Genomic DNA, 57,085 nt, shown 5'->3' with positions numbered 1-57,085 from the left:
GGTGCCCCACAGGTGCTGGAACGTGGCGGTGGACCCGGTGAAGTGGATGCCCGCGAGGTCACGGTGCTTCAGCGCGACCTCGGAGACCGCCTTGCCATCGCCGGGCAGCAGGTTGATCACGCCCGGCGGCATGCCCGCCTCTTCGAGCAGCCGCATCGTCAGGTGCGCGGCGAAGCTCTGCGTGGGCGAAGGCTTCCACAGCACGGTGTTGCCCATGAGCGCAGGCGCAGTGGGCAGGTTGCCGGCGATCGCGGTGAAGTTGAACGGCGTGATCGCGTACACGAAGCCTTCCAGCGGGCGGTGCTCCATGCGGTTCCACACGCCGGGCGAACTCATGGGCTGCTCAGCCAGCACACGACGGCCGAACTCGACGTTGAAGCGCCAGAAATCGGCGAGTTCGCAAGCGGAGTCGATCTCGGCCTGCGTCGCCGTCTTGGACTGGCCGAGCATGGTGGCCGCGTTCAGCGTCGCGCGCCAGGGACCGGTCAGCAGGTCGGCCGCGCGCAGGAGTATGGCAGCGCGGTCGTCGTACGAGAGCGCGCGCCACTCCGGGGCCGCCTTCGCCGCGGCAGCGATCGCGTCGGACGCGTCCTGCTGCGAGGCGCTCTGGATGGTGCCGAGCACCTGGCCGTGGTTGTGCGGCTGGACAACGTCGATCTTCTCGCCGCCTCCGGCGCGCTGTTCACCGCCGACCGTCACAGTCAGGTCCACCGGTCCGGCCTGACCCAGCTTCGTCAGCGCACCCTCCAACTCAGCGCGCTCAGCGCTCCCGGGGGCGTACGTGTACACCGGCTCGTTCTTCGGGGCGGGGGTCTGGGTCACGGCGTCCACGGCGGCTCCCTCGTCTTCACTGACTGTCTTCTGTGACTGTCTTCGCTGACTGCTCGATTTACCCGAACGGTAGCCCCGCGAACGGGCTAAGGGTTTGTTCGATCGGCTAGAATCGTCTGGAGGCTTTTGTCCGATCGGAGTCCGCCATGAGCAGCCCGGATCCGTTTGCCGGCACCTCCCTGCGGCACGTCCTGGCCACCCTCGGCGAACCGCTGGTCCGGGTGCTCGTCGCGCCGCTCGGGCTGGGTGTACCGGTGCAGGACGTGGTGATCCTCGATCCCGAGGACCCGCCCGAAACCCATCCCGGCGACCTCGTGCTGGTCATCGGCGCGCGCGGCCGGTCGGCGGCCGCCGCGATCCGCGCGGCCGGGCGCCGCGGGGCGGCTGCGGTGGCAGTGAAGGGCGACGGCGGGATCGACGTCGCCGCCGACGCGGGCGTCGCGCTGCTGACCGTGGGCGCCGAAGCGCGTTGGGAGCAAGTGGAGGCGCTGGCCCGCGGCGTGGTCGACGCTGCGCGTGCAGGCGGCGAAGCGGAGACAGGTGAGGTGCTCGGCGACCTGTTCGCCCTTGCTCAGACTGTCGCCGCCCTTACCGGCGGGCTGGTCAGCATCGAGGACACTGCCAGCCGCGTACTCGCGTACTCACGCGCGGGCGACGAAGTCGACGAGTTGCGTCGGCTGTCCATCCTCGGCCGCGAAGGACCCGAGCGGTACTTGGTCATGCTGCGTGAGTGGGGCGTCTACCAACGACTGCGCGCAGGCGAAGGGATCGTACGCGTGGACGAGCGTCCGGAACTGGGCATCCGCCGCCGGATCGCGGCCGGCATCCATGCCGGTTCCCAGCCGCTCGGCACGATCTGGGTGCAGGAGGGCGCGCAACCGTTGACCGAGCAGGCGGAGATCGCGCTCCTCGGCGCCAGCCGCACGCTCGCGCCGTACCTGATCCGCGCCCGGACCCAGCCGGACCCACAGCTGCGGCTCCGCGAAGAGCTGCTGGCCGGTCTGCTCGACGGCCGGGTCGACGCGGAGTCCGTGGCCGACGACATCGGCGCGGATCCGACAAGACCCGCCCAGGTGCTGGCCTTCGCACTGGCACCACAGCAGCCGTCTGCTCCGTCGAACAGGCTGTTACGGCGCGCAGAGCTGGTACACCTGATCGCAGTGCACACCGCGGCGTACCGGCGCACCGCGTTGGTCAGTGTGCTCGGCGGTCGCGTGTACGCGCTCCTGCCCGACCTTCCGGAGAACTCCGACGCCTCCGTACTCGCGTTGGCGAAGGAAATCGTTGCGGCAGCTCGACATCACCTCGATGTACCGGTACGCGCAGCGATCGGCGGCGTCGTGCCACGGCTGTCCGAAGCGGTAGCTTCGCGAGGCGACGCAGACCGCGTGCTGATCGCGATGACGCGCGGACACTGGGCCGACGACGTCGCGTCCCTCGCCGACGTACGGGCCGACGTGCTGTTGTCGGAGGTTCTCGCGTACCTCGCGGACAAGCCGCGCATCAGGGACCCCCGTCTCGCCGAGCTGCTGACCCACGACGCCAAACACGGCGGCATCCTCGTACCCGCGGTACTTGCCTACCTCGATGCCTTCGGTGACGTACGCACAGCCGCCCGGGAGCTGAACATTCACCCCAACACGGTCCGCTACCGCGTACGCCGTGCCACGGAAGTCTCCGGCATCGACCTGACAGACCCGGCGCAACGGCTACTCACCGAACTACAGCTCCGGCTACCACGCTGACCCGGGTACTCTCGTTAGAGTGCGAAGGTGGATCTCTTCCCTCGCGCCTGGACTGCCCTGCAGGAAGCCGTGCGCTCGCTCGAAGGCGGGCAGTGGGTCGCCCCTTCCGGCTGCACCGGCTGGCTCGTGCAAGACCTCGTCGCGCACCTGATCATCGACGCGCAGGACGTGCTCGTCACGCTCGCCTCCACCACCACCACCACCGCGCCCGCCACACTGACCGAAACCAGCTACTGGCAACCGGCCGGGGAAGCGCCGGACGGCACCGATGAGGAGTCGGCGTTCGTCCGCCGCAGCGCGGCCGCCTACGGCACCACCGCGTGGCTCCACCACCACTTCGACGACCTCGCCGTGGCGGCCGTCCGTGCCGCCGCGGCCGCCGATCCGGCCGCCCGCGTGGAAACCCGGGACGAGGTCATGACCGTCCCGAGCTACCTGGCGATGTGCGTACTGGAAACGACCCTGCACCACCTCGATCTGATCGCCCATCTGTCCGGAATGGACGGACCTCCGGCGGAGACGCTGGCCGCTTCCCGGGCGATGGTGGCGGACATCGCCGGCTTCGCCGTGGCGCCCTCGCTCGACGACCGCGCCGCGCTGCTCGTGACCACCGGACGACGTGCCCCGTCCGCCACGGAAACCGCCGCGTTGGGGGAATTCGCCGCGAAACTGCCGGTGGTCCTCGGGTGATCGTCACGAATTTCCCAAGCCGAGGAGATCACTCAGGCGGGCACCGAAAGCCCGGCGAGCGCCGCCAGCGCGGCGAAGGAGTCCACCCGTTCGGCCGGGTCGTAGGTACTGGTGCTGATCAGCAGTTCGTCCGCGCCGGTGCGCCGGACGAGCGTGCCGAGCCGGTCCGCGACCTCCTCGGGGGTGCCGCTGATCTGCCCGGCGAGGACTTCGCCGAGCCGGGTGCGTTCGCGCTCGGTCATCGGCAGCGCAAGGATCTCCTCGGCCGGGGCCAACGGCGGGAACACCCCGTGACTGCGGGAGTACACAGTGGACCACGCCTCCGGGAGCAGCAACCGCTGGGCCTGCTCCGCGGTGTCCGCCACGGCGACCGCGGTCGACACGACGACGTACGGATCCGCGATGTCCGAACGGAACTGTTCGCGGTAGCGGGAGATCGCGTCGAGCATCGCCTGCTCGCCGCGTGCCGGGGCGATCACCAGCGGCAGCCCCAACTCGGCGGCGAGGCCGGCACCCACGCCCGTGGCCAGCAGGAACACCGACACTGACTGGCCTTCGGCCGGGATCGCGTGCACGCCCGGGTAAGCGCTGTCCCCGCGGAAGAACGCGAGCAACTCGCGCACCTGGCCGCCGAACCCGTCAGCCGCGTCCTTGCCCTGCCCGCGCGCGCGGCGCACACCCTCGACGAACCCGACCGACCGGCCGAGCCCCAGATCGATCCGCCCGGGGTGCAGCGCCGCCAGCACCCCGAACTGCTCGGCGATCACCAGCGGACGGTGATTGGGCAGCATCACGCCGCCGGTCCCGACCCGGATCCGCTGCGTGGCACCCGCGATCGCCGCGGCGAGCACCGCCGGCGCGGACCCCGCCACGCCCGGTACCCCGTGATGTTCGGAAACCCAGAACCGGTGATATCCGAGCGCCTCGACGTCCCGCGCGAACGTGACGGTGTCCCGCACGGCCTGTACGGTCCCCCGCCCCCGCCGCACCGGCGAGCGGTCGAGCACCGAGATCGGAACGTCCACGCAGAGGCCAACACCCGCGTACGGACGGGGATTCCCGGGTCAGGGGCGCCAGCGTTCGCTGTAGTCCGGGTGATCGGCGTAGGGCAGGGCGAGCAGGCGCAGCGTCACGCACCAGTTGACCCCGGCGTCGTCGGCAGGCACGTGGCAGGTCTCGCACCAGTATTCGCTGCCGTAGAGCGGGAATCCCGGCACCTTCTCGGCCACCGTCGTGCGGTGCGCGAGCATGATCCGGCGGGTCACCTCGATATCGTTGATCATCTGGTTGATCACGTCCAGCTCGACGTCGCCGAGCGCCCGGATCCGCTGTTCCACCGGGACCTTCGCCTCTTCCCGGGTAAGCTGCTCCCCGGCCTGCTGCCGCCGCACCGCCTGCATGATCAGCGCCTGGCGCTGCCCCACCCGCGCGGCGAGGAACGCGATCAGGTCCTCCACCGGGTCTCCTCCCTGCCGATCCGCCCACCGGCCTGGACCAGTCGCACCGTGGCCCCGCAGCGTTACACCCCGAGCCCGGCACCGACCGTGCCCGCTTCCGCCGAGCGGGTCGCGAGCAGGCTAGACCCTGGGCGGAGCTTTTCGGGAACGCCGCGAGATTGATCACCCAATGTCACCACCAGTGGCGACCGGTCGGTCCGCCCGAGGTCTGTGAAGGGACCCTTCACAGACGCAGAGGCCGTGAAGGGTCCCTTCACAGCCCCGCCCCGGACCGGCAGGGGTACGGCACGGAGCGCGACGGCGAGTGCCCTACCGTGGCGGAGTGTCCGGCAGAACCAAGCTCCTCCTCGCGCTCGCCGTGCTCGTCGTGCTCGCGGCGGCCGCGGTGTGGCTGCCGGTTCCCGGTCCGGCGCAGCTGCGGCAGTGGGCCGCCGAGACCGGCTCCGCCACGCCGCTCGTGCTGCTGGTCGCGTACTCGCTGCTCACCGTCGCGCCGATTCCGCGGACCGTGTTCAACCTCGCCGCCGGGCTGCTGGTGGGCAGCGTCGCCGGGGTGCTGATCGCGCTCGTCGCGACGACGATCGCGGCGGGGCTGTCGTTCGGGCTCGCCCGGGTGCTCGGGCGGGACGTGATCACCCGGCATCTGCATCGGGCGCCGGTCCGGGTGGTCAACGAGCGGCTGGCCGGCGGCGGTGTGCTGGCCGTCACGTCGCTGCGGCTGATCCCGGTGGTGCCGTTCGCGCCGCTGAGCTACCTGTGCGGGGTGTCGTCGGTGAACCTGGTGCCCTACCTCGCCGGAACGCTGCTCGGCAGCGTGCCCGGCACGATCGCCGTGGTGGTCTTCGCCGACGCCTTGACCGGCGACACGCCGCCCGCGCTCCTCGCCTCGTACGCGATCTTCGCGGCGGCCGGGCTGGCCGGGCTGCTGTACGGGCTTCGCAGGCGTACCCCGGCCACGGCGGCGGAGGAGCACGCACCGACTGGCTGACGGCGGCCGGGTACTTCCGACCGCTACACTCGTTCGGGTGCGCGAGGGGTAATCCGCGCTGAGCACGCACACGATTCACCGGGATTTCGTCAGGAGCGGTCGCCATCGACACCGGGCAGCTGATCGCGGGGCACTACCGCCTCGTCGAGCACATTGGTAGCGGTGCCATGGGCGTGGTGTGGCGCGCGGTCGACGTGCGCCTGGAACGGTCCGTGGCGATCAAGCAGATCCTGCCGCAGCCGGGCGTGTCCGAGGCCGAGCGCGACAACATGCGCCAGCGCGCCATGCGCGAGGCGAAGAACGCCGCCCGCTTCCAGCATCCGAACGCCATCGTGGTGTTCGACATCGCCGAGCACGGCGGCGATCCCTGCCTGGTGATGGAGTACCTGAACGGGCCCAGCCTGTCCGCGGTGCTGGCCGAGCAGGGTCCGCTGCCGGTGGGCCAGGTCGCGCGGATCGGCGAGCAGGTCGCCGCGGCACTGGTCGCCGCGCACCGCGCCGGGATCGTGCACCGCGACGTCAAACCCGGCAACATCCTGATCGACGAGACCGGCACCGCGAAGATCACCGACTTCGGCATCTCGCGCGCGGCCGGCGACATGACGCTCACCCAGACCGGCCTGATCGGCGGCACCCCCGCCTACCTGGCCCCCGAGCTGGCACGCGGCGCCGATCCGGTGCCCAGCTCGGACGTGTTCGCCCTGGGCGCCACGCTGTACCAGGCGATCGAGGGCCAGACGCCGTACGGCAACACCACCAACCAGCTCGCGCTGCTCTACGCCGCGGCGAACGGCCAGGTCAACCCGCCCACCCAGGCGGGCCCGGCGACCGCGCTGCTGATGAGCCTGCTGCGCCCGGAGCCCGGCGAACGGCCCAGCATGGCCGAGGCCCGGGAACGGCTGGCCACGCTCGCCACGGGTGAGCCGGCCCAGCCGCCGCTGCTGTCGGGCAACCGCGGTGCCGGCACGGGCGCCGGCCCGCCCCCGCCGTGGCAGCGCGTGGGGGCCGGTCCGCAATCCCCGTCCTCGGCCCCGATCCCGGCGCAGAAGACCCCCTCGAACCCGCCGCGCACGCCGACCGCGGCGTTCATGCCGATGCGGTCACCAGCCGCCCCGCCGGCCACTCCACCGCGTGCGCAGCCCGCGGCCCAGCGCCCGGTGCCGTCCGCGGCCGCGCCGAACTACTCCGCCGGCCCGGCACAACGCCCGGGGAACAAGCGCCGCACGGCACTGCTCGCCGGTGGCGCGGCGGCGGTCGTCGCGGTCGCGGTGATCGTGTTCCTGGTACTGAGCAACAGCAGCGGCTCGAACGGCGGGACCACGGCACAACAGGGGCAGACGCCATCGAGCGCGCCGCGGACCTCCGCGCCGCCCAGCACCACGAGCACGCCCAACGGAGCACTGGGCCAGACCCCGACGGAAGGCAAGATCACCGACTACGGTGCGGCCGGGATGTTGATCACCAACGGGTTCTTCGCGGACCCGAGCGCCAACTGGGCGCATCTCACCCCGGCGGCGCAGGCGGTGTACGGCAGTCAGTCCGCGTTCCAGCAGTACTGGTCAGCGCACAAGATCAACCGGTACGAGTCCGCGCGCGCGGACAGCGGCGGGGGCAACGCGGACGGCTCCATCACGATGAACCTCACTGTCGACGGGAACCGCCGGGGCTACCGGGTGATCCAGTCCAGCGGGCAGATGCTGATCGACAGCGACACCCGGCTGGACGCAGGCGGGGCCTCCGGCCAGTGACCACCCGCCGGACACAGCGCGCAAGCCGATGCGCCGACCGGGGTGCAGGGCCTACCGTGGGGGTATGGCCGAGAGCGCAGCTGTGCCGCCGGGCTGGAACCCGCGGTTCCACGACGATCTGATCGGGCTCGACCCGGCGGATCCCGAGGTCCGGGCGTTCGCCGCCCACCTCGACCGGATGGAGCGGACCGGGCCCACCTTCACCGTCGAGGCCTGCCTCGACCAGGTGGCCGATTTCGCCGAGTCCAGCGCCCGCACCGGCGGGCTGCGGTACTGGATCTCGGTGCTGTTCGTGGTGCTCATCGTGCTCGGGCTGCTGGTCACCGCCTGGGACATCGCGACCCACACGATCGCCTTCCTCTCCCGGTAACGAGGTCCGGTAACGAGGTAACGTGGGACAGGTGAAAGGTATGAAACCCGTGGTCGGCACCACCCCGCGTGTGGTGAAGTCCGAGCAGGAATGGCGTGCGCAGCTCGGTCCGGAGGAGTACGCGGTGCTCCGGCAGGCCGGCACCGAGCAGCCCTTCACCGGTGAGTACACCGACACGAAGACCATCGGCGTGTACGAGTGCCGGGCCTGTGGCGCGGAGCTGTTCCGCAGCGACACCAAGTTCGAGAGCCACTGCGGCTGGCCGTCGTTCTACGACCCGGCGGACTCGGACGCGGTGCTGCTGCGCGAGGACCGCACGCTCGGCATGCGGCGCATCGAGGTGCTGTGCGCGTCCTGCCACAGCCACCTCGGGCACGTGTTCGAGGGAGAGGGCTACGCCACCCCGACCGACCAGCGCTACTGCATCAATTCCATCTCGCTGAAGCTCGTCCCGGAGGCCGAGGGCTGACCGGTACCGCGAGTCCCCTGCCGCCCTCTCCGCCCGTGCGGGGAGGGCGGTTTTCGCGGGTACGGGGAACCCCGCGCCGCGGATCGGCGTCATTTATCCCGGCATGTTCGGTTCGCCCGAACGGTTAAGGTCGTTGCCGAACGCGAGAGGGGCCTGCGTTGAACGAACCATGGGGGATCTCGGGTCCGGAATTCCTGCTGTACTTCGGGCTGGCGCTGGCCGCTCTGCTCGTGCTACGGATCGCCGGGCCGCCGCTGCTGAGCAGGCGACGGCCGCTGGGTGCGTCGGCGGACGACGGTTCGCCGCCGCAGGACGTCTACGAGCTGGCCTACCTCGCCGGAGGCGCGGACCGGGCCGTGGACACCGCGATCGCGACGCTGCTGGAGAGCCACCGGCTGCGGGTCAACAGTTCCGGGCGGATCACTTCAGCCGGAAAGACCCCGAAGGCGCCGAGGCTGGAACGGAGCGTGCATCTGGCGGCGAAGGGCGCGGGCGCCACGACGGCACAGGTACGCAAGTCCACGCACGTCGCGCCGGCGCTTCGCGCGATCGAGAGCAACCTGAAGCGCCGCGGCCTGCTGTCGACCGGCGACGGGGCCGGTGGTCTCCGCAAGGGGATCGCAGTCGCGTACGCGGCCGTACTCGTGATCGGCATCGTGCGGCTGGTCAACGGGGCCGAGCTGCACCGTCCGGTCGGTGGGCTGATCGGGCTGCTGCTGCTCGCGTTGGTGCTCACGATCATCACCTTCGCCACCCGTAACGGAGGTAAGCGACGCCGTCCGACGAAGGCGGGGTACGCGATGGTCGCGCGTGCGCGTGCCGAAGCGAAGAGCATCGAAGAAGGCGACGACGCGGTTGTGGCCAGCAGTGGCCGGACGTTCCAGTACGCCAGTGCCGCAGGGATCGTCGCGCTCGCCGGCATCGCGTTCTATCCGGACGACGAGTTGAGCACGGCCCTGCTGAGCGCGCCGATCTCCTCGGGCTGGAGCAGCGGAGCGTCCGGCGGCGGATCCTCGTCCAGTGGCGGATCGTCGTGTGGCGGCGGGTCCTCGTGCAGCAGTGGCTCGTCCTGTGGTGGTGGCGGGTCCTCGTGTGGCGGCGGGGGCGGCTGCGGTGGCTGAGCGGCTCGGCGTCGGCCTCGGCTGGCGTTCCGAGCTGGACCTGTCGGTCGCGCGGCTGCCGGGTGTCGACTGGGTCGAGGTGGTCGCGGAAAACCTGCACGCGCCCCATCTTCCGGAGAGCCTGCGAGCGCTGCGGGAACGTGGAATGCCGGTGCTGCTGCACGCCGTGTCGCTGTCGCTCGGCGGTGCCGAACCCCTGGAGACCGCACGCGTGGAGCACCTCGCCGAGCTGGCGCGGGTGCTCGACGCCCCGCTGGCCAGCGACCATGTGTGCTTCGTCCGGGCGGGCGGTCTCGATTCCGGTCATCTGATGCCGTTACCTCGCACCCGGGATGCGCTGGACGTGCTCGTGGCGAACGTCCGGCTCGCCCAGTCGATCCTGGACGTGCCGCTGGCGCTGGAGAACATCGCCGCGGTCCTGCGGTGGCCGGAGGACGAGCTGACCGAGGAACAGTTCCTCGCCGAGCTGACCGAACGCACCGGATGCCGGCTGATCATCGACGTGGCGAACCTGTACGCGAACGCGCGCAACATCGGCACCGACCCGGTCGCGTTCCTCGACGGGATCCCCTGGGAGCGGCTGGCGTACGTACACGTGGCGGGCGGTGTGGAACGCGACGGCGTCTACCACGACACGCACGCTCACCCCGTCCGTCCGGAAGTGCTCGATCTGCTCGCCGAGCTGTGCCGGAGGGCTGATCCACCCGGCGTCCTGCTGGAGCGCGACGACGACTACCCCACTGACAGCGAGCTGGCGGCCGAGCTGTCCACGCTGCGCGCGGTGATCGCGTGAGCCGCGAAGAACTCGCGGCGCGGCAAGCGGAACTGCTGGAAGCACTGCTGTCCGATGGGGCCGCCCCGTCCGGCTTCGATGCTGAGCGACTACGCGTCGAAGCCGGTGCGCTTCGCGACAAACGGCGCCGGCTCGTCGCGTACCTACGACCAGACCTGCCCGAGTCCCTCGCCGAACGCTTCGGGCCGCTGTTCGACGTTTACGCCACCGACCACCCGAAGACCACCGAAATCCGCGCCCGGGACTACGCCGACGCCTTCGCTGCCTGGCTGGTCAGCCGGGGTGAGCTGCCGAAGCCGCGCCGACGCTGGTTCCGGCGCTGACCGGCGACCACACCGCGGTGTCCGAACCCGGCCGATGCGTGGCGTGATCCCACTGCGGTGGGGCGCCCGGCAGTACGCCTGCCATCCGTACCCGGGTCATCCGGCCGAAGTCGCTGTCTACGTCCTCCACCAGGTCCGAGAAGTCCGCTGCCGAAGCTGTGGGCTCGGTGCGGCCCACGGAGTCCAGCCAGGCACCGGTGCCCGCCAGCGACAGCTGTGCCCGCCAGGTGCCGCCTTCGGTCACGGTGCGACGCAGTGCCGTCATTACCGCCGCGGCGGTCAACCAGCCCGTCGCGTGGTCGAGAGCCTGCACGGGCAACGGCGCCGGGGCGTCAGTGGCGTTCTCCTCGGCGATGCCGGACGACATCTGTACGAGGCTGTCGAAACCGCGTCGGCGTGCCCACGGGCCAGTCCAGCCGTACGCGGACAGATCGGCCGTCACCAGGCCCGGCCGTAGCTCGGCAAGCTCTTCCGGGCCGAACCCCAGCCGCGCGAGCGCGCCTGGACGGAACGACTGCACCAGCACGTCCGCGCGGGCGATGAGCTTCTTCAGCTTCGCGCGGCCACCTTCGGTGTCCAGCGCGACGTACGCCGACCGTTTGCCTTGGCCGGTGTCCATGGTGAGCGTCGGGATCCGCGGCAGGTGCGCGGCGCCGACGTGCAGCACGTTCGCGCCGTGTGCGGCGAGTACCCGGCCCGCTACCGGGCCGGCCAGCACGTGCGTCAGCTCCAGCACGCGCACTCCGCCGAGCGGACGCGCGGACTCGAACAACGTACGCGGCGGAGCGTCCCCGATCCGCTCCAACTGCACCAGCGGCAACTCCGCGACGGCCTGCCCCTGGGGGTGCGCGCGCCATTCCTCGCGTGAGCGCATGAACGCGGCCGCGCCGCCCGCGGTGATCACCGCGGACTCGACCTCGGCCACTGTCTTCGCGGCAACGGTCTTCGCCACCGCTTCGCGGGTCGCGGGCACCCCGAGCGCCCAGCAGACCGCTGCTTCGTGCCGGGAGGTGTTGCAGTGCAGCTTGATCCAGCCGTCGGATGCGCGATAGTCGCCCGCGATCGGACCCCACGGGCTGGGTCCCGGGTTGCCGTCGATCCGCAACAGCCGCTCGCTGGCGAACGACGCAGCCGCATGCCGGCTGTCGACCGCGACAGTGCCCGGTTCGATCCCTCGCAGCCGCAGCATCTCCGCGGCGGCGAGCGTGGCCACAGCGACACTCGCCGTGGCCACGGTCGGCACCCGGAACGGGCCGGGCAGCACCGAATCGTCGCCGGTCAGCGAAACGGGCGGCAGTGATCCGCCGGTGAGTGTCCGCCACACCCCGGCCAGGACGTTCTCCACGGCGGTTACGGCAGGGCCGCGACGAGCTCAGCCGGCGGCACCCGGGTGCCGGTGTAGAAGGGGATCTCCACGCGCACGTGCCGGCGGGCTTCGGTGGCGCGCAGGTGCCGCATCAGGTCGACGATGCGGTGCAGCTCGTCGGCCTCGAAGGCGAGGATCCACTCGTAGTCGCCGAGCGCGAACGAAGCCACCGTGTTGGCCCGCACGTCCGGGTAGTCGCGTGCTTCCTTGCCGTGGTCGGCCAGCATCTTGCGGCGTTCCTCGTCAGGCAGCAGGTACCAGTCGTAGGACCGGACGAACGGGTACACGCAGATGTACTTGCGCGCCTCTTCGCCGGCCAGGAACGCGGGGATGTGGCTCTTGTTGAACTCGGCGGGCCGGTGCAGCGCGGTCTGGCTCCACACCGGCGTCGCGGCGCGGCCCAGGGGCGTGCTGCGGAAGCCGGTGTAGGCGGCCTGGACCTGTTCGATCTCCTCGGCGTGCCACCAGATCATGAAGTCGGCGTCGGCGCGCAGCGCGGACAGGTCGTACACCCCGCGTACGACGACGCCCTTGGCTTCGAGCCCGTCGAGGTATTCCGCGGTCTCGCGGCCCGCGGCCCCGCGGTCCTCACCGAGACGGCCCGGCTCGATCCGGAAGACCGACCAAGTGGTGTAGCGGATCGTGTCGTTCAGCTCGTTGTAGTTCAGCCGCGCCATACACCCATCCTGGCACTGCACGCCAAGGATGCGGCAGGCGCCTCCGTCACACTGTGAGCTGAGCGGCGATCCGGCGCGCCGCAGCGTCCGCTGTTGCCACGCACGCGGGCAGGCCGACGCCGTGCAAAGTGGCTCCAGCGACGGCAAGGCCGGGTACGGCGGACACCGCGTCCTCGATGCGCGCGACGCGCTCGATGTGCCCGGTGCCGTACTGCGGAAGCCCTCCGCCCCAGCGCGTGACGAGAGTGTCGATCGGCTCGGCCGTGACACCGGTGAGCCGCGCCAGGTCGTCGCGTACGGCAGCTACCAACGAAGCGTCGTCGCCGTTCAAGGCGCCCGGCTCGCCGAAGCGGCCGACGGACCCGCGGACGAGTACGGCCCCTTGCTCGCCGTAGTGCGCCCACTTGTTGGCGGAGAAGGTGAACGCCTTCGCTGCGTACGGCACGCCGTCTGCGTCTCGCTCCCCTGCGCCGATGAGAATGCCCGAAGCTTCGGGCATTGCCGTGTCTGACGGCAGAGCGAGCGCCACGACGGCCATGGACGCCAGCTCGACTTCGCCGAACGCAGTGGACGCGACGGGGACGACACCGTCCAGCAGCTTCCGCGCGGCAGGCGCGGGGACCGCAAGCACCACGGCGTCTGCCTCGGCGGGGCTGTCCTCGGGCGCGTGCGCAGGCGCGGCAGCTCCGAAGTCGAGCCGCCAACCAGACGACGTACGGGTCAGCGCGCGCACTGTCGCCGACGTACGCAGGCGCGCGGCGGACAACTCCAGCAGCCGTTGCACGAGAACGCTCAGGCCGCCGGTGAGCGTGCCGAAAACGGGCGCCGCGCTTGGGTTCTTGGGCTGCAGCGACGCGGCTGCCTCGGTCAGCGAAGCCGCTCCGTCGACGACTGCCTTCGCCAAGCCGGGCATCGTGGCGCGCAACCCCAGGCCGTCCGCTCCCCCGGCGTAGACGCCGCCCAGGAGCGGATCGACGAGGCGGTCCACCAGTTCGTCGCCGAAGCGGCTGCGCAGCAACGGCCCCAGCGGCAGATCGCCTTCACCCAGCTCGACCGGCCCGAGCGACGGTTCTTTCTCCACGGTCCGACGACCGCTCTCGGAAAGCACCCCGGCAACAGCCTCGGCGGACGCGGGCACGCCCATCACCGTGCCCGGCGGAAGACCCTGTACCGAACCACCGGCATGGATCTTGGCGCGCGCCTTCGTCGGATGCACGAGGCGGTCTTCCAGACCGACTTCCGCGATCAACGCGGTCACCTCGGGACGGCGGGCCAGAAACGCCTCAGCGCCGACGTCGTAACGTACGCCGCCGACCTCCGCCGTACGCACCTTGCCGCCGACTGCGGCCGTGCTCTCGAAGACCGTGATCTCGGCTGCTTCGCCGAGCAAGCGACGCAGCCGGTACGCCGTGGCCAGGCCGGAGATCCCTCCCCCGACGACGGCCACCCGTTTCACAGCGAATGCACCAGCTGGACAACCCGGGTCAGCACGTCCGGGTCCACGTTCGGCAGGACGCCGTGACCGAGGTTGAAGATGTGCCCACGCGCCGTGCGGCCCTCCTCGACGATGCGGCGGACCTCCGCCTCCAGCACCGGCCAGGACGCGTGCAGTAGCGCCGGATCGAGGTTGCCCTGAACCACCGCTTCGCCGCCGAGCCGCCGTACAGCCTCGTCGAGCGGCACGCGCCAGTCGACGCCGACGACGTCCGCCCCCGCGTCGCGCATCGCGACGAGCAGCTCACCGGTACCGACGCCGAAGTGGATCCGGGGCACGCCGTACCCCGCGACCTCCTCCAGCACCCGCGCGGAATGCGGCAGGACGAACTCGCGGTAATCCCGCTCGGACAGCGCGCCGGCCCACGAATCGAACAGCTGGATCGCGTCGGCCCCCGCCGCGAGCTGCGCATGGAGGAACGTCGCGGCGACGTCCGCGAGCCGGGCCGCGAGCTCGTGCCACAGCTTCGGCTCGGAGTGCATCAGGGCCTTGGTGTGCTCGTGGTTACGGCTGGGCCCGCCCTCGATGAGGTAGCTGGCCAGCGTGAACGGCGCACCGGCGAAGCCGATCAGCGGTGTCTCGCCGAGCCGCTCCACGAGCAGCCCGACCCCTTCGGCGACCTTCGCGACCTGCTCCGGCTCCAGCACCGGCAGCGCCCGGACCGCGGCCACGTCGCGCACCGGACGGCCCATCACCGGCCCGGTACCCGGCACGATGTCGACGTCCACCCCCGCCGCCCGCAGCGGGACCACGATGTCGCTGAACAGGACCGCCGCGTCCACCCCGTGCCGGCGCACCGGCTGCAGGGTGATCTCGGCGAGCATCTCCGGGTCGAAACAGGCGTCCAGCATCGGCACGCCTTCCCGCAGCGCGCGATACTCCGGCAGCGACCGCCCGGCCTGGCGCATGAACCACACCGGCACCCGCGCCGGCCGCTCCCCCCGCGCCGCGGCGAGGAAAGGCGATCCGGACAGCGCACGGCGAACCGGCGGGACCACGGACAAAGACGAAAGCTCAGGCACGAACTCCATGCTCCCACGCCGCTCACCGCACCGGGGCGGGAGCCTCACCGCTGCTGCTGTCACCGCCGCGGCTGTCACCGCCGCGGCTGCTGGGCTGTGAAGGGACCCTTCACGGACGCAGGGGCTGTGAAGGGTCCCTTCACAGCCCCTGCCCCGAGCGCGGCGGCCGCCCAGGGCAGGGCGAGGCTGCGGGCAAGAGGGGCCACTCGGCGCGCCTGCGACCGCAACCGGGTGTCGCCGCCTTAAAGTCGGAGCGTGACCGCGATGACGCCAATGCCCGAACTGTTCCGCGAAGCCGTCGCGGCGTTGCAGTCCGTCCGGCCACGTCCGGAGATCCGGCTGGAGCCGATGCGGGCGCCGCAGCGGCTGGCGCCGTGGTCGTACGCGCTCAGCTGCGAGGTGTCCGGGCCGGCCGACGTGCTGGCCTCCGGCCGCCTCGTCCTGCTGCACGATCCCCACGGCCAGGAGGGCTGGGACGGCGTGCTGCGCATGGTCATGTACGTCCGGGCCGAACTCGACCGTGAGCTCGCCACCGACCCGTTCCTGCCCGCGGTCGGCTGGTCCTGGCTCACCGAGGCGCTCGACGCCACCGGGGCCACCCACAAGGCGCTCGGCGGCACGGTCACCGAGACCTCCTCGGCACGGTTCGGCGACATCTCCGGACCCTCCCGCACCGACGATCTCGAACTGCGGGCCTCCTGGACGCCGCCGGACGGCGCGTTGCGCCCGCACGGATTCGCGTTCTGCCAGGTGATGGCCAGTGTCGTGGGCCTGCCACCGGTCGGCGTGACGCTGTTCGAGCAGCGCCAGAACTCCTGACTTTTCGAAATTCACCCGGACGGTCCGATGTCCGGGTGCCCCTGCACGCCCGCGGCGGCCCCCGTGCGGCCCCCCGCGGGCTCGACCGGACGGCCCCGGAGGCCCGGGGACGACCCGGATCCGAGCAGCGTTCACGTCTGTCCCAGATGGACGGACCGACGGCGCCGCGCCGGCCGCCACGTTCGTGAGGCGCGATTGATCACCGTCAGTAAACCCCAGGTCACCGCTTCGCGGGAGCCCCGGCGCACCCTCACGAATGGCGGCGGGCCGCCGATCGCCGCGGCGGACCCCGCGGCAAAACATGAAGAAAAATGATCTTGCCCCGGCCGAGGGCCATTTCCGGGTTCCGGAGGCCCCTCCGGCAGGGCACGCGCGGAAGCATCGGCACTTGCACGAGCCATCTGCACGCCCGTTTTCCGAGCGGTAACCCAGGTGCATCGCACCCTTGTGAGCAACCGTTAACAACAGGCCAATCATTGGTCCGATCGTGCTAACGCGACTTCGCTCCGTAACCAACTGCATGGGATAGATACCCGTTCGATCCCCCCGCGATGGCGTCCGGGCGGCTACAGTTCCTGGGACGACACCACTTTCGGTCTAAAGCTGGCGCGGCTGAACGGCCGAAGGTCCCGGTGCCGGTCGGGGGGCACGACCGACTCCAGGGAGGTAGTGACGTGGCTACCGTCGGCTTATCTCAGGCCGTCCGATCCACGCCAGCCGGTGCTTTGCCGGCGAGCATGGTTCCGCATCCGCGGGAAGAGCTTTTTTCCGTGTTGGTGGTCGATGACCACCCGTTGTTGAGGGAGGCAATCTCAGCACGACTCGCACAGATGGGTGCGGGCACCGTCCACGAAGCCGCCACGGTGGCCGAGGCGAGGGCGCGAGCACAGGCCACCGGCCCGTGCGACCTGGCGATCCTCGATCTCGGACTGCCGGACGGCAGCGGCATCGAGCTCGTGACCGAGCTGCGCAGCCACGGCTGGCCGCGTGTGGTGGTACTCGCATCCTCCGACGACCCGTACGCGGTGCGCTCCGCGTTTCAGGCCGGCGCGCAGGCGTACCTGCTCAAATCGGCCTCGCCGGTCGTCGTCACCGACGGCGTCCGCCGGGTGCTCGAGGGTGGCGTGTACGCCGACCCGAGCGTGGCTCCGGTCCTCGCGACCGGCACGCGGGTCGCAGGCACCGACAACACCCCGCGCGAGCTTTCCGCGCGCGAGGTGGAGGTCCTGCAGCTCGTCGCCGACGGGCAGTCGAACAAGGAGATCGGAGAGGAACTGTCCCTCTCCGCGCTCACCGTCAAGTCCCACCTCTCCCGGATCGGGCGCAAGCTCGGCACGGGGGACCGGGCGCAGATGGTCGCGCTGGCGATGCGGGCCGGCGTGATCCGCTGACGAGGACGGACCACATCCCTGCGGGGCGGGCGGACCAGGCGCGGCCGGCCCGTCCCGTAGGGTCGTCTTCCATGGGAACTGCACAGGCGGACGGAGCCCGGACCGGAGAATCCATCACCGAGGCGTCTGCTCCGCCGGTGCTGCTGCGCGAACCGGCCGAGGGCACCCCGCCGGTGGTCGAGGATCCGGGCGCGCTCGCCGAGGCCTGCGCGCGGCTGGCCGGCGGCACCGGCGCGGTCGCGGTGGACACCGAACGCGCCTCCGGCTACCGCTACTGGCCCAAGGCCTACCTCGTCCAGCTGCGCCGGGAGGGCGCCGGCACGGTGCTGGTCGACCCGATCGCGCTCGACGGCGGGCTGGGCCCGCTGCGCGCGGTCCTCAACGACGCCGAATGGGTGTTGCACGCCGCCTCCCAGGACCTGCCATGCCTGGCCGAGCTGGACCTGCACCCACTCTCACTGTTCGACACCGAACTCGCCGGGCGGCTGGCCGGCCACGAACGCGTCGCACTCGGCACGCTCGTGGAGAAGCTGCTCGGGTACACGCTGGAGAAGGGGCACAGCGCCGCGGACTGGTCGAAGCGGCCGTTGCCGGTCGACTGGCTCAACTACGCGGCGCTGGACGTCGAGCTGCTCAACGAGCTGCGTGCGGTCCTCGAAGCCGAGCTGGCCGACCAGGGCAAGCTGGAGTGGGCGCGGCAGGAGTTCGAGGCCGTACGCACCGCCCCGCCACACCCGCCGCGAGCCGAACCGTGGCGCCGGACCTCCGGGGTACACAAGATCCGCAACCCGCGCGGCCTCGCCATGGTGCGCGAGATGTGGCAGGCCCGCGACGAGCTGGCCCGCAAACGCGACCGCGCGCCGAGCCGTGTCCTGCCCGACAGCGCGATCATCAACGCGGTGACGGCCGATCCCAAGACCGTCGAGGAGCTGCAGGCGCTGCCCGTGTTCAGCGGACGCGTACAGCGCAAGTACACCGCCAGCTGGCTGCAGCACCTGCAGGCGGCGAAGACGCTGCCCACGAGTGAGCTGCCCTCGCCGTCCCAGCCCTCCGACGGCCCGCCCCCGGTCAACCGCTGGGCGGACAAGGACCCGGACGCGGCCGCCCGGCTGTCCGCGGCCCGCACCGCCCTGACCGCGATCGCGGAGGAACGGCGGCTGCCGGTGGAGAACCTGCTGCTGCCCGATCTGGTCCGCCGCACCTGCTGGAGACCGCCCGCCGACCTGTCCGAGGACAGCGTCGCCGAGACCCTCCGCGCCGGCGGCGCCCGGCCGTGGCAGCTTGAGCTGACCGTGGGCGTGCTGAGCAAGGCCCTGCACAGTACGGCTTCCTGACGGCCGTCTCCGCGGCCCTGGTGTGACAACCCGGGTCGCCCGGGATGCTGCGGGCCTGGGCCGTTCCCGGCCTCCTTGCCGCAACCGCGGCGCTCCGGTCGAACGCCTCGATCGGCGGCGCGAAGCCGTGTCCAGCGCCGTCTCGGCACAGCTACACCCTCAGCCGTCGACGGCAGTTCGACGGCGTACCGGGCCGCACAACTTCCGGCCTACCGCGGCAACCACGGCGAGAAGGCTCGGGCGAGCGCCCCCATCGGCCACGCATCACCAACGCCCTCTCCGCAGCCCACACTCTCCTGCCGGTCCGACGGCATCCCCAGCCACTCCCACCGACTCGCCACCACAACAGCGGTAGGAAGCGCACAAGCCCAGCTCACCCCAGCCTCAGCCGTCCGCACCTTCGCGCAGCCACTCCGCCGCCTCCACCGTGTCCGGATGCTCCGCCCCGAACACCTCCGTCAGCCCGGCCACCACCGCGGCCAGCTCGCGGTCCGCCTCCTCGTCCCGGCCTCGGGCGCGAGCGGTTCTGGCCAGGGTCGCCCGGAAGCCCAGCTTGAGCGGGTGCGCGTCGGGAAGGGCCGTCGACTCGACGAGACCGCCGGCGAGGTGCTCGGCCTGGTCGAGATCGCCGCTTTCCAGGCACGCGCGCGCCAGTTCGCCCGCCAGGCTCCAGGTCCGCGGAGACTCAGCCGGAGTCGCGGCGAGCAGCGAGCGGTACAGCACCGCCGCCTCCGCCGGTTCGCCCGCGCGACGCAGCACCGTGGCCAGCACCTCCACCGAATCCGCGGTCGGCCGGCGTTCGGCGAGAAGCCGGGCGGCCAGCCGGATTCCGTGGGCTTTCCCGCTTTCCGCCTTGATCAGCAGCTCGATCGCGCGGGCCTCGTCCTGCTCCTGCGGGGTGCTCGCGTGCGCGGCCAGCTCCTCGTGTAGCTGTTTGGCCTCTTCGAACCGGGCCAGGGTGCGCAGCACGCCCACTCTCCGGACCCCGGCTGCCACGGTCTCGGCCGCCGCCGGGCCGTACTGCGCCCGGCAGCCGTCGTGGTGCCGGTCGAGCACGGCCAGCGCACCGGGGTAATTCCCGGCCAGCGAAAGCATTTCCGACAGCATGACCTGCGCCTGCAGGGTGGCGGGATCACCGGGACCGACCGCGGCCACATAACGCTCCACAGTGGACTCCAGCAGGTCGAGCCCCGCGGCGATCCGGCCCTGCGCGGCGCGGGCCACGGCCAGGTTCGTCCACGCGCCGAGGGTGCCCGGGTCCTGTTCCCCCGCCACCCGGACCTGGACCTCGGCCAGCGCCGTGTAGTGCTCCTCCGCGGCGGGCCAGTCACCGGTTCCGACCAGCAGAAGGCCAAGCCGGTGCCGCAGCGCCATGGCCTCGGGGCTCTCCTGATCGGCTCGTTTGGCCAGCGCTTTGCGCACCTTCGCCAGCTCGGCCGCCTGCTTGCGTGCGCTGTTCGCCCGGAATAGCCCCATCGCCGTCCCCCCGTCCGGATCGCTTCGGACCAGTGTGCCGCAGGCCACCTTCCCCGGGAGTGTGCGCTGCCCCACTCACCCGGACCCGGCCGACGAGGGGGCGAACACCGCGGAAGAAGCGGCGTTCCCGGACGAGGTCGTCACCAAGGCGACCACGCGCCCGGTCACCGTGCCTGGTCTGGACAAGCCGGTCGCACTGATCACTGTGGACAATGGGGACGGCATCCGGCCGAACACCTTCGGCCCGCAGGGCCTGGTCTCGCTGGACGAGGCGTTCGCCGCCGGCGCGGGAGATCGCGCAGACCGGGCAAGGTTCTCCGGCGGCTGATCGAGGTGAGGGTCAGAGCCCCGCGGCACCGGAGTGCTCCGGTGCCGGGAGGCGGATGGTGATCGCCAGTCCCCCGCCGACCACCGGTTCCGCGGCGATCGTCCCGCTGTGTGCCTGGACCGCGGCGCGCACGATGGACAGGCCCAGGCCGGCGCCGGAGCGGGCGGTGCGGGCCACTCCGGCGCGGCGGAAGGGTTCGAACAGCTCCGGGACCGCCGCGGGGTCGAGCAGTCCGCCCGAGGAGCGCACGCGCAGGGTGGACCACTGCGCGCCGGCCTCGGTGGCGACCTCGATCCAGCCGCCGTCGACGTTGTGCCGCACCGCGTTCTCCACCAGGTTTCCGGCGATGCGTTCGAGCAGGGCCGGGTCGCCGACGGTGAGCGCGGCCGGGGTGTCCAGCGTGACGCGCAGGCCGCGGTGCTCCGCTTCGGCGCGCACGGCCGCCCAGGCCCGCGCCACGACGGTGGCCAGGTCCACGGGTTCGCGGACCACCAGCCCGGCGCCATCGGTGCGGGCGAGCAGCAGCAGGGAGTTCACCATCCGGCCGGCCCGGTCCGTCGCGTCCAGCACCACGCCGGCCATCCGCCGGAACTCGGCCTCGTCCGCGTGTTCGTCGGACAGCGTGACGTCCAGCTCGGTCCGGATCACCGACAGCGGGGTGCGCAGTTCGTGGCTCGCGTTGGCCACGAAGTGCCGCTGCGCGTCGAACGCGGCCTGCAGCCGGTCGAGCATGTCGTCGAAGGTGCGGGCCAGCTCGGCCAGCTCGTCGCGCGCGCGGATCTCGCCGATACGCTCGCCCAGCGATTCCACCGACAGCCGCCGTGCGGTGCCGGTGATCTCGCGCAGCGGCCGCAGCACGCGCGAGGTGAACGTCCAGGCCAGGATCGCCGCCGCGGCCACCACGAAGCAGAATGCCAATGAGCCGAACACCAGGACCCGGTTCACCGCGTGCTGGCGCAGGTGCTGGGCGAGCGTGGAGGCGTCCACGTCCACCCCGTCCACCCGCACCAGGGTGCCGGGCGGCAGGTGCGGTACCGCGTCCACCGCGTCGCCGACCAGCGTCCAGGCCAGCCAGAGCAGCAGCAGCCCGGCCGCGGCGACCAGCACGGTGGCGAGCACGGTGACCCGGACCCGCAGGCTCCGGGCGCCGGACGGCCTCACCCGGCGGCGTCCACCGGCACCCGGTAGCCCGAGCCGACCACGGTCTCGATGATGCCGGGTTCGCCGAGCTTCTTGCGCAGGGTCATCACGGTCACCCGCACGGTCGTGGTGAACGGGTCGGCGTTCTCGTCCCAGACCCGCTCCAGCAGTTCCTCGCTGCTGACCACCGAACCCGCGGCGGACAGCAGCACCTCGAGCACGCCGAACTCCTTGCGGGTCAGCTCGATCGGCCCGCTCGCCCGGCGCACCGTGCGCTTGGCCGGGTCCAGCTCCACGTCGCCCGCGGTGAGCAGCGGCGGCGCGGCCGGGGTGGCGCGGCGGCCCAGCGCGCGCACCCGGGCCACCAGTTCCGGGAAGGCGAACGGCTTGGCCAGGTAGTCGTCCGCGCCGAGGGACAGCCCGTCCACCCGGTCGGAGACCGAACTGCTCGCGGTGAGCATCAGCACCCGGGTCAGCTCGCCGGAGGCGACGATCTCGCGGCACAGCTCGTCCCCGGACATCCCGGGCAGATCGCGGTCGAGCAGGACCACGTCGTACCGGGTGACCGCGGACTTCTCGTGCCCGTCGTCCCCGGTGAGCGCCACGTCCACCGCCATGCCCTCGCGGCGCAGCCCGCGGGCGATCGCATCGGCCAGTGGCTCTTCGTCTTCGACTACCAGAACTCGCACCAGACCACAATCCCACAGTTTCCTGAGAGTGCCTGAGAGACCTCAGTGGACATTCCGGGGAACGCCGTGGATGGCTTGGGGACCGGGTGCCGCGACGTTGGCGAAATGCTCGAAGACGGGCGGGTCCGCGGCAAGTCTGGTCGTATACGTCACAGTCGGCTTCGGCACGCCGCGGGACGCCGGAGGGCATTCTCGCGGGGTGGCCGAGACCGAAGTCCTTCCGACGAGACAGGAGTTGCCCAGGTGAGTGATCTTCCCCCGGTCGGCCCACCCGGCTCGTCACCTGTGCCGCGCAACGCCGGTTTCGTGAACTTCGCCCGGCTGCCGCGGCAGGACGAGGTGTCACAGCCGGAGATCGCCGCATCCCACGCCGCTTACGACCTCGTGAGCCTGATGTCCTGGGGGAAGTCCGCATGACTCGCATCGGTGGTGACGTCGTCGTCGAGACGCTGCGCGCGCTCGGCGCGGACACTGTGTTCGGCCTGCCCGGGCAGCACGCGCTCGGCCTGTTCGAAGCCCTTCGCCGGGCCGACGGTCTCCGTGTCGTCGGCTCGCGAGTGGAGAACAACCTCGCCTTCGCCGCAGACGGCCACGCGCGCGCCCGGCTGGCCGCGAATCCGGAAGGAGCCGTCCCGGTGACGCCGATGATCGTGTCGACCGGCCCGGGCGCGTTGCTCACTTTGGCTTCCCTGCAGGAATCGCGGGCGGCGTCGGTGCCCGTGCTCGGCATCTCCAGCCAGGTCCCGGTCGCCGGGCTGGGCGGCGGACAGCACGGCTACCTGCACGAACTGCCCGACCAGCAGGCGAGTTTCCGCGACGTGGTCAAGTCGGTGTACGTCGTCGGCTCGGCGAGCCAGATCCCGACCGCGCTGCGCGAAGCCTGGACTGTCGCGGCGACCGCGCCGTACGGCCCGGTGTGGGTGGAGATCCCTGAGGACGTCCTGCTCGCCGAAGCCGCGCTGCCGCCGTTGACCGCCGTCACAGCCTCTCCCCCGCCGCTGGAGCCGCTGCCGGAGCTGGTCGCCGAAGCAGCGAAGGTGTTGGGCGGCGCGAAGAATCCGATAATCCTCGCCGGTGGCGGCACACTGCGCTCCGGTGCGTACGCCGAGCTGCGCGAACTCGCCGAAGCGCTGCGGGCGCCTGTCGTGTCCACCTTCGGTGGCAAGGGCGTGTTCGCCTGGGATCACCCGCTCTCCGCGCGGTCGTGGCTGGAGGATTGGCACACCACGGAATTCCTCGCCGACGCAGACGTGCTCCTGGTGCTCGGTTCCGGGCTCGGCGAGCTGTCCAGCAACTATCGGGAGTTCGCCCCACGCGGCCGGCTCGTTCAGGTCGAAGCCGAACTCGGGAAGCTGGAGTCCAACTATCCGGCGCTCGCACTGCACGCCGACGTCCGGGCGACGTTGCGGGCACTCCTGCCGCAGCTTCCTGCGCGTCCCACGGACGGCCGCGCCGAGGCTGCCGTGAAGGATCTTCTCGCCCGCGTCGAGTCCAGATTGGACGGGCAGCCGTTAGCCGCCGAGCGGAAACTGATCGAGGACGTGCGCGCGGCGCTCCCTGAAGGCACACAGTCCTTCTGGGACATGACGATCGCGGCGTACTGGGCGTGGTCGGCGTGGAACCCCGACGGCCTGCCGATCCACACCGCGCAGGGTGCAGGCGGGCTCGGTTACGGACTCCCCGGCGCGCTCGGGGCCGCAGCAGCCGGCGTACGCGCGCTCGCCGTCTCTGGGGACGGCGGAGCAATGTACGGCCTGTCGGAGCTGGCAACCGCCGTACAACACCGTCTCGACGTCACGTGGCTGCTGATCGACGACGGTGGCTACGGCATCCTTCGCGAGTATCTGACCGACGCATTCGGCGAAACCACTGCGACAGAGCTGGCCAGGCCGGACTTCGTCACGCTCGCGGAGTCGTTCGGCGTCCCGGCCCGACGCTCGTCGCTCGACACCGTACGCGGTGATCTCGCCGAAGCCGTGCGTACGCCGGGGCCGTCCGTCGTCGTGCTGCCGGCGGTTCTGAAGATGTTCGCCCCCACTCATCTGAAGCACCCGTGATCCGCAACTTCATCGACGGCGCGCGCCAGCCGGCGCGCCAGGGACGCTTGAGCTGACCGATCCGGCAACCGGTGCGATCGTGGGCCACAGCGTCCTCTCCGGACAGTCTGAAGTGGACGCTGTACTGTACGCTGCGTCGCTGGCTTTCAGCTGACACCGACCGTCGTGTCCGGGCTGCGCCAGGACGACGAGCTGGTGCAGGAAGAAGTCTTCGCACCCGTGGTGACCGTACAGCCGTTCACCGACGAGACCGAAGCGCTCGAAATGGCCAACGGCGTCCCGTACGGCCTGGCTTCTTCGGTCTGGACCAACGACGTCGCCCGCGTACATCGCCTTTCACGCGCGGCAAGGACCTCTCGGCGTACTCCTTCGCCGAGTACACCCGCGTGAAGCACGTGATGACGCGCTTCGCATGAGGGGCGAAGATTCCACCTTCGCCCCCAAAAACAGGTCAGGTACGGGGCTGCTCGTCCGCCGTCTCGGACACGTCGCTGCCCAGGCGGCCGGAGGCCCACTCAGTGATCCGGCGGGCCACGTCCTGCGCGGTCAGGCCCACCCGGTCCAGCACCTCGTCTCGCGATCCGTGCTCGTGGAACGACTGTGGCACCGCCAGGTCACGCAGCGGGACGTCGCAGTCCGCGTCGCGCAAGACCGCGGCCAGCGCGGAACCGAAGCCGCCGTGGCGTCCGCTGTCCTCCACCGTCACCACGAGCTTGTGCTGCTCGGCCAGCGCGACCAGCTCCGCGGGCACCGGGACCACCCAGCGCGGGTCCGCCACCGTGACGCCGATGCCCTGATCGGCCAGCCGGCCCGAAGCCTCCAGCGCGAGCTTCGCGAACGCGCCCACGGCGACCAGCAGCACGTCTGCCGAGCCCTGCGGACGACGCAGGAGGTCGACCGTGCCCAGACGCTCCACAGCGGGTACGTCCGGGCCGACGCTGCCCTTCGAGAAGCGCAGCGCGGTCGGGCCGTCCTGCACCGCGACCGCTTCGCGCAGCTCCTCGCGCAGCGTGCCCGGGTCACGCGGAGCGGCCACCCGCATCCCGGGCACCATGCCCAGCAGCGACAGGTCCCACATCCCGTGGTGGCTCGGGCCGTCCGGGCCGGTGATGCCCGCCCGGTCCAGCACCAGGGTGACCGGCTGGCGGTGCAGGGCCACGTCCATCAGCACCTGGTCGAACGCACGGTTGAGGAACGTCGAGTACACCGCCACCACCGGGTGGTAGCCGCCCATCGCGAGCCCGGCCGCCGAGGTCACCGCGTGCTGCTCGGCGATGCCCACGTCGAACCAGCGGTCCGGGAACCGCTCGGCGAACTTCTCCAGCCCGGTCGAGCGCAGCATCGCCGCGGTGATCGCCACCACGTCCTCGCGCTCCGCGCCGATCTTCACCAGCTCTTCGCCGAACACCCCGGTCCAGCTCGGGCCCTTCACCGGCGGCAGGCCGGTCTCCGGATCGATCGGATCGGTCTGGTGCATCTGGTCGGCCTGGTGGTTCACCGCGGGCGCGTACCCGTGGCCCTTCTCGGTGACCACGTGCACGATCACCGCGCCGCCGAAGGCCCGCGCGCTCTGGAACGCCTTCTCCAGCGCGGCCAGGTCGTGCCCGTCCACCGGACCGAGGTACTTCAGGCCCAGATCGGAGAACATCACCTGCGGGCTCAGCGCGTCCTTGATGCCGGCCTTCGCGGCGTGCAGCGCGGCGTAGAGCGGCTTGCCCACCACCGGCGTGCTGCGCAGGATCTCGCGGCCGCCGTCGAGCAGCCGCTCGTAGCCGGGCTGCAGCCGCAGCGCGGCCAGATGGTCGGCCATCCCGCCGATGGTCGGCGAGTAGGACCGGCCGTTGTCGTTGACCACGATGACCAGCGGGCGGTCCTTGTGCGCGGCGATGTTGTTCAGCGCCTCCCAGCACATCCCGCCGGTCAGCGCCCCGTCGCCGACCACCGCGATCGCGTGCCGGCGCGGCCCGCCGGCCAGCTCGAAGGCCTTCGCCAGCCCGTCCACATAGGACAGTGCGGTGGAGGCGTGGCTGTTCTCCACCAGGTCGTGCTCGCTCTCGCCGCGGCACGGGTAGCCGGTCGGCCCGCCCTGCTGGCGCAGCCGGTCGAAGCCGGGGTGCCGGCCGGTCACGATCTTGTGCACGTAGGACTGGTGCCCGACGTCCCAGATGATCGCGTCCCGCGGCGAGTCGAACACCCGGTGCAGGGCCAGGGTCAGCTCCACCACCCCGAGGTTCGGCCCGAGGTGCCCGCCGGAGCGGCGCACCTTGTCGACGAGAAAGTCCCTGATCTCGGCCGCCAGCTCGCCGAGGTCCTCGACGCTCAGGCGCTTCAGGTCCGCCGGTCCCCGCACCGAGTCCAGCATCGTCACAGCTCCACCTCGTCCGTTCCCGCTCGCTGTCCGCTTCGTCCGCCGGTTCCGGCCAGTCTACGGACGCCCGCCAGCACCGCCGCGGCCACGGCGGCACGAGTCACAACGTCCCACGTAAGAGCAACTGCACGACCGGGCGAATTGTAACCTCGCCCGGCCAGCGCGCGGTCACCCCGCGTCGCCGAGATACTCCCCTTCGATCACCCGGTACGAGAGGATCCCATGGTGGAGGTGCCCATCGGCGGCGAACGGGTGGATGCGCGCGCAGGCGGGCGAAGCGAGATCCGCCGTCCGGCGGAGGGCGCTCTGGTCCGCGCGGCGGCCCGGCCCGTGGCGAACCGGCCGCCCGGCCGGGGACCCCCCGGGCAGTTCGCTCCGGAATCCGCGAACCCCGATCCCCACCGGAAGGAACCGTGCCGTTGAGCGACTCCGGCGACCGTGAACTGAACGAGTTCGGCTACACCAACCAGCTCAGGAGAACCCTCGGCGGCTTCCACACCTTCGCCGCCGGGATCAGCTACATCTCGGTGCTCACCGGCGTCTTCCAGCTGTCCTACCTCGGTCTTTCCGAGGGCGGGCCGGCGTACTGGTGGTCCTGGCCCGCGGTCTTCGCCGGTCAGCTGATGGTGGCGCTGTGCTTCGCCGAACTGGCCGCGCACTATCCGGTGGCGGGCTCGGTCTACAACTGGGCGAAGAAGCTCAGCAACCCGCATCTGGCCTGGATGGCGGGCTGGATGATGCTGCTCGCCTCGATCGTCTCGATCTCCGCGACCGCGCTGGCGTACCAGCGCACGCTGCCGCAGATCTCGTCGTTCTTCCAGTTCATCGGTGACGGCACGGGCACCAGCGACGCGGCCAACGGCGTGCTGCTGGCCGCTCTGCTGATCGTGTTCACGACGCTGGTCAACGCGTTCGGCGTCAAGCTGATGGCCCGGATCAACAGCGCCGGAGTGTTCGTGGAGCTGCTGTTCGCGGTGCTGCTGGTGGTGTTCCTGGCCTTCCACCTCGTGCGCGGGCCGGGTGTGGTGACCGAGACCAACGGCACCGGCGCCGGGCACGCGGGCGGCTACCTCGGCGCGTTCCTCATCGCGGGCATCGCCTCCTCGTACGTGATGTACGGCTTCGACACCGCGGCGTCGCTCGGCGAGGAATCGCTGAACCCGCACCGCAACGCGCCGAAGGCGATCATGCGCGCGCTGATCGCCTCGTTCCTGCTGGGCGGGCTGATCATCCTGTTCGCGCTGATGGCGGTCGGCGACATCCACGCACCCGAACTCGGCACGGCCGGCCTCCAGTACGTGCTCACCGACGCGCTCGGTCCGGCGGTCGGCCGGATGTTCCTGTTCGTGGTGTTCATCGCGATCACCGTGTGCGTGCTGGCGGTGCACACCGCGGCGATCCGGATCGCCTTCGCGATGGCACGGGACAACGCGCTGCCCTGCGGTTCGAAACTGGCCCGGGTCACCGAGAAGACCGGCACCCCGGTGCTGCCCGCGATCGTGATCGGCGTGCTCGCGGTCGCGCTGCTGCTGGTCAACATCGACTCGACGCAGATCTTCTCCGCCGTGACCAGCCTGGCGATCATCCTGATCTACCTGTCCTACCTGCTGGTGACGGTGCCCATGCTGGTCCGCAGGCTGCGCGGCGGCTGGCCACGCGAGGACGCCCCGCCGGGCCGGTTCTCCCTCGGCCGCTGGGGCCTGCCGGTGAACGTGCTCGCCGTGCTCTGGGGCGGCGTGATGACGATCAACCTGGCCTGGCCCCGCAACGAGATCTACAACGCGTCCCCGCCCTATCACTGGTACCTGCAGTGGATCTCGGTGCTGTTCGTCGGCGTGTTCGCGGCCGGAGGCTTCGCCTACTACTGGTTCGTGCAACGGCACCGGATCGGAGTGCTGGCCGATCACGCCGCCCCGGCCGCGGGCGGGCCGGAAGAGGGTTCCCGGTAAGGACAGACCGTCCTGTCCCGGGGGCAGGACGGTCTCCTCGGCGAAGCCGGTCAGCCGGACCGAGGGGTCACGGCTCCGGCACCGTCGCAGCTGCCAGTGCCCGCCGGCGGATCCGTTCGAGCGCTGTGTCCTTTTCGGACGCCCCGGCACGCGGCTGCGGGCCGCCGAAGGCCTGGCAGTCGATCTGCGTGCCGAACCCGGTCGCCCGCGGATCGAAACCGGCCAGGTCGTGGTACTTGCCCAGCTCACCGAGGCGGCTCGTGCCCACCTGCTCGGGCAACTTCATCCCCGGCCCGCCGGGGATGAAGCACCAGCACCCCGCGCCGGTCCGCCGGATCGGAAGCCGGGATCGACCGCCCGCCCGGCTGGGCGTAGTCGACCGGCACGGTCACCGAGGCGCATTCGGCGCTCGTGCCGGCCAGGAAGGAGCCGGCTGCGCGCGCGGAGTCCATTTCAGCGGCGCGCCCTCCGCAGGCGCCGCGAACCCCAGACTCGTCATCCCCATGACCACACTCGCCAGCGCCATGTTCCTGAGTAAGGCCATGTCACCCCTCCTCGAACGGGATCGGCCGCGCGGCAACGGATCGTGCAGCCTTCCTCCGGACAGTCGGGATGCCCCCCAGCTCGTTTATGAGCACGGTCACAGCGGGTTCACTCCCGAGGGTTGAAAGTCAGGCAAACCTTACCTAATATCCGCGCATGCCCGCTTGGAGATCGGCCGACGCCGCCCGTCCCCCGCTGCCCCGCGCAGGCCTCGGACGGCGGGATTTCCTGCGGGCCGCGACGGCGTTGTCGGCCACCGCCACGCTCGCCGCCTGCAGCGGCCGCTCCGGGGCTCCCGAAGGCGAGGCCGGTCCGGGCTACCCGGTCGACGTGCGCGGAGTTCAGGGCACCGCGACCGTGCCCCGGCGGCCGGAGCGGGTCGTTTCGGTGGGCCAGTACCGCGATACCGACGCAGCCGTGGCGCTCGGGGTGGCCCCGCTGCTCACCCCGGATCTGAGCAAGTTCCTGCCGGGCGGGCTCTCGCCGTGGCTCAAGGCCCGTGCCGGGGACCGCCTGCCGGAGCTGTTCGCCGACGTGGAGCTGCCGTTCGAACGGATCGCCGCGGCACGCCCGGACCTCATCCTCGGCACCGACCGGTCGACTCTGGCCCGCGATTACCGCACGCGCAGCGGAATCGCGCCCACGATCTCGCCCGCGGCGGGCTACAACAAGGACACCTGGCAGGTCACCACCCGCCGGATCGGCGCCGCGCTCGGCCGGTCCGCCGACGCCGAACGGCTCGTCACCGACGTGGAACACCGGATCACCGCGGCGAAACAGGCCCATCCCGGGTTCGCCGGCCGGACCTTCACCATCGGCCCGGTGGTCGCGGACGGCACGGTCACCACCATCAGCAGCGCACAGGACTCGTCCGCGCTGTTCCTGGGGCAGCTGGGACTCGTGCTGTCGCCGAAGGTCACCGCGCTGCCGCAGACCTCGATTCCCGGCCGCTCGCAGATCAGCCCGGAAAGGCTCGACCTGCTCGATGCCGACGTGCTCGTCCTGACGTACGCCACGCCGGAGAGCCGCAAGCGTCTGGAGGCCGAACCGCTGTTCCAGCGCATCCCTGCCGTGCAACGCGGCGCGTACGTGCCGCTGGAGATGACCACGGCGATCGCGCTCGCCTTCCCGACCGCGCTGAGCGTGCCGTACGGGCTGCAGGAGTGCGTACCGAAGCTCGCCGCCGCACTCGCCCGCTGACGCGCTATTGCAGCAGCGCCACGCATTCCACGTGGTGCGTCATCGGGAACGCGTCGAAGGCACGTAGCTCGGTGAGCGAGTAGCCGTGCTCGGCGAAGTACGCCACATCCCGGGCGAGCGCTGCCGGATCACAGGCCACGTACACGATCCGGTCCGGTTCGCCCTCGGCCACCGCGTCCGCGACCGCCCGGCCGGCGCCCTTGCGTGGTGGATCGAGCACGACCACGTCCACCGGCTTCGGCGCGTCCGCGAGCACGTGCTCCACACGGCCGGCCCGCCACCGCACCTGCGGCAGATCGGCGAGGTTCCGCTCGCCGTCGGACACCGCGCGGCGGCTCGATTCCACCGCGTACACAAGGCCTTCCGGCCCGGCCTGCTCGGCGAGCACCGAGGCGAACAACCCGACACCGGCGTAGAGATCCCACGCCACCCCGCCTTGCGGCACCTCGGCCCACTTCGCGACCAGCCGCGCGAAGGTGTCCGCGGCGAGCGGATGCCCCTGCCAGAAGCCGTGGGCATCCAGTCGCCAGTCGCGATCCGCGGCATGCTGGACGGCCTCGCCACCGGACAGCTGACGGCCACGGGTGCGTCCGTGCACTGTGGACAGTTCACGCACGTGCACCCGGCTGTCGCCGTCGCTGGTCACTTCCAGCTCCGTACCCGGCTTCCACCGCCTCGACAGCGGCTGCGCCAGCGCGCCCGGCACCGTGATCGGGCAGTCGTCCAACGGAATCACGCGATGACTGTGGTGCGCACGCAAGCCTGCGCGGCCGTCTCGCCCGGCCACCAGCCGCACCCGCGTACGCCAGCCGAGCGGGCCGCCGTCCAGCGGTTCCACGACCACTTCGCGGGAGAGGCCGGCCAGCCGCTGCAGCTGCTCGGCCACCACGGCCGCCTTCAGCTCCCGCTGGTAGCCCGGATCCGCGTGCTGCCAATCACAGCCGCCGCACCCGCCCGGCGCGGCCAGCGGGCAGGGCGGGGTGACCCGATGCGCCGACGCCGCGAGGACCTCGACCGCGTCGGCCCGGCAGAACGCACCGCCCTTGTCCTCGGTCACCTCTGCCCGCACGCGCTCGCCGGGCAGCCCGTGCCGGACGAACACCACCCGTCCGTCCACTCGGGACACACAGTGCCCGCCGTGCGCCACCGGTCCGATCTCCAGCTCCAGAGTCCGGCCCAGCCAGTTCTCGCTCATTCCGCGCTTTCTTTGTCGGTTCCGGCAGAGTTCGTTCCGCCCTTGTTCGATCCCGCGGCGTTCGATCCCGCGGGCGGGCGCGGGCCGCCTGGCCCGAACCCGCGCCGCACGTCACCGGCGGCCGGGCGCGTTCGCCGCGCGCGGGCCACGGCCTTCGCCGAGGATTCCAGCTGCCACGGCACGCTGGCCACCACCACGCTGGGCTGGAACAGCAGCCGCCCCTTGAGCCGCAACGCACTCTGGTTGTGCAGCACCTGCTCCCACCAGTGCCCCACCACGTACTCCGGGATGAACACGGTGACCACGTCGCGCGGGTTCGCGCCGCGGACCCGCTTCACATACTCCAGCACCGGTTTCGTGATCTCCCGGTATGGCGACTCGACCACCTTGAGCGGCACCTTGAACTTGTGCTCCTCCCATTCCTGGGTGAGCCGCCGGGTGTCCGCGTCGTCCACGTTGACGGTGACCGCTTCGAGCACGTCCGGGCGCATCGCCTTGGCGTAGGCCAGCGCCCGCAGCGTCGGCCGGTGCAACTTGGACACCAGCACGATCGCGTGATTGCGCGAGGGCAGCACGGTCGGGGTGTCGTCGAGTTCCTTGAGCTCCTCGGCCACCCGGTCGTAGTGCTTGCGGATCGCGGTCATCAGCACGAAGATCGCCACCATCGCGGCGATCGCGATCCACGCGCCGAGCAGGAACTTGGTGATCAGCACGATCACCAGCACGGTACCGGTCATGGTCAGGCCGATCGCGTTCACCGTCTGCGAACGCCGCATCCGCCGCCGCACGGCGGGGTCGGTCTCCTTGGCCAGCAACCGGTTCCAGTGCCGGAGCATGCCCGTCTGGCTCACCGTGAAGGACACGAACACGCCCACGATGTAGAGCTGGATCAGCCGGGTCACCTCGGCGTCGAAGGCGATGATCAGCACCAGCGCGAACGCCGCCAGGAACAGGATGCCGTTGGAGAAGGCCAGCCGGTCCCCGCGGGTGTGCAGCTGCCGCGGCAGGTACCGGTCCTGGGCGAGGATCGAGCCGAGCACCGGGAACCCGTTGAACGCGGTGTTCGCGGCCAGCAGCAGGATGATGCCGGTGGAGAAGGAGATGTAGTAGAACGCGGGCGGGAAGTCCGCGAACACCGCGTGCGCGATCTGCGCCACAATGGTCTTCTGCTCGTACCCGGCGGGCGCGCCCTGCAGCTGCTGCGCCGGGTTGTCCGCGAAGTTGACCCGGGTGATCACCGCGAGGGTGATGATGCCGACCAGCATGGTCACCGCGAGCACGCCCATCAGCAGCAGCGTGGTGGCCGCGTTCTTGGATTTCGGCTTGCGGAAGGCGGGCACGCCGTTGCTGATCGCCTCGACCCCGGTCAGCGCGGCGGCGCCGGAGGAGAACGCGCGCAGGATCAGGAAGACGAACGCGAACCCGGTCCAGTCGCCCTCCGAGTGCAGCTGGAAGCCCGCGCTCTCGGCCCGCATCTCGGTGCCGGTGGCCGTCTCCACCAGACCCCAGACCACCATCACCAGGATGCCCAGGATGAACCCGTAGGTGGGAATCGCGAACGCTTTGCCCGATTCGCGCACCCCGCGCAGATTCAGCGCGCTGAGCACGGCGACGATCACCACCGCCGCGAGCACCTTGTGCTCGGCCACCCAGGGGATCGCCGAGCCGATGTTGGCCACCCCGGAGGAGGTCGACACCGCGACCGTGAGCACGTAGTCCACCAGCAGCGCGCTCGCCACGGTCAGGCCGAACCTGCCGCCCAGGTTGGTCCCGGCGACCTCGTAGTCGCCGCCCCCGCTCGGATAGGCGTGCACGTTCTGGCGGTAGGAGGCGACCACCGTCAGCATGACCAGCGCGACAGCCACCCCGATCCACGGCGCGAACGCGTACGCGGACAGGCCGGCGAAGCTCAGGGTCAGGAAGATCTCCTCCGGCGCGTACGCCACGCTGGACAGCGCGTCGGAGGCGAAGATCGGCAGGGCGATGCGCTTCGGCAGCAGGGTGTGGGCCAGCCGGTCGCTGCGGAACGGGCGCCCGAGGACCAGCCGCTTCAGCACAGTCGGGAACTTCGACACAGTCAGGAATCTACAGCGGAGCGGCGCCTGCCGATTTCAGGGCGGCGGAGGGGAGGACGGTGGACTCCCCCGGCCCCGGGCAGGGTAGGTTCGGCGCTGGTGTCAGAGGGTACCCGGAACGCGGGTCATCCATACCCCGCAAGGAGGCTGAGCGTGCACGTGGTGATCATGGGATGCGGCCGGGTCGGCGCCTCCCTGGCCGCGGCGCTGGAGCGGCTCGGCCACGACGTGGCCGTCATCGACAAGAACCAGCAGGCCTTCCGCAGGCTCGGCAGCGACTTCCACGGCGAGCAGGTGGTCGGGATCGGGTTCGACCGGCAGGTGCTCATCCAGGCGGGCATCGAGCGGGCCGGCGCGTTCGCCGCGGTGTCCAGCGGCGACAACTCCAACATCATCTCCGCCCGGGTGGCACGCGAGAACTTCGGTGTGGAGCACGTGGTCGCGCGGATCTACGACCACAAACGGGCCGCGGTGTACGAGCGGCTCGGCATCCCGACGGTGGCCACCGTGCCGTGGACCACCGACCGGTTCCTGCGCACCCTGCTGCCCGACGGCGTGGCCTCGGCCTGGCGCGATCCCTCCGGCAACGTGGCGCTGCTGCAGCTGCCGCTGCACGAGGGCTGGGTGGGCCACAGCGTGCAGACGCTGCAGGAGGCGACCGGTGCCCGGGTGGCGTTCATCATGCGCTTCGGCACCGGCGTGCTGCCCGACGGAAAGACCGTGGTGCAGGCCGACGACGTGGTCTGGGTGGCGGCGCGATCGGGCACCGTCGGCGATGTGACGAGCGTGGCCGCTCGGGCCCCGGAGGAGGAGAACTGATGCGGGTCGCGATCGCCGGCGCGGGCGCCGTCGGGCAGTCCATCGCCACGGAGCTGATCGACGGCAATCACCAGGTGATGCTGATCGAGCGGGAGGCGGGTCAGTTCGAGCCGGAGTCGGTGCCCCAGGCCGACTGGGTGCTCGGCGACGCCTGCGAGGTGTCCATCCTGGAGGAGTCCGGGATCGAGCAGTGCGACGTGGTGATCGCCGCGACCGGGGACGACAAGGCCAACCTCGTGGTGTCCCTGCTGGCGAAGACCGAGTTCGCGGTCCGCCGGGTGGTGGCGCGGGTGAACAGCCCAGGCAACGAGTGGCTGTTCACCGATGCGTGGGGCGTGGACGTGGCGGTGTCCACGCCGAGGATGCTCGCCGCGATGGTCGAGGAGGCGGTGAGCGTCGGCGATCTGGTGCGGCTGATGACCTTCCGGCAGAGCCAGGCGAACCTGGTGGAGCTGACCCTGCCCGCGGAGACGCCGCTGGCCGGACGTCCGGTGAGCGAGCTGGCCCTGCCGCGGGACGCGGCGCTGGTCACCATCCTGCGCGGGGACCGGGTCATCGTGCCGCAGCCGGAGGACCCGCTGGAGCCCGGCGACGAGCTGCTGTTCGTGGCGACCTCGGACGTCGAACCGGAGATCCGCTCCGCCCTCGGCTACTGAGCTTCCCCGAAAAGGGAATCAGGCGGGGATCAGGCCTCGGGGGTGGGCGATTGGGCGTATTTGCGGCGCAGGCGGGTTTCGGCCTCGGCGTCGGTCTCCGGGGTGGGCGCGGTCTCGGCGAGGGCCTTGAGCCGCTTGTCCGAACGACGCACCGCCCAGACGAGGACGAGCAGGCCCAGCGCGTAGAGCGGGTAGCCCATCGCGATCTTGGCGAAGGCCAGCCAGCCGGTGTAGTCGCTGTCGTAGAGCCAGCGCTGCACCACGAACCGGGCCGCGAAGACCAGCGCCAGCGCCAGCGTGGCGATGTCGTAGCCGCGGATCGAGACCTTGTCCTTGCGCCAGGCGGTGCCCTTGCCGTTCAGCGCGTTCCAGGCCACCCCGGCCAGCGGCCAGCGCGCCAGGATGGAGGCCACGAACACCCCGCAGTAGAGCAGGCTGGTCCAGATGCCGAAGAGGAAGAACCCCTTCGCCGAGCCGGTGCGGTAGGCGATGAAGGCCGCGATCGCCACCCCGAAGAACCCGGAGATGGCCGGCTGCAGCGGCTCCTTGCGCACCATCCGCAGCACGGTGATGGCCACCGCGCCGCCGAGCGAGCCCCAGATCGCCACGGTCAGCCCGAACAGGGAGTTGAGCAGGACGAAGAAGATCACCGGCAGCGAGGAGTAGAACAGGCCGGCGGTCCCGCCCATCTGGTCCAGCATGGTCGGCTTGGCGTCCGGTTCCTTCGCATCGCCGGCCGCCGCGGAGGAGGGAGCCCCGGTGCCGGGCACGTCGGTTTCCGGCATCCCGGCGCCCGGCGCCTCGGCTCCGGGCGCGGCGGACGGGGTCGCGTCAACGCCGGGCACGGGCCGGCGGTCGTGCGGGGCAGGTTCAGTCACGAGAGTCGATCACCCTACGGGGCTCTGGAGTTCGTAGTACGGGTTGTAGAGCACCTTCTGCCCATCCCGTTCGGCCATCCGGCCGCGGACCTTGACGGTGCGACCGGGCTCGATGCCGGGAATCCGGCGTCGGCCGAGCCAGATTAGCGTCACACCCTGAGTGCCGTCGAACAGCTCCGCCTGAAGGGTCGCCGCGCCGTCGGTCGGGCACAGCTCCACACTGCGCAATCTGCCGAGAACGGTCACCTCTTCGCCGGAGCGGCAGTCGCACGCCCGCTGCGCGCCTTCGGCCCCGGACCGTTCGGACATCTCGTCGGCGTCGAGGTCCTCGACGTCACTGGTCAGCTTGCGAACCAGCCGGCTGAAGTAGCCGCCGTCCTTGGCGGACATGGTGTGCTCCTGTGCTCCGGGGCCGCCGACATCCCGCGGCCCGTGCGTCTCCAGCGTAGCTGTGGTCCAGGCAAGCGAAACCGGTTTGCGGCAAGATCGCAACGTGACGTCCGCGATCCCGGTTCCGGCCGCCGTTCTGCTGCCCGGCACCGGCTCCGACGAGGTGTTCGTCCGCGCGGTGTTCGGCGGCCCGCTGGCCGCTCTCGGCGTGCCGTTGTACACCCCCGCCCCGGTCCCCGGCTCCGGGCTCGCGGAGGGCTTCCTCACGGCGCTGGACCGACTCTCCGCGCAGCACGGCCCGGTGCTGGCCGGCGGGATCTCCTTCGGCGCGCATCTGGCCGCGGAGTGGGCGGTCGCGCATCCGGGCCGATGCGCGGGCCTGCTCGCCGCTCTCCCGGCCTGGCACGGCGAACCCGGCCAGGCACCCGCCGCGCGGTCTGCGACGCTCACCGCGGATCTGGTGGCCGCCCACGGCGTGGCCGCCGCGCTGACCCAAGCCGAAGCGAGCAGCCCGCCGTGGCTCGCCGCGGAGCTGGGCCGGGCGTGGCCGAGGCACGGGTCCGGGCTGGCGGCCGGGCTCCGCGTCGCAGCCCGCAGGCCCGCGCCCACCCTCGAAGCGTTGCGTGGGCTGGCCGTGCCCGCCGGGATCGGGGCGTGCACCGACGACCCGATCCACCCGGCAGACGTGGCCCGCGAGTGGGCCGGAGCGCTCCCGCGCGCGCAGTACGTGGAGACCACGCTGGCCGCGCTCGGCGCGGACCCCGAATCCCTGGGCCGAGCCACCGTGCTGGCCTATTTGCGCGCGCGGTGACGCATCAGCCCTGCTGTTCGGCGATGTGCTGCGCGACCGCCTCGGGCAGCGTGATCGGCAGCGGGGTACGCACCGGCATCGGCGAGTCCCCGCGGTCCACAACGGTGCGGCGCACGATGGCCCGCAGCACCTCCGGGGCCTGCGCCGCTGCGGACTGCGGCCCGGCGATCACGCCGCGCAGCATCCAGCGCGGGCCGTCCACGCCGACGAACCGCAGCGCGACGTCGCCGATGATGGCCGACAGCTCCATGCCCCACTCGCCGCGGCCGACGTTGACCTTCGCCCCGTCCGCGCGCAGCTGATCGCCCAGCTCCGCGCTCACCTCGCGCCACAGCCCGCCGGACCGCGGCGCGGCGTACCCGCTCACCGTGATCTGGCCGTGCTCGGTCACGATGTGCACCGCGCGCACCCCGCCCGCGTCGGGGTCCATCTCGACCTGGACCTGCGAACCGTCCGGCACCGGCACCTTCACCGAGCCGAGGTCGATCCGCGGGATGCCGTCGTCCTCGGCGTCGGCGACGTCGAACGGCCCGTCCGAGGTCTCCGACAACCGGTCACCGGGTTCGACCGCGTCGTCCGCGCCGGTCTCCTCCGGCTCGGTCCCGGGGCCGCGCCCGTTGCCACCGGACCCGCGCTTGCGTCCGAAAATCCCCACTAGCTCTCCGTTCCTTCCCCGGCCTGCTCCGTGTCGGGGACCAGTGTGGCGTGCCCGCCGGTCGAGCCGTAGCCGCCCGCGCCGCGTTCGGTGCCGTCCAGCTCGGCGACTTCGACGAACTCCACCTGCGCCACCTGCTGCACCACCAGCTGCGCGATCCGGTCGCCGCGGGCGAGCACCAGCTTCTCCCGCGGATCGTGGTTGATCAGGCAGACCCGGATCTCGCCGCGATACCCGGCATCGATCGTGCCGGGCGTGTTCACCACCGACAGCCCGGCGCGCGCGGCGAGCCCGGAGCGAGGATGCACGAACCCGGCGTACCCGGGCGGCAGCGCGATCGCCACCCCGGTGCCGACGACCCCGCGCTCGCCGGGTCCGAGCACGATATCCGAGGTGGTGACGAGATCGGCGCCGGCATCGCCCGGCCGCGCGTAGGCGGGCGGCGGGACATCCGGATCGAGCCGTTGGAGGAGTACCTGAACGCTGGACACGGGCGGCGAGACTACCCTGGCCGCGTGGCTGATCGCTTGAACACCGCCGGGCCCGGCGTCCTCCGGCACTCCGAACGGCTGTACGTGCCGTGGTGGGGATGGCTCCTGCCGATGCTCGGAGCGGTCCTGCTCGGCGTCGAAATCCACCTGGGCTACCCGGCGGTGCCGGTGTGGATCCCGCTGCCGGTGGCCGTGCTGGTGATGGCGGCGCTGCTGCTGTCGCTGGGCCGCTCCCGGGTCCGGGTGAGCGGCGGCGCCGAACCGGAGCTATGGGTGGGCGAGGCCCACCTGCCCCTGCGCTTCGCCGGCGAGATCGAAGTGCTAACCGGCGACGCCAAGCGGCACGCCCTCGGCCGCGACGGCGATCCCTCGGCATTCGTGCTGCACCGCGGCTGGGTGGGCCCGGCGGTGCGGATCCGGCTGACCGACCCGGCCGACCCGACCCCGTACTGGCTGTTCAGCACCCGTCACCCGCAGCGCGTCGCGGACCTGCTGCGCGAAGCCGGCTGAGCCGCGCTCGCGGACACGACGATGAAAGGGACCGGCCCGGCGGGCCGGTCCCTTTCGTTCTGGTTCGTGCGACCTGCGTTCCCCCGCTGCCGCGACTGTGGTTTCCCTGATCCCCGTTCCCCGGCCGGGGCCGGGCCTTCGAAGTCCGCCCGCGCGGGACGGCTCAGGCGCAGTCGCGGCAGATCAGCCGCCCGCCGCTCTCCTCGGCGAGCCGGCTGCGGTGGTGCACCAGGAAGCACACGGAGCAGGTGAACTCGTCGGCCTGTTTCGGCACGACCTTCACCGTCATGTCCTCGCCCGAGAGCCCGGACAGGTCCGCGCCGGGCAGTTCGAAGTTCTCCGCGCTCGCGTCCTCGTCGACGTCGACGACGCCGGACTGGTTCTCGTTGCGCCGGGCCTTCAGCTCCTCCAACGAGTCTTCGGCCAGCTCGTCGGCTTCGCTGCGGCGCGGCGCGTCGTAGTCGGTAGCCATGGTGTCCCTCACCCCTGCGAATCTGCTTGTCGTCCTACCCCGGTCCGGGCGGGACCCGGATCCGGTCGTGCCGCTGGTCAACGTTCCAGCGCCCCGGTTTGTGCCCGGCGCACGCAGTGACCGAGGTCTCAGCTGGCAGGGCCCGCTTTCCGCGGCCGGAGCCCGGGAAGGGTAGCTCACCGCCGGGCGCGCCCCGCACCGAGTCGGGCAATGCCCGTCACACGTCACCCGGCAGGGGGAATGCGCAGGTGAGACGCACATCCTCCGTTCGGGTTGCGGGCAAGTCACGAAGCGCACCCGGCCGCCGTGTCCGCTTGCCCCCTCGCGGCCGGTCGTGGTGCGATCGGCTGATTGGGGACGCGGGGGTTCCGGGGACGGCTGCTCGGGGCGCACGGCGGCGAAGGCGCCCCGCACCACCGGGTGCGGGAGGTAACGCCTAGGCTCACCGGCTACGACGGTTCCGGTGAGTACACCGTCGGCTACAGCGGGGCCGCGGGATCCCCGCTTCGGGGAAGGGGACGCGGCAGTGGCGTCGGGGAACGGCTCGGGCAACCGTGATGCGCGGCCCTATCGCAGGCACCGGCCATTGCCCGCGCTCATCGTGATCGGGGTGCTCGCGCTCGGCGCGGTGGTCGTCTGGGTCAACGCGGTGGTCGGCCGCGGCGATGTCGACGAGGCGGTGCGCTGCACGCCCGATCCCGCTCCGCCGCCGGGCGCGGTCTTCACCACCGTGCCGCACAACGGTCTCGACGACCGCTCCCCCATCCCGCCGGACAAGATCACGCTGAAGGTGCTCAACGCCAGCACCACCCGCGGCCAGGGCGGCATCGCCACCTCCGCGCTGCGCGAGCTGGGCTTCACCGGCATCGGCGACCCCGGCAACGACCCGGCCTACCCCAAGGGCGACGCGCAGTGCCGCGGCCAGATCCGCTACGGCGACAACGGCGCCGCCGCCGCCCGCACGGTGAGCCTGGTGGCCCCGTGCGCGGAGCTGGTCCACGACAACCGCCGGGACGCCAGCGTCGATCTGGCCACCGGCAAGCTCTTCACCGACATCCAGCCACGCGCCGAGGCCCGCACCGTGCTCAAGCAGCTCTCCGACTGGTCCCACGCCCACCAGGGCAGTGGTGGCGGCAGCGAGCAGTCGTGGGGGGGGGGCGCGCCGATGGTCGATCAGACCCTGCTCGCCGCCGCCCGCGACGTCACCTGCTGAACCTGCCGAATCCTGCCGAGCCGCCGTCAGATTCCGGCGGCGCCGTGCGCGGCCAGCCGCTCGCGCAGCTGCGCGGCGATCGGCGGGGCCGCGACGAACGTCATGTCCTCGCCCAGGTCCGGGGCGCTGCCCGGCAGCAGCACGGTCGCACCGGCCTCCTCGGCCACGAGCCCGCCCGCGGCCCAGTCCCACCGGTGCAGGCCGTGCTCGAAGTACGCGTCCAGCCAGCCCGCGGCGGTCGCGCACAAGTCCAGCGAGCCCGCGCCGCGGCGGCGGATGTCGCGGACCTCGCCGGCCAGCGCGGCCACGAGCGCAGCCTGGCGGACGCGGCGCTCACGCACGTACGCGAATCCGGTACCGACCAACGCGAGGTCGAGCCGCTCCGGTTCGGACACCGACAGCCGCCGCCCGTCGAGCCAGGCGCCCTCGCCGCGGGCGGCGGTCCAGCAGCGGCCGCTGACCGGTTCGATCACCGCGCCCGCCACCGAGACGCCGTCCACCTGCGCCGCGATCGACACCGCGAAATCGGGGAGGCCGTACAGGAAGTTCACGGTGCCGTCGATCGGATCGACGACCCAGGTCACCCCGCCGCTCGCGGCCGTGCCGCCGCCCTCCTCGCCGAGCACCGGTTCGCCCGGGCGCAGCACGGCCAGGCGGGCCCGCACCAGCTCCTCGGACTCCCGATCGGCCGCGGTGACCACATCGGTTTCCGCGGATTTCGTGTCCACCCTCAGGTCCCCGCCCGCGCGCAGGGATTCCCACGCGGACCGGACCAGCTCGGCGGCCTCGGCCGCGACCTGCTCGGCGATCTTCTTCAGCACCAACTCGTCAGCTCCCACGTCGGCCATGTCATCACATCCGGTTAAAGTCTCCGCAGCAGGCTTCTGAATCGTGCGAGAAGGGACCACGTCAGTGACGGCGACCCGAGGTTTCGGAATCGACATCGGCGGCAGCGGGATCAAGGGCGCGCTGGTCGATTTGGACCAGGGACAGCTGATCGGCGATCGGCACCGGATCGACACGCCGCAGCCGTCCACCCCCGACGCGGTGGCCGACGTGGTCGCGGAGATCGTCCGCGCCGCCGGGTGGGACGGGCCGGTCGGCGTGACGCTGCCCGCCGTGGTGAAGAAGGGCGTCGCGCACACCGCGGCCAACATCGACCACAAGTGGATCGGCACGGACGCCGACACGCTGTTCGCCGAACGGCTCGGCCTCGACGTCGCAGACGTCGCGATGCTCAACGACGCGGACGCGGCGGGCATGGCCGAGATCCGCTTCGGCGATCCGGCCGCGCGCACCGGCGTGTCCGCGCTGCTGACCTTCGGCACCGGCATCGGCAGCGCCGTGTTCCACGACGGCAAGCTCGTGCCCAACACCGAACTCGGCCATCTGGAGGTCGACGGACACGACGCGGAGAAGCGGGCCGCGGCCTCGGTGAAGGACAACGAGGGCCTCTCGTACCCGGATTGGGCCAAGCGGGTGCACCGCTACCTGACCGTGCTGGAGAACCTGATCTGGCCGGATCTGTTCCTGGTCGGCGGCGGGGTGAGCAAAAAGAGCGAGAAATGGGTGCCGCTGCTGGACGTGCGCACCCCTGTCGTGGTCGCATCACTGCAGAACAACGCGGGCATCGTCGGGGCCGCGGCGGCGGCCGTGGAGGGCATCGGGCACTGACCCCGGGGGCCGCCCCGCGTCTCGGAACGGTCACGAGCGGCAGGCCGGAGGGTGATCGCTTCGCGACGCACCGGGCCGACGTCGTTACAATGGAACGCAGCGCACGGCTGCGGGAGGGAAATCCGCAGGCCGGGGCGTGTTCCCCGAATGTGAGGCAGCCGAGGTGTCGACATCTCGGTTCGTCATGATCGACCGCTGCGAAAGGGCGTAAGTGGCAGCCGCAAGAACCGCAACCCGAAGCGGGACGAAGACAGCGACCGCAGCCGGCGAGCCGGCCGACGAGGCAGCCACCGGCGAGGCGAAGCCCGCGCCGCGCAAGACCGCCACCAAGTCGGCAGGTGCGAAGAAGACCGCGGCGAAGAAGGCTCCGGCCCGCAAGCCCGCCGGCAAGGCGGCGCCCAAGACCGAGGACGGCGAGCCGGACGGCCCCGGCGAGCCGGACGAGGCCGAGCTGGACAGCCCGGACCTGTCCGACCTCGAGGAGGTCGAGGTCGACGTGGTCGACGAGACGGTCAACGACGAGACCGAGGACGACTCGGACGACGAGGAGGAGGCCGAGGAGACCGGCACGCCCGCGGCGCGCCGTCGCGCCGCCGCCGCCGACAAGGGCAAGTCGTCGTCCTCTTCCTCGGACAACCCGGACTTCGTCTGGGACGAGGAGGAGTCCGAGGCCCTGCGCCAGGCGCGCAAGGACGCCGAGCTCACCGCCTCGGCCGACTCGGTGCGTGCCTACCTCAAGCAGATCGGCAAGGTCGCGCTGCTCAACGCCGAGGAGGAGGTGGAGCTGGCCAAGCGGATCGAGGCCGGGCTCTACGCCGCCGAGCGCGTGCGCACCGCCGAGGAGGAGGGCGAGAAGCTCCCCACCCAGATGCGCCGCGATCTCAAGTGGATCGTGCGCGACGGGGAGCGGGCCAAGAACCATCTGCTGGAGGCCAACCTCCGGCTGGTGGTCTCGCTGGCCAAGCGCTACACCGGCCGCGGCATGGCGTTCCTGGACCTGATCCAGGAGGGCAACCTCGGCCTGATCCGCGCGGTGGAGAAGTTCGACTACACCAAGGGCTACAAGTTCTCCACCTACGCCACCTGGTGGATCCGCCAGGCGATCACCCGGGCGATGGCCGACCAGGCCCGCACCATCCGCATCCCGGTGCACATGGTGGAGGTCATCAACAAGCTCGGCCGCATCCAGCGTGAGCTCCTGCAGGACCTCGGCCGCGAGCCGACGCCCGAGGAACTCGCCAAGGAGATGGACATCTCGCCGGAGAAGGTCCTGGAGATCCAGCAGTACGCGCGGGAGCCGATCTCGCTGGACCAGACCATCGGCGACGAGGGCGACTCGCAGCTCGGTGACTTCATCGAGGACAGCGAGGCCGTGGTGGCGGTGGACGCGGTGTCGTTCACGCTGCTGCAGGACCAGCTCCAGTCGGTGCTGCAGACGCTGTCCGAACGCGAGGCGGGCGTGGTCCGGCTGCGCTTCGGCCTCACCGACGGGCAGCCCCGCACCCTCGACGAGATCGGCCAGGTCTACGGGGTCACGCGCGAGCGGATCCGGCAGATCGAGTCGAAGACGATGTCGAAACTGCGACACCCTTCGCGCTCCCAGGTGCTGCGCGACTATCTGGACTAGACCACCCCGGACAGGTGCCGAGAACCCCGTCTGCCGCATACCGCGGCGACGGGGTTCTCGCGTTTCCGGGGTACTCACTTTCGGGCCGTGAAGGGACCCTTCACAGCCTCAGCGTCCAGGGTGTCGGCAAAGTTGGTCGGGGACCCGGCAGTGGGCGATGCGGAGGTGTGTGCGACCACCTCGTGGCGTGCGCCGGACCGGTTTCGGGTCTGTGAAGGGACCCTTCACAGACTCAGAGTCCGTGAAGGGACCCTTCACGGACCTCCACACCGACTTTGCCGGAACCCTGGCCTCAGCGTCCGTGAAGGGTCCCTTCACAGCCTTGAGAAGGCGCGCGTTCCGGGCGTTCCGGTGCGCGAGGGCGGAATGGCCGGAACCGTTCCGGAACCATGATCGCCGGTAAAGAGGCGCATACCGACCGAGAGATCTTCCACGGCGCTACGGCCGAAAGTCGGAGTTTTTCCGGCCGTGTACGAAAATCGTGATTATTTGGTTGCCTGGGAACGGAGATCGTAACGATCTTCGGCATTAGGCTGCGCCAACAACGAGCGTCCGCATTCGGAAGGCAGCACCGGCACGTGTTCTCGACGAAGACTTCCTCGCGCGAAAACCCCGCGGCGCGGGGCGGATCCGCCGGCCCTGGTGAATCGAGGGAACCGTGATCGGGTTCCTCGTCCGCCGGCTGGTCAACTACGCGGCTCTGTGCCTCGTGGCGACCTTCGCGGCGTTTTCCCTGGCATCACTGGCCTTCAGCCCGCTCGACGCGCTGAAGCTGCGCAATCCGCCCGCCCCGCAGTCCACGATCGACGCCAAGACCGCGGAGCTGTACCTGGATCAGCCTATCCCGCAACGGTTCCTGACCTGGCTGGGCGGAGTGTTCCAGGGCGACTTCGGCCGCACGATCGCCGATCAGCCGATCACCGACGAGCTGCTGCGCCGCGCCGGGGTGAGCCTGCGGCTGTTCCTGCTCGGGATCACCCTCGGCATCATCATCGGCGTGCTGGTCGGAGTCGTCAGCGCGATCCGCCAGTACAAGATCAGCGACTACCTGGCGACCACGTTCTCCTTCGTGGTGCTCTCCACCCCGGTCTTCGTGATCGCGACGATCCTGAAGGCCGGCGCCCAGTCGGTGAACGACACTCTCCTCGGCGGGTACCAGTTCTTCATCGTGCAGGGCGAATCCGGCGACGCCTCCGGCGGATTCGGGGACGTGGTGCTGGACCGGCTGCAGCACATCATCGTGCCCACGCTGGCGATCGTGCTGACCCAGGTGGCCTACTACAGCCGCTATCAGCGCTCGGCGATGCTCGATGTGCTCGGCTCGGACTTCCTGCGCACCGCGCAGGCCAAGGGCCTGACCCGGCGGCGCGCGCTGTTCAAGCACGGCCTGCGGACCGCGCTCATCCCGATGGCGACGCTGTTCGCCTTCGGGTTCGGCCTGCTGATCACGGGCGGCATCTTCACCGAGAAGATCTTCGGCTGGTACGGCATGGGCGACTGGCTGGTGACCGGAATCCAGAAGCAGGACACGAACATCGTGGCCACCGTGACCCTGTTCATCGCGGTCTGCGTGCTGCTGGCCGGCTGGCTGGCGGACGTGTTCTACGCCGTGCTCGACCCGAGGGTGAGGATCTGATGGCCGCTGCGCTGAACGAGGCCGACCTCGCCGACGCCGCGGTCGCCGCCACCGATACGGGCAGCGCCGGCCGGCCCTCCGGCCGCGGCAAGCTGGTCGCCCGCCGGTTCCTGCGCAACCGGTTCGCGGTGGCCGGGCTGCTCGTGGTGGCGCTGTTCTACCTGGTGGCGTTCACCTACACCTGGTACGCGCCGTGGGCCTACGACGAGCTGGACCCGGCCGCCACGCTGATGCCGCCGGACGGCACGCATTGGTTCGGCACCAACCAGATCGGCGGCGACATGTTCGCGCAGACCATGCGCGGGCTGCAGAAGTCGCTGACCATCGGCCTGCTGGCCGCGCTGTTCTCCACCGGCGTGGCCTCGATCATCGGTGCCGCGGCCGGGTATTTCGGCGGCTGGACCGACCGGATCGCGATGTGGGTGGTGGACCTGCTGCTGATCCTGCCGCCGTTCCTGATCATCTCGATCCTCTCCCCCGCCTTCCGCGGCAAGACCTGGCTGATCCTGGTCGGCCTGATCGCGGTGTTCCAGTGGATGATCACCGCGCGGATCGTGCGCGGAATGACGCTGACCCTGCGCGAGCGCGAGTTCGTGAATGCCGCGCGGTTCATGGGCCAGTCCTCCTGGCGGATCATCGTCAAGCACATCGTGCCGAACATGGCCTCGCTGCTGATCATCGACGCGACGATCAACGTCGGGGCCGCGATCATCACGGAGACCTCGTTGTCCTTCTTCGGGTTCGGGGTGCAGGCCCCGGACGTCTCACTGGGCACGCTGATCTCCGCCGGCTCGGACGCGGTGCGCACCTTCCCGTGGCTGTTCTACATTCCGGCCGGTTTCCTGGTGGCGACCGTGCTCGCGGTGAACTTCGCCGGGGACGGCCTGCGGGACGCGCTCGACCCGTCGTCGAGCCGGTCGCGGCGCAAGGAGCGCAAGCGCATCGAGGAAAAGACGAAGTCGCCGTCCGCCAGCACCGTGGGAGCACAAGCATGAGCGCCGCACTCGAACTGAGCGCGGAGACCGGCAAGCCGACCGGCACCGTGCTGGAAGTCTCGGATCTGGAGGTGTCCTTCCCCTCGGAGTCCGGCCGGGTCCACGCGGTGCGCGGGCTGAGCTATCAGGTGGACGCGGGCGAGGTGCTCGGCATCGTCGGGGAATCGGGCTCCGGCAAGTCGGTGTCCTCGCTGGCGGTGATGGGACTGCTGCCGCCGCAGGCCCGGGTATCCGGCTCGATCCGGTTCCAGGGCAGCGAACTGATCGGCCGGTCCGACACCCAGCTGTCGAAGATCCGCGGCAAGAAGATCGCCATGGTCTTCCAGGATCCGCTGTCCGCGCTGACGCCGGTGTACACCGTGGGCGCGCAGATCGCCGAGGCGCTGCTGGTGCACGCCAAGGGCTCGCTGACCAAACAGCAGGCGCACAGCCGTGCCGTCGAGCTGCTCGATCTGGTCGGGATCCCGAACGCCGCGCAGCGCGCGAAGGCGTTTCCGCACGAGTTCTCCGGCGGGATGCGCCAGCGCGCGGTGATCGCCATCGCGATCGCCAACGACCCGGATCTGATCGTCGCCGACGAGCCGACCACCGCGCTGGACGTCACGGTGCAGGCGCAGGTGCTGGAGGTGCTCAAGACCGCGCAGGAGGTCACCGGCGCGGGCATCGTGATCATCACTCACGACCTGGGTGTGGTCGCCGGGTTCGCCGACCGGCTGATGGTGATGTACGCCGGGCGCGCGGTGGAGCAGGGTCCGGTGGAGGCCCTCTACGCGCAGCCGCGGATGCCCTACACGCTGGGCCTGCTCGGTTCGATCCCGAGGGTGGACGCGCGGGAGAAGCAGCCGCTCGTGCCGATCGACGGCCAGCCGCCGTCGCTGGTGGACCTGCCGGCCGGGTGCCCGTTCGCGCCGCGCTGCCCGCTCGCGATCGATGCCTGCCGCCAGGACGAGCCCGAACTGCACACGATCACCGTGGGCGCGCCGGCCGGCACCGCGCATCGGGCGGCCTGCCTGCGTACCGAGGAACTCGCGCGGCCGGACGCCGGCGCAGCCGAGGTGTACGGGGCCGAGGTGGTCAAGGAGGCCGCGGTCGCCGCCGTGCCGCGGGCCGAGCGCGCCACCGTGCTCGACGTGCGGGATCTGCAGAAGCACTACGTGGTGACCAAAGGCGCGGTCCTCAAACGCAAGGTCGGCGCGGTCAAGGCGGTCGACGGGATCAGCTTCGACATCGTCGAGGGCGAAACCCTGGGCCTGGTCGGCGAATCCGGCTGCGGCAAGTCGACCACGCTGATGGAGATCCTGGAGCTGGCCGCACCGTCGGCCGGTTCGGTGGCGGTGCTGGGCAAGGACGTCGCGCGGCTGGACGGGAAGGACCGGCGGGCGATCCGGCGGGACCTGCAGGTGGTGTTCCAGGACCCGATGGCCGCGCTCGACCCGCGGCTGCCGATCGGCGACACCATCGCCGAGCCGATGGTCGTGCACGGCTACGACAAGGCCCGGATCGAACAGCGGGTACCGGAACTGCTCCGGCTGGTCGGCCTGCGGGCCGAGCACGCCGAGCGGTACCCGGCGGAGTTCTCCGGCGGGCAGCGCCAGCGCATCGGCATCGCCCGCGCGCTCGCGCTGGAACCGAAGCTGATCGTGCTGGACGAGCCGGTGTCCGCGCTCGACGTGTCCATCCAGGCGGGCGTGATCAACCTGCTCGACGAGCTGAAGGCCAAGCTCGGCCTGTCCTACCTGTTCGTCGCGCACGACCTGTCCGTGGTGCGGCACATCGCCGACCGGGTGGCGGTGATGTACCTCGGCAAGATCGTGGAGATCGGCGACGTGCGCGCCGTGTTCGAGGCCCCGCGGCACCCTTACACCCAGGCGCTGCTGTCCGCGATCCCGGTCCCGGACCCGGTCCGGGAGCGCGAACGCAGCCGGATCATCCTCACCGGCGATCTGCCGAGCCCGGCCAACCCGCCCTCGGGCTGCCGGTTCCGCACCCGGTGCTTCGTGTTCGCCCGTCTGTCCGAAGAGGACCGGAGGAACTGCGTCGAGGCCGAGCCCGCGCGCGAATCTCGCGGGGCCGACCATGACGTGGCCTGCCACCACGCCGGGACCCGTGACGTCGTGTAGCCACCTATCCGTTGGCGCACAAGGGAAAGAAAGGGTATTCACCATGCGACGGAGAATGGCCGCACTCGTGGCTCCCGTTGCCGCTCTGGGGCTCCTGCTCGCCGGTTGCGGCGGCGGTAGCGGCGGCAACGGACTGCAGGACGCCGGCACCCAGGGCGTCAAGACCGCCGACATCAACCCGCAGCCGCCGGACAAGCTCAAGGACGGCGGCAACCTCCAGTGGCCGATCGACCTGATGCCGGACAACTGGAACTACCACCAGGTCGACGGCACCGTGGCCGACGGCGCGTACATCGAGGGCGCCATCCTGCCCTACGTCTTCACGCAGAACCCGGACGCCTCGGTGGCGCTGAACAAGAGCTACTTCACCTCGGCCGAGCTGATCAGCCAGGACCCGCAGGTGGTCGAGTACAAGATCGACCCGAAGGCGAAGTGGAGCACCGGCAGGCAGTTCTCCTGGGAGGACTTCGCCGCCCAGGCCAACGCCCTCAACGGCAAGAACAAGGACTACCAGGTCTCGACGACGTCCGGCTACGAGGACATCGCGAAGGTCGAGAAGGGCACCGGCGAGCAGGACGTCAAGGTCACCTTCGGCAAGAAGTACGCCGAGTGGAAGGGGATGTTCGCCCCGCTGTACCCGAAGGAGCTCAACTCCGACCCGGGCATGTTCAACAAGGGGTGGGCGGTCAAGCCGGAGATCACCGCGGGCCCGTTCAAGATCAAGAGCATCGACCAGACCGGCAAGCAGGTCGTCGTCGAGCGGGATCCGGCCTGGTGGGGCGAAAAGCCGAAGCTGGACACGGTGACCTACAAGGTCGTCGAGCGTTCCGCGCTGCCGGACGCGTTCGCCAACGGCCAGATCGACTTCTACAACCTCAACAACGACATCAATCTGTTCAAGCGGGCGCAGGCCGACTCGAACGCGGTGGTCCGCCAGTCCAACAACCCGGACTACACGCACCTGACCTTCAACGGTGCCTCCTCGTCCATCCTCGCCGACAAGGACCTGCGGCTGGCCCTCATGAAGGGCATCGACACGGTCACCATCGCCAAGTCGATCCTCGGCCAGATGCAGAAGGACACCACTCCGCTGGGCAATCACCTCTACCTCAAGGGCGCCAAGGAATACGCGGACAACTCCGGCCCGTACAAGTTCGACGCGAACGCGGCGAAGGCGGAGCTGGACAAGCTGGGCTGGAAGCAGTCCGGCGACGTCCGCGCCAAGGACGGCAAGCCGCTGAAGATCCGCCTGGTGATCCCCTCGGGCACCCCGATCAGCCAGCAGACCGGCCAGCTCCTGCAGTCGCAGCTCAAGACGATCGGGGCCCAGCTGGACATCCAGCAGGTGCCGACCGCCGAGTTCTTCAAGAACTTCGTGAACGTCGGCAACTTCGACCTGACGCTGTTCCGCTGGCTGTCGAACTCGTTCCCGATCGACGGCAGCAAGGGCATCTACTACCTGGACCCGAACAACATCAGCCAGAACTACGGCCATGTCGGGGACGAGAAGCTGAACAAGCTGCTCGACACCGCCGCGCAGGAACTGGACGACACCAAGCGGGCCGAGGACATCAACGCCGCGGACCGGGAGATCTGGGCGATCGGTCACCAGCTGCCGATCTTCCAGTCGCCGGGTGCCTTCGCGACACGCAAGACACTGGGCAACTTCGGTTCGCCGGGTTACGCGAACCACCCGTACGACTACCTCAAGATCGGTTTCCTGAAGTAGCCGTGCGCGGTTGAACGAGAAGGAGCGGCGCGGACGGTTTCGCGCCGCTCCTTCCTTTGTGGACAGTAAGGTGGTTCTCCGTGCGGAATTTCCTACGGCTGCGGCCCGTGCGCCACATCCTCGTCACGAGCGCGGTCGTGCTGCTCGCCTGTGCCGCGGTGTTCGCGCTGCAGCTGGCCGAATTCGGCCGGGCCCGTGCCGCGCTGGAGGGATTCGGCCCGCAGACCACCGCCACCGTGACCGGTTCCGCCGAGGACTCGGCCACGGTGCGGTTCGCCGTACCGGGGCGGCCGGACGTCAGCGCGACGGTCGGGCTCGACAGCACTCCCCCGGCGAACGGCAGCCGCGTGCCGGTGCGCTACGACCCGGCGGATCCGTCGCGGGCGGTGATCCCCGGCGCGACCCCGCTGGTCACCGCGGACCGCGCGTCGACCTACGCCACGGTGACCGTGGTCGCGGCGCTGGCCGTGCTGCTGGTGACCGGGTTCCTGCTGCTGACCCGGTTCGTCCGGCCCGCTCGTGCCGCCGTGCGGAGCACCGTGCCGGTGCGCCGGGTCAAGCTGCAACGCGGCCTGCTCACCCGGTCCTGGCTGGAGACCGACGGCGCGACGCCGCGGTGGATTCCGGTCTACTTCTCCCCCACCCTGATCGGCCTGCCGTCGCCGGCGAAGGTCGAAGTGCTCGGCGATCTGCGACAAGACCGGCACGTCGCGGTCCGGGTGGCCGGCGAGGTGCTGTACCCCGCGGGCGCGACGCGCATGGCCGAGCCACGCGGGCGCCGCACGGACAACCCGGCCGGGCCGGACGAGGAACGCAGCGCCGCCGCGGTCCGACCGGTCCCGCTGCGGCACCAGTTCCGTACCGACCTGCCGGTGCTGGCCGTCGCCCCGGTGGCCGGGGTGTTCTGGGCGCTGGTCGACGGCAGCGGGTTCACCGGCTGGCTCGTGGTCACCGTGCTGATCGCCGCGTTCGGGTTCTGGTGGGCAGCGCTACGCGGGTCCGATCCGTCCTGAGTCCAGCGCCGCCAGCACCTCGCCCAGTTCGGTGTAGGAATCGGCCAGCCGTTCCCGCTGCTCGTACCGGTGCCGTTCCAGCCGGACGGCGGCAAGATGCCGTGCCCGGTAGTACAGCGCCCGTCGCCGGGCCTGCGGGGTGGCGACGAGCGGGCCGTAGGTCTCCCAGAACGCGTCGCGCTCGGTGCCCGGCTTCTTCGCGGCCATCCAGATGGTCCAGTCCGCGGCCGGGTCTCCCCACCAGCTCCGGTCGTGGTCGAACACGCCGGTGATCTCCAGCTCCGGGGACACCATCACGTTCACGTGCCACAGATCCCCGTGCAGCAGACGGGGTTCGGTGATCTCGTCGAGCAACGCGGCGTCCTGTGCGGCACGGTCGCCCACGGCGCGCACGTCGGCCGCATCGAGGCCGAGGTCTGCCAGATCCGCGGCGTTGTCCGCGAAGCAGCGTACGAGCGCTTCGCTCCAGGTATCGGTGTGCGGACCGGCGACGGCCCCGAAGCCCGGCCCGCGCACCCCGTGCACGGCGCGGGTGATCTCGCCGAGGCGGCGGAAGTAGGGGCGACGGGCATCCGGCGCGAAGCCGGGCAGCGCCTCAGGCGCCGGACGTCCGTCGAGGACCTCCTGCACCAGGTAGTCGCGGCCGATCACCTCGTGGGTGAAGTCCGCGGCGAGCGTGCGCGGCAGCAGCGGCGCGATCGGCGCGAAGTACGGCGTGGCAAGGTATTCGTTGCGCATGAACTGCCGTTCGGTCCGGGTCTGCCGGGCCGGTTCCGGAGCCACCCGCAGGATCACCGGACCGTCGGCCAGCTCCACCCGGTAGGTCGTGTTGTAACTGCCCAGCCCCAGCTCGGTGGCCGCGAGCACGGGGATGTCCGAGCCGAGCGCACGGCGGCACAGCAGCTCGACAAGGGGCGCGGTGAGCGGACGCTGGAACGCGTCCGCGGGCCGGTCCAGAGGGTGGAACTCCACCCGGGCATCCTGCCACGTGATCAGTGCAGCACGAGACCACGCCGCGACAGGGTGTCGGCCACCCGCAGCCGTTCCAGCTCGCGTTCGAAGCCCTCCGGCAGGGTGGCGAGCCGATGCTCGACGCCCAATTCACGGCAGGCGGTGACGAGCAGCTCGTCGTAGGCCTGCCGAGTGCCGATCCGGCGGGCGGCGGGCGTGCCGGGCGGGAATCCGGCGAGCACCCGGCGGACCCGGCGCAGATCGGCGGCGACCTGTTCCACCGGCGGCCCGGACGGAACCGGGCGGGCCCGGCGCAGCCGCCCCACGAGCGCGGGGATCCGCAGCGCAGCCCAGAACAGCGCCGAGGGAGCGAGACTGACCGCGGCGAACAGCACGAGGGTTCCGGCCGTGGTGCCGTCCACGACGCCAGTTTAGCTACCCCGGGCGGGCCGACGCGATACTCTGCCGCCGTGGCACAGTTGATCAATCCCGCTGCGTCTGACGCTCGTCACCGCGCGCTTGAAGGACGCGGTCACTTTCGCGCCTTTACGCAGAACACTCCGATGTCGCAGCCGCTCTACGAAGCACTCGGGTTTCGGCACGCCGAGACGTGGATCTACCTCACTTCGGCGTCGTGAGGGCCTGACGTCACGATTTCTGGCTCCGCACGGCGATTCTTGCGAGCCCGTACCGCGAACAGCAGGGCCACTCCCGACAGCAGCAGCGCCACGCTCGCCACGACGTCCCAGAGCGGGGCCAGCAGGTGCAGCTGCACGAACCAGCTCGGATCGGCCAGGCCGGCGAGCCGGTTCATCAGCCCGCCGCCGCCCTGGGCCACCAGTAGCAGCCCGGCCAGTTCGATCACCGGGCCACCGGCCGGTCCGCGCCGTTGCGCGGGCGATTACCGAACAGTTCCTGCCAGAGCGGGCCGACGAACAGCCACACCGCGGTGACCGTGCCCAGGCGCGGCAGCCAGTCCCACAGCGCGCGGTCCTCGCCCGGCCGGTGGATCAGGGCGATCGCGACGAGCAGCAGCCCGGCCGCGATCGCGCTGGCCAGCAGGCATTTGGCCCATTCCCGCCACTCGTGGCGCAGCTTCGCGCGGCCGCGGGGCTTGAGCGGAGGCGGGCCGCCGGCGAACCGGTGGGCGAACCGCACGTCCGCCCAGCGCACCATGCTCGGGCCGAACACCACGGAGAAGCCGAGGTAGACCGCGGCGAGCCCGTGGCTCAGATTCGGGACGGCGCCGCCGGTCAGGTCGAGCACCGTGGCGATCAGCACCACCAGGTCGAGCACCGGCACCCCGGCCAGCAGCACCGTGCTCAGCCGGCGCTTCTTCAGCCCATACCGCGCGACCAGCCCGCCGACGATCAGCAGCCAGAACGCGATCTCGCCCCCGACGACGAACACCGTCGCCGGATTTTCGGCGAGGTACTTCCCGATGTCGTTCATGTCGCCAGGGTTCCCGCGCGCGCGACGGTGCGCATCGGCAGCGGGCACGACCACCGCGTCATCAGTTCGGAGGACGCCGAGGGCCCGCGGGGCATGTTTCGATGAGGACGTGCCGCCGCGACCGATCCGCCTGCCGGCCCCGATCCGGCCGCGGGAGCTGTCCCCGCGGCAACAGGACGCCGCCATCGCCGCGTTCATCGCGATGGCCGGGCTGGTGGTCTACTTCTCCGGTGTCTACCGGCTGCTCCCCGGGCCGGACCGGATTCCGATGGCGGGGCGGCTGTCGGAGCTGGCGGTGCTGTGCGGGCTGAGCCTGCTGCGCCGCTGGGTGCCCGGCGGCCTGCTGCTGGGCACGCTGGTGCTGGCCGCGGACGTCGCGCTCGACCCGTCGCTGCCCGCCGTGGCGGTCTACACCGACCTGCTCTACGCCGCGGCCCTGTACGGCTCGCGGCGGATGAGCCGGGTGTTGATCGGAGTGGCCGCCACCGGTGGGCTCGTGGTTCTGTTCGCCGTGCTCACCGCCTCCGCGCAGTCGCAGACCGCGGTGGTCAGCGCGCTCGGGATCCTGCCGTTCGTGGTGGTGCCGGTGTGGTGGGCGACGAACGTGCGCCAGCACCGGGACATCGCCGCGAGCGAACGGGCCAACTCCGTGCAGCTGGCAAAGATCGCCGAGCTGGACCGGCGCGCCGCGGTGGCGGAGGAACGCGCCCGCATGGCCCGCGACCTGCACGACGTGATCGCGAGTCACCTCTCGGCCATCGCGATCCAGTCGGAGGCCGCGCTGTCGGTGGCCGACGACCCCGCGACGGCCCGCACCGTGCTGGGCGCGGTGCGGGAGAACAGTGTGAGCGCGCTGGAGGAGATGCGCACGATGATCGGGCTGCTGCGCTCGACCGGCAGCGAGGACCGGTACGAGACCACCGCGCCCGCCCGGCTGGCCGACCTGGCCCGGCTGGTGGAATCGGCCCGCGCCACCGGGATGGCGGTCACCGTGGATTCCACAGTGGACGAATCAACGCTGCCCGCGGCGGTCGATCTGACCGCGTACCGGATCGCGCAGGAGGCGCTGACCAACGCGGTCAAGCACGCGCCCGGCGGCCGGGTCGTGGTGAGCCTGCGGCGCCGGGGCGGCATACTCTCCGTGGAGATCGGCAACGACCTGTGCCCGGCGGCCGCGCGGACCGGCGGGACCGGGGCCGGGCTGCTGACCATGCTGGAGCGGGCGAGCGCGGTCGGCGGGACGCTGAGCGCGGGACCGGCCGGCCCCGGCTGGCTGGTCCGTGCGGAACTACCGGTGGCGGAGGGACGGACGTGACGGTCAAGGTGCTGGTGGCCGACGATCATGGGGCGATCCGGGCCGGGCTGGTGCTCATCCTGGGCAACGCCGAGGGCATCGAGGTGGTCGGCGAGGCCGCCGACGGCGCCGCCGCGGTCCGCCAGGCCCGGGCGCTGAACCCGGACGTGGTGCTGATGGACGTGCGGATGCCGGGCACCGACGGGATCAGCGCGACCCGCCAGGTGATCGCCGAGGAGCTGGCCGAGGTGCTCGTGCTCACCACCTTCGACCTCGACGAGTACGTGCACGCCGCGCTGCGGGCCGGGGCCGCGGGATTCCTGCTCAAGTCGGTCGAGGCGCCACGGCTGGTCGAGGCGGTGAAGCTGGTCGCAGCGGGCGAGGGCATTTTGGCCCCGCAGGTGACGCGCAAGCTGATCACCGCGTTCGCGCGGTCCGCGCACCACCGGCCGGACACCCCGGCGGGGCTGGCCGAGCTGACCGACCGCGAACGCGAGGTGCTGGGCTGTCTCGGGGCCGGGCTGTCGAACGCGCAGATCGGCACCCGCCTGCGCATCGGCGAGACCACGGTGAAGACGCACGTCTCCCGGGTGCTGACCAAGCTCGACCTGCGCTCGCGCGTGCAGGCCGCGATCCTCGCCCAGGAGAACGGTCTGGTCGCCGGCTGAGCTTCTCGGCGAGCTGAAAGGCGGTGAAGGGACCCTTCACGGACGCTGAGGCTGTGAAGGGACCCTTCACAGACTTGGCATCGGACAGGGGCCAGGTCGCGGTCAGCGGATCGTCTGCCCGCGCCGTGGCCTCCCGCACGGGCAGGCGGAAATCCGTGCGTAGCAAGGCACCCGGCGGGTGCGGCAGCACCACGATTACGTCCTCAGTACCGCCACCGGTGGGCGTCGAGGATCTCCTCCGGAGTCCGCTCGGCCGCCCATGCCGCATCCGAGGCCCGCACCGCGCGGAACGCACCCAGCAATTCCTCGCCCAGCACACCGGATACCCGCGGACTGGCCCGCAACGCCTCGTCCTTCTCGGCGTGGTTCGCGGGCAACGGCCGCACACCGCGCGCTTCCCGTTCCGCTTCGCTCCAGGTGCCCGGGTCCTCGCCGATCGGCTCGGGCGGGACCACCCCGTCCTCGATCCCGGCCATCGCGGAGGCAAGCACGACGGCCAGCGCGAGGTACGGGTTCGCCGAGGCGTCGGAGGCTTTCAGCTCGACATTCGCGTGCCCCTCCCCGAGCAGCTCCGAGCCCAGCACGTATCGCAGCGGCGCCTCTCGGTTCTCGACACCCCAGAATCCGTACGCCCCGGCGTAGTAGCCCGGCCGCTGCCGCATCGCGGACGCCACGCTGGGGGCGGTGATCGCGGTCAGCGCGGGCAGGTCACGCAGCAGCCCGCCGATGTAGGCGGCGCCCTCCTCGCCCGGCCCGGCGAGCAGGTTCTTGCCGTTGCTGCGCACGGAGGTGTGCAGGTGCCAGCCGTTGCCCGCGCCGGCGAGGTCCGGCAGCGGGGAGAAGCTCGCGCGCAGCCCGTGCGCGTGCGCGGCGGCGTGGACGGTCTGGCGGGCCAGCAGCTGGTCGTCGGCCGCGGACAGCGGATCCGTGGCGGCCAGGGACACTTCGAGCTGCGCCGGGCCGTACTCGGCGTGCAGCTGGCCGATCTGCAGGCCGTTCTCGGCGAAATCGTGCAGGATCGCGGCCACGAAGCCGTCGAGGCCGATCAGCGCGTGCGGGCTGTAGGCCGGGCCGGGATGGCCGGGCGTCACGGTGAACTCCATCTCGTAGCCCGCGCGGAATTCGAGACCGCGCCGGGCCGCTTCGTCCACCTGTCGCTGCAGCACCGCGCGCGGGCAGTACGGCGAGGGCTCGTCCGCCACGGTGCGCTGCCACACCGGCGCCCAGGCGAACGCAGGCTGCCCGGCTAGCCCCGTATTTCGCACATGGGGGAAGGTGGGGTGATCGGGGCTTTCGTTCTTGATCATCATAGGGTCGCGGTCCATGCGAGGACAGCGGGTCGCTTATGGACGCCCGAGTGTGGAGAAGTTGC

The 57,085-nt window shown here is 71.1% G+C and carries 55 protein-coding genes and 2 pseudogenes (1 of these 57 cut by a window edge); 32 read left to right on the top strand and 25 right to left on the bottom strand.

Annotation, left to right across the window (positions count from 1 at the left end; translation table 11 throughout):
• Positions 1 to 831, bottom strand: partial view of an L-glutamate gamma-semialdehyde dehydrogenase gene (gene pruA, locus D5S19_RS14710; protein WP_120023900.1) — the 5' portion only. The gene continues 798 nt to the left of window position 1, outside the view; only the first 831 of its 1,629 coding nucleotides appear in the window; its start codon is at positions 829 to 831; its stop codon lies beyond the left edge, outside the window.
• Between the two features lie 146 nt (positions 832 to 977).
• Here pruA and D5S19_RS14705 point away from each other — a divergent pair, with 146 nt between their 5' ends.
• Positions 978 to 2,576 carry a PucR family transcriptional regulator gene (locus tag D5S19_RS14705; protein ID WP_120023899.1) on the top strand — a complete coding sequence of 533 codons (1,599 nt, stop codon included), beginning with the start codon at positions 978 to 980 and terminating at the stop codon, positions 2,574 to 2,576.
• A 27-nt stretch (positions 2,577 to 2,603) separates the two neighbouring features.
• On the top strand, positions 2,604 to 3,266 hold the full coding sequence (locus tag D5S19_RS14700; protein ID WP_120023898.1) for a maleylpyruvate isomerase N-terminal domain-containing protein: 663 nt from the start codon (positions 2,604 to 2,606) through the stop codon (positions 3,264 to 3,266).
• 32 nt (positions 3,267 to 3,298) lie between these two features.
• Here D5S19_RS14700 and D5S19_RS14695 read toward each other — a convergent pair whose 3' ends face one another.
• Together D5S19_RS14695 and D5S19_RS14690 are read right to left on the bottom strand one after the other, a co-directional pair.
• Positions 3,299 to 4,291 (bottom strand): MsnO8 family LLM class oxidoreductase, encoded by a 993-nt coding sequence (locus D5S19_RS14695; protein ID WP_233573906.1) that lies wholly within the window; start codon positions 4,289 to 4,291, stop codon positions 3,299 to 3,301.
• Positions 4,292 to 4,330: 39 nt separating this feature from the next.
• Complete coding sequence (locus tag D5S19_RS14690; RefSeq protein WP_120023897.1) at positions 4,331 to 4,723, bottom strand: DUF6221 family protein; 393 nt, start codon at positions 4,721 to 4,723, stop codon at positions 4,331 to 4,333.
• A 322-nt stretch (positions 4,724 to 5,045) separates the two neighbouring features.
• Here D5S19_RS14690 and D5S19_RS14685 point away from each other — a divergent pair, with 322 nt between their 5' ends.
• The 7 genes from D5S19_RS14685 to D5S19_RS14655 all read left to right on the top strand — a co-directional run bounded on the left by D5S19_RS14685 (position 5,046) and on the right by D5S19_RS14655 (position 10,535).
• A complete protein-coding gene (locus D5S19_RS14685) occupies positions 5,046 to 5,711 on the top strand; it encodes a TVP38/TMEM64 family protein (protein ID WP_120023896.1) in 666 nt (221 codons plus the stop codon).
• 119 nt (positions 5,712 to 5,830) lie between these two features.
• A complete protein-coding gene (locus D5S19_RS14680) occupies positions 5,831 to 7,459 on the top strand; it encodes a serine/threonine-protein kinase (protein WP_199730505.1) in 1,629 nt (542 codons plus the stop codon).
• Positions 7,460 to 7,523: 64 nt separating this feature from the next.
• On the top strand, positions 7,524 to 7,829 hold the full coding sequence (locus D5S19_RS14675) for a hypothetical protein (RefSeq protein WP_098509320.1): 306 nt from the start codon (positions 7,524 to 7,526) through the stop codon (positions 7,827 to 7,829).
• Positions 7,830 to 7,869: 40 nt separating this feature from the next.
• Positions 7,870 to 8,298 (top strand): peptide-methionine (R)-S-oxide reductase MsrB, encoded by a 429-nt coding sequence (gene msrB, locus D5S19_RS14670; RefSeq protein WP_098509319.1) that lies wholly within the window; start codon positions 7,870 to 7,872, stop codon positions 8,296 to 8,298.
• A 158-nt stretch (positions 8,299 to 8,456) separates the two neighbouring features.
• Complete coding sequence (locus tag D5S19_RS14665; RefSeq protein WP_120023894.1) at positions 8,457 to 9,419, top strand: TIGR04222 domain-containing membrane protein; 963 nt, start codon at positions 8,457 to 8,459, stop codon at positions 9,417 to 9,419.
• A complete protein-coding gene (locus D5S19_RS14660; protein ID WP_120023921.1) occupies positions 9,412 to 10,212 on the top strand; it encodes a DUF692 domain-containing protein in 801 nt (266 codons plus the stop codon). Before D5S19_RS14665 ends, D5S19_RS14660 begins: the two co-directional genes overlap by 8 nt.
• Positions 10,209 to 10,535 (top strand): hypothetical protein, encoded by a 327-nt coding sequence (locus tag D5S19_RS14655; RefSeq protein WP_120023893.1) that lies wholly within the window; start codon positions 10,209 to 10,211, stop codon positions 10,533 to 10,535. Before D5S19_RS14660 ends, D5S19_RS14655 begins: the two co-directional genes overlap by 4 nt.
• Here D5S19_RS14655 and D5S19_RS14650 read toward each other — a convergent pair.
• From D5S19_RS14650 to hemE, 4 genes are read right to left on the bottom strand one after another with little or no spacing between them, the layout of a single operon-like run.
• A complete protein-coding gene (locus D5S19_RS14650; RefSeq protein ID WP_120023892.1) occupies positions 10,486 to 11,880 on the bottom strand; it encodes a CoA transferase in 1,395 nt (464 codons plus the stop codon). The genes D5S19_RS14655 and D5S19_RS14650 overlap by 50 nt on opposite strands.
• 5 nt (positions 11,881 to 11,885) lie before the next feature.
• Positions 11,886 to 12,578, bottom strand: a complete 693-nt coding sequence (gene hemQ / locus D5S19_RS14645) for a hydrogen peroxide-dependent heme synthase (protein ID WP_098509315.1) — start codon at positions 12,576 to 12,578, stop codon at positions 11,886 to 11,888.
• A 46-nt stretch (positions 12,579 to 12,624) separates the two neighbouring features.
• Positions 12,625 to 14,034: a protoporphyrinogen oxidase gene (gene hemG, locus D5S19_RS14640; protein WP_120023891.1), complete on the bottom strand. Its 1,410-nt coding sequence runs from the start codon at positions 14,032 to 14,034 to the stop codon at positions 12,625 to 12,627.
• Complete coding sequence (gene hemE / locus D5S19_RS14635; protein ID WP_120023890.1) at positions 14,031 to 15,104, bottom strand: uroporphyrinogen decarboxylase; 1,074 nt, start codon at positions 15,102 to 15,104, stop codon at positions 14,031 to 14,033. Before hemE ends, hemG begins: the two co-directional genes overlap by 4 nt.
• Positions 15,105 to 15,350: 246 nt before the next feature.
• On the opposite strand from hemE, the gene D5S19_RS14630 reads away from it, so the two are divergent.
• The 3 genes from D5S19_RS14630 (at position 15,351) to D5S19_RS14620 (ending at position 18,639) form a co-directional block, all read left to right on the top strand.
• Complete coding sequence (locus D5S19_RS14630; RefSeq protein ID WP_233573900.1) at positions 15,351 to 15,914, top strand: DUF3000 domain-containing protein; 564 nt, start codon at positions 15,351 to 15,353, stop codon at positions 15,912 to 15,914.
• A gap of 674 nt (positions 15,915 to 16,588) precedes the next feature.
• Entirely contained in the window at positions 16,589 to 17,305 is a 717-nt protein-coding gene (locus D5S19_RS14625; RefSeq protein ID WP_098509311.1) for a response regulator transcription factor, read from the top strand.
• A gap of 71 nt (positions 17,306 to 17,376) precedes the next feature.
• Positions 17,377 to 18,639 (top strand): ribonuclease D, encoded by a 1,263-nt coding sequence (locus D5S19_RS14620; RefSeq protein WP_120023888.1) that lies wholly within the window; start codon positions 17,377 to 17,379, stop codon positions 18,637 to 18,639.
• A 384-nt stretch (positions 18,640 to 19,023) separates the two neighbouring features.
• Here the strand turns inward: D5S19_RS14620 and D5S19_RS14615 are convergent, their stop codons facing one another.
• Positions 19,024 to 20,115: a tetratricopeptide repeat protein gene (locus tag D5S19_RS14615; protein WP_120023887.1), complete on the bottom strand. Its 1,092-nt coding sequence runs from the start codon at positions 20,113 to 20,115 to the stop codon at positions 19,024 to 19,026.
• Between the two features lie 61 nt (positions 20,116 to 20,176).
• Between D5S19_RS14615 and D5S19_RS14610 the strand changes: the two are divergent.
• Positions 20,177 to 20,398, top strand: a pseudogene (locus tag D5S19_RS14610) (hypothetical protein); the annotation flags it as partial.
• A 57-nt stretch (positions 20,399 to 20,455) separates the two neighbouring features.
• Here D5S19_RS14610 and D5S19_RS14605 read toward each other — a convergent pair.
• A complete protein-coding gene (locus D5S19_RS14605; protein WP_120023886.1) occupies positions 20,456 to 21,604 on the bottom strand; it encodes a sensor histidine kinase in 1,149 nt (382 codons plus the stop codon).
• Positions 21,601 to 22,272, bottom strand: coding sequence for a response regulator transcription factor (locus D5S19_RS14600; protein WP_199730503.1), 672 nt, complete (start codon positions 22,270 to 22,272; stop codon positions 21,601 to 21,603). The genes D5S19_RS14605 and D5S19_RS14600 overlap by 4 nt, the downstream gene beginning before the upstream one ends.
• 243 nt (positions 22,273 to 22,515) lie before the next feature.
• Between D5S19_RS14600 and D5S19_RS31990 the strand changes: the two genes are divergently transcribed.
• The 3 genes and pseudogenes from D5S19_RS31990 to D5S19_RS14590 all read left to right on the top strand — a co-directional run.
• Entirely contained in the window at positions 22,516 to 22,689 is a 174-nt protein-coding gene (locus tag D5S19_RS31990) for a hypothetical protein (protein ID WP_158605537.1), read from the top strand.
• Positions 22,686 to 24,329, top strand: coding sequence for a thiamine pyrophosphate-binding protein (locus D5S19_RS14595; protein WP_120023885.1), 1,644 nt, complete (start codon positions 22,686 to 22,688; stop codon positions 24,327 to 24,329). Before D5S19_RS31990 ends, D5S19_RS14595 begins: the two co-directional genes overlap by 4 nt.
• Positions 24,330 to 24,470: 141 nt before the next feature.
• Positions 24,471 to 24,745, top strand: a pseudogene (locus tag D5S19_RS14590) (aldehyde dehydrogenase family protein); the annotation flags it as partial.
• Positions 24,746 to 24,780: 35 nt separating this feature from the next.
• Here the strand turns inward: D5S19_RS14590 and dxs are convergent.
• On the bottom strand, positions 24,781 to 26,697 hold the full coding sequence (dxs, locus tag D5S19_RS14585; RefSeq protein ID WP_120023884.1) for a 1-deoxy-D-xylulose-5-phosphate synthase: 1,917 nt from the start codon (positions 26,695 to 26,697) through the stop codon (positions 24,781 to 24,783).
• 419 nt (positions 26,698 to 27,116) lie between these two features.
• Between dxs and D5S19_RS14575 the strand changes: the two genes are divergently transcribed.
• Positions 27,117 to 28,646, top strand: a complete 1,530-nt coding sequence (locus tag D5S19_RS14575; protein ID WP_120023919.1) for an APC family permease — start codon at positions 27,117 to 27,119, stop codon at positions 28,644 to 28,646.
• Positions 28,647 to 28,713: 67 nt separating this feature from the next.
• On the opposite strand, the gene D5S19_RS14570 is transcribed toward D5S19_RS14575, so the two are convergent.
• Entirely contained in the window at positions 28,714 to 28,932 is a 219-nt protein-coding gene (locus tag D5S19_RS14570) for a hypothetical protein (RefSeq protein WP_147397398.1), read from the bottom strand.
• Positions 28,933 to 29,345: 413 nt separating this feature from the next.
• Here D5S19_RS14570 and D5S19_RS14560 point away from each other — a divergent pair, with 413 nt between their 5' ends.
• Entirely contained in the window at positions 29,346 to 30,389 is a 1,044-nt protein-coding gene (locus D5S19_RS14560) for an ABC transporter substrate-binding protein (RefSeq protein ID WP_120023880.1), read from the top strand.
• A gap of 4 nt (positions 30,390 to 30,393) precedes the next feature.
• On the opposite strand, the gene D5S19_RS14555 is transcribed toward D5S19_RS14560, so the two are convergent.
• Together D5S19_RS14555 and D5S19_RS14550 are read right to left on the bottom strand one after the other, a co-directional pair.
• Entirely contained in the window at positions 30,394 to 31,584 is a 1,191-nt protein-coding gene (locus D5S19_RS14555; protein WP_120023879.1) for a class I SAM-dependent RNA methyltransferase, read from the bottom strand.
• The gene (locus tag D5S19_RS14550; RefSeq protein WP_233573899.1) at positions 31,581 to 33,659 is read right to left on the bottom strand and encodes an APC family permease; all 2,079 of its coding nucleotides are present in this window, start codon (positions 33,657 to 33,659) and stop codon (positions 31,581 to 31,583) included. The genes D5S19_RS14555 and D5S19_RS14550 overlap by 4 nt, the downstream gene beginning before the upstream one ends.
• Positions 33,660 to 33,812: 153 nt before the next feature.
• Here D5S19_RS14550 and D5S19_RS14545 point away from each other — a divergent pair, with 153 nt between their 5' ends.
• Both D5S19_RS14545 and D5S19_RS14540 read left to right on the top strand, forming a co-directional pair.
• Positions 33,813 to 34,478 carry a potassium channel family protein gene (locus D5S19_RS14545; protein WP_120023878.1) on the top strand — a complete coding sequence of 222 codons (666 nt, stop codon included), beginning with the start codon at positions 33,813 to 33,815 and terminating at the stop codon, positions 34,476 to 34,478.
• Complete coding sequence (locus D5S19_RS14540) at positions 34,478 to 35,134, top strand: potassium channel family protein (RefSeq protein WP_098509301.1); 657 nt, start codon at positions 34,478 to 34,480, stop codon at positions 35,132 to 35,134. Before D5S19_RS14545 ends, D5S19_RS14540 begins: the two co-directional genes overlap by 1 nt.
• A 29-nt stretch (positions 35,135 to 35,163) precedes the next feature.
• Here the strand turns inward: D5S19_RS14540 and D5S19_RS14535 are convergent, their stop codons facing one another.
• Positions 35,164 to 35,835 (bottom strand): DUF3159 domain-containing protein, encoded by a 672-nt coding sequence (locus tag D5S19_RS14535; RefSeq protein ID WP_233573917.1) that lies wholly within the window; start codon positions 35,833 to 35,835, stop codon positions 35,164 to 35,166.
• A 186-nt stretch (positions 35,836 to 36,021) separates the two neighbouring features.
• Positions 36,022 to 36,402, bottom strand: coding sequence for an OB-fold nucleic acid binding domain-containing protein (locus D5S19_RS14530; RefSeq protein WP_120023876.1), 381 nt, complete (start codon positions 36,400 to 36,402; stop codon positions 36,022 to 36,024).
• A gap of 103 nt (positions 36,403 to 36,505) precedes the next feature.
• Here D5S19_RS14530 and D5S19_RS14525 point away from each other — a divergent pair, with 103 nt between their 5' ends.
• Entirely contained in the window at positions 36,506 to 37,213 is a 708-nt protein-coding gene (locus D5S19_RS14525; RefSeq protein ID WP_120023875.1) for an alpha/beta fold hydrolase, read from the top strand.
• A 4-nt stretch (positions 37,214 to 37,217) separates the two neighbouring features.
• Here D5S19_RS14525 and D5S19_RS14520 read toward each other — a convergent pair whose 3' ends face one another.
• Together D5S19_RS14520 and dut are read right to left on the bottom strand one after the other, a co-directional pair.
• Complete coding sequence (locus D5S19_RS14520; protein ID WP_120023874.1) at positions 37,218 to 37,868, bottom strand: DUF3710 domain-containing protein; 651 nt, start codon at positions 37,866 to 37,868, stop codon at positions 37,218 to 37,220.
• Positions 37,868 to 38,359, bottom strand: a complete 492-nt coding sequence (gene dut, locus D5S19_RS14515) for a dUTP diphosphatase (protein WP_120023918.1) — start codon at positions 38,357 to 38,359, stop codon at positions 37,868 to 37,870. The genes D5S19_RS14520 and dut overlap by 1 nt, the downstream gene beginning before the upstream one ends.
• 24 nt (positions 38,360 to 38,383) lie before the next feature.
• Between dut and D5S19_RS14510 the strand changes: the two genes are divergently transcribed.
• Positions 38,384 to 38,869, top strand: a complete 486-nt coding sequence (locus D5S19_RS14510) for a DUF3093 domain-containing protein (RefSeq protein ID WP_120023873.1) — start codon at positions 38,384 to 38,386, stop codon at positions 38,867 to 38,869.
• A 163-nt stretch (positions 38,870 to 39,032) separates the two neighbouring features.
• On the opposite strand, the gene D5S19_RS14505 is transcribed toward D5S19_RS14510, so the two are convergent.
• Complete coding sequence (locus D5S19_RS14505) at positions 39,033 to 39,341, bottom strand: DUF4193 domain-containing protein (protein WP_098509297.1); 309 nt, start codon at positions 39,339 to 39,341, stop codon at positions 39,033 to 39,035.
• Positions 39,342 to 39,867: 526 nt separating this feature from the next.
• Here D5S19_RS14505 and cei point away from each other — a divergent pair.
• Entirely contained in the window at positions 39,868 to 40,554 is a 687-nt protein-coding gene (gene cei / locus D5S19_RS14500) for an envelope integrity protein Cei (RefSeq protein WP_120023872.1), read from the top strand.
• A gap of 26 nt (positions 40,555 to 40,580) precedes the next feature.
• On the opposite strand, the gene D5S19_RS14495 is transcribed toward cei, so the two are convergent.
• The gene (locus tag D5S19_RS14495; protein ID WP_120023871.1) at positions 40,581 to 41,402 is read right to left on the bottom strand and encodes an inositol monophosphatase family protein; all 822 of its coding nucleotides are present in this window, start codon (positions 41,400 to 41,402) and stop codon (positions 40,581 to 40,583) included.
• Positions 41,403 to 41,466: 64 nt separating this feature from the next.
• On the opposite strand from D5S19_RS14495, the gene ppgK reads away from it, so the two are divergent.
• The 7 genes from ppgK (at position 41,467) to D5S19_RS14460 (ending at position 51,348) form a co-directional block, all read left to right on the top strand.
• Complete coding sequence (gene ppgK / locus D5S19_RS14490; RefSeq protein WP_120023870.1) at positions 41,467 to 42,228, top strand: polyphosphate--glucose phosphotransferase; 762 nt, start codon at positions 41,467 to 41,469, stop codon at positions 42,226 to 42,228.
• Positions 42,229 to 42,439: 211 nt separating this feature from the next.
• Positions 42,440 to 43,855, top strand: coding sequence for an RNA polymerase sigma factor (locus D5S19_RS14485; RefSeq protein WP_120023869.1), 1,416 nt, complete (start codon positions 42,440 to 42,442; stop codon positions 43,853 to 43,855).
• A gap of 658 nt (positions 43,856 to 44,513) precedes the next feature.
• A complete protein-coding gene (locus tag D5S19_RS14480) occupies positions 44,514 to 45,491 on the top strand; it encodes an ABC transporter permease (RefSeq protein ID WP_120023868.1) in 978 nt (325 codons plus the stop codon).
• Entirely contained in the window at positions 45,491 to 46,486 is a 996-nt protein-coding gene (locus D5S19_RS14475) for an ABC transporter permease (protein WP_120023867.1), read from the top strand. Before D5S19_RS14480 ends, D5S19_RS14475 begins: the two co-directional genes overlap by 1 nt.
• Positions 46,483 to 48,606 carry an ABC transporter ATP-binding protein gene (locus D5S19_RS14470; RefSeq protein WP_120023866.1) on the top strand — a complete coding sequence of 708 codons (2,124 nt, stop codon included), beginning with the start codon at positions 46,483 to 46,485 and terminating at the stop codon, positions 48,604 to 48,606. The genes D5S19_RS14475 and D5S19_RS14470 overlap by 4 nt, the downstream gene beginning before the upstream one ends.
• 43 nt (positions 48,607 to 48,649) lie before the next feature.
• On the top strand, positions 48,650 to 50,335 hold the full coding sequence (locus tag D5S19_RS14465; RefSeq protein ID WP_233573898.1) for an ABC transporter family substrate-binding protein: 1,686 nt from the start codon (positions 48,650 to 48,652) through the stop codon (positions 50,333 to 50,335).
• A gap of 80 nt (positions 50,336 to 50,415) precedes the next feature.
• A complete protein-coding gene (locus D5S19_RS14460) occupies positions 50,416 to 51,348 on the top strand; it encodes a DUF3592 domain-containing protein (RefSeq protein WP_120023864.1) in 933 nt (310 codons plus the stop codon).
• Here the strand turns inward: D5S19_RS14460 and D5S19_RS14455 are convergent.
• The 4 genes from D5S19_RS14455 to D5S19_RS14440 form a co-directional block, all read right to left on the bottom strand.
• The gene (locus tag D5S19_RS14455; RefSeq protein WP_120023863.1) at positions 51,325 to 52,320 is read right to left on the bottom strand and encodes a phosphotransferase family protein; all 996 of its coding nucleotides are present in this window, start codon (positions 52,318 to 52,320) and stop codon (positions 51,325 to 51,327) included. The two genes, D5S19_RS14460 and D5S19_RS14455, sit on opposite strands and share 24 nt — an antisense overlap.
• 20 nt (positions 52,321 to 52,340) lie before the next feature.
• Positions 52,341 to 52,721, bottom strand: a complete 381-nt coding sequence (locus tag D5S19_RS14450) for a hypothetical protein (protein ID WP_120023862.1) — start codon at positions 52,719 to 52,721, stop codon at positions 52,341 to 52,343.
• 194 nt (positions 52,722 to 52,915) lie between these two features.
• Positions 52,916 to 53,164, bottom strand: coding sequence for a hypothetical protein (locus tag D5S19_RS14445; RefSeq protein WP_120023861.1), 249 nt, complete (start codon positions 53,162 to 53,164; stop codon positions 52,916 to 52,918).
• The gene (locus D5S19_RS14440) at positions 53,161 to 53,751 is read right to left on the bottom strand and encodes a hypothetical protein (RefSeq protein WP_120023860.1); all 591 of its coding nucleotides are present in this window, start codon (positions 53,749 to 53,751) and stop codon (positions 53,161 to 53,163) included. Before D5S19_RS14440 ends, D5S19_RS14445 begins: the two co-directional genes overlap by 4 nt.
• Before the next feature lie 130 nt (positions 53,752 to 53,881).
• Between D5S19_RS14440 and D5S19_RS14435 the strand changes: the two genes are divergently transcribed.
• Entirely contained in the window at positions 53,882 to 55,066 is a 1,185-nt protein-coding gene (locus D5S19_RS14435) for a sensor histidine kinase (protein WP_407641750.1), read from the top strand.
• Entirely contained in the window at positions 55,063 to 55,713 is a 651-nt protein-coding gene (locus tag D5S19_RS14430) for a response regulator (protein WP_120023859.1), read from the top strand. The genes D5S19_RS14435 and D5S19_RS14430 overlap by 4 nt, the downstream gene beginning before the upstream one ends.
• A gap of 203 nt (positions 55,714 to 55,916) precedes the next feature.
• On the opposite strand, the gene D5S19_RS14425 is transcribed toward D5S19_RS14430, so the two are convergent.
• Positions 55,917 to 57,023, bottom strand: a complete 1,107-nt coding sequence (locus D5S19_RS14425) for a glutamine synthetase (RefSeq protein WP_233573915.1) — start codon at positions 57,021 to 57,023, stop codon at positions 55,917 to 55,919.
• Positions 57,024 to 57,085 lie beyond the last annotated feature (62 nt).

Origin of the sequence: Amycolatopsis panacis (genome assembly GCF_003600245.1) — a bacterium.
Taxonomy (GTDB): domain Bacteria; phylum Actinomycetota; class Actinomycetes; order Mycobacteriales; family Pseudonocardiaceae; genus Amycolatopsis; species Amycolatopsis sulphurea.
Note: the sequence above shows the minus strand (reverse complement) of the source record. Positions and strands in the feature narration are given on the sequence as shown.

Coding starts and splice junctions, on each gene's coding strand:
- D5S19_RS14540 (WP_098509301.1), top strand. CDS start 34,478: ATGCGGGTCGCGATCGCCGGCGCGGGCGCCGTCGGGCAGTCCATCGCC.
- D5S19_RS14505 (WP_098509297.1), bottom strand. CDS start 39,341: ATGGCTACCGACTACGACGCGCCGCGCCGCAGCGAAGCCGACGAGCTG.
- hemE (WP_120023890.1), bottom strand. CDS start 15,104: ATGGAGTTCGTGCCTGAGCTTTCGTCTTTGTCCGTGGTCCCGCCGGTT.
- D5S19_RS14595 (WP_120023885.1), top strand. CDS start 22,686: ATGACTCGCATCGGTGGTGACGTCGTCGTCGAGACGCTGCGCGCGCTC.
- D5S19_RS14570 (WP_147397398.1), bottom strand. CDS start 28,932: ATGAAGTTGCCCGAGCAGGTGGGCACGAGCCGCCTCGGTGAGCTGGGC.
- D5S19_RS14705 (WP_120023899.1), top strand. CDS start 978: ATGAGCAGCCCGGATCCGTTTGCCGGCACCTCCCTGCGGCACGTCCTG.
- D5S19_RS14530 (WP_120023876.1), bottom strand. CDS start 36,402: ATGTCCGCCAAGGACGGCGGCTACTTCAGCCGGCTGGTTCGCAAGCTG.
- D5S19_RS14470 (WP_120023866.1), top strand. CDS start 46,483: ATGAGCGCCGCACTCGAACTGAGCGCGGAGACCGGCAAGCCGACCGGC.
- hemQ (WP_098509315.1), bottom strand. CDS start 12,578: ATGGCGCGGCTGAACTACAACGAGCTGAACGACACGATCCGCTACACC.
- D5S19_RS14675 (WP_098509320.1), top strand. CDS start 7,524: ATGGCCGAGAGCGCAGCTGTGCCGCCGGGCTGGAACCCGCGGTTCCAC.
- D5S19_RS14560 (WP_120023880.1), top strand. CDS start 29,346: ATGCCCGCTTGGAGATCGGCCGACGCCGCCCGTCCCCCGCTGCCCCGC.
- D5S19_RS14555 (WP_120023879.1), bottom strand. CDS start 31,584: ATGAGCGAGAACTGGCTGGGCCGGACTCTGGAGCTGGAGATCGGACCG.
- D5S19_RS14495 (WP_120023871.1), bottom strand. CDS start 41,402: ATGGCCGACGTGGGAGCTGACGAGTTGGTGCTGAAGAAGATCGCCGAG.
- D5S19_RS14620 (WP_120023888.1), top strand. CDS start 17,377: ATGGGAACTGCACAGGCGGACGGAGCCCGGACCGGAGAATCCATCACC.
- D5S19_RS14465 (WP_233573898.1), top strand. CDS start 48,650: ATGCGACGGAGAATGGCCGCACTCGTGGCTCCCGTTGCCGCTCTGGGG.
- D5S19_RS14615 (WP_120023887.1), bottom strand. CDS start 20,115: ATGGGGCTATTCCGGGCGAACAGCGCACGCAAGCAGGCGGCCGAGCTG.
- D5S19_RS14440 (WP_120023860.1), bottom strand. CDS start 53,751: ATGAACGACATCGGGAAGTACCTCGCCGAAAATCCGGCGACGGTGTTC.
- D5S19_RS14475 (WP_120023867.1), top strand. CDS start 45,491: ATGGCCGCTGCGCTGAACGAGGCCGACCTCGCCGACGCCGCGGTCGCC.
- msrB (WP_098509319.1), top strand. CDS start 7,870: ATGAAACCCGTGGTCGGCACCACCCCGCGTGTGGTGAAGTCCGAGCAG.
- D5S19_RS14535 (WP_233573917.1), bottom strand. CDS start 35,835: ATGCTGGACCAGATGGGCGGGACCGCCGGCCTGTTCTACTCCTCGCTG.
- D5S19_RS14425 (WP_233573915.1), bottom strand. CDS start 57,023: ATGATGATCAAGAACGAAAGCCCCGATCACCCCACCTTCCCCCATGTG.